The sequence below is a fragment of the Ureibacillus aquaedulcis genome (assembly GCF_030418165.1).
Taxonomy (GTDB): Bacteria; Bacillota; Bacilli; order Bacillales_A; family Planococcaceae; genus Ureibacillus; species Ureibacillus aquaedulcis.
In genome coordinates this window covers 403,701-445,823 of sequence record NZ_JAUHTQ010000002.1, presented here as the reverse complement: position 1 = coordinate 445,823, position 42,123 = coordinate 403,701, and the positions used below count along the sequence as shown (strand labels likewise).

Annotated in this window: 40 protein-coding genes, 1 other RNA gene and 3 pseudogenes (1 of these 44 cut by a window edge); 33 read left to right on the top strand and 11 right to left on the bottom strand. The window is 36.3% G+C overall.

All coding sequences use genetic code 11. From position 1 onward, the window contains the following. Window positions 1-38 precede the first annotated feature (38 nt). The 6 genes from ssrS to QYB95_RS04745 all read left to right on the top strand — a co-directional run bounded on the left by ssrS (window position 39) and on the right by QYB95_RS04745 (window position 3,711). Window positions 39-227: non-coding RNA, 6S RNA (gene ssrS, locus QYB95_RS04770), on the top strand. A 150-nt stretch (window positions 228-377) separates the two neighbouring features. Beyond that, on the top strand, window positions 378-1,211 hold the full coding sequence (locus QYB95_RS04765; protein WP_301137041.1) for an alpha/beta fold hydrolase: 834 nt from the start codon (window positions 378-380) through the stop codon (window positions 1,209-1,211). Between the two features lie 316 nt (window positions 1,212-1,527). Next, the gene (locus QYB95_RS04760) at window positions 1,528-1,950 is read left to right on the top strand and encodes a DMT family transporter (protein WP_301137039.1); all 423 of its coding nucleotides are present in this window, start codon (window positions 1,528-1,530) and stop codon (window positions 1,948-1,950) included. 13 nt (window positions 1,951-1,963) lie between these two features. Next, entirely contained in the window at window positions 1,964-2,629 is a 666-nt protein-coding gene (locus tag QYB95_RS04755) for a Crp/Fnr family transcriptional regulator (RefSeq protein WP_301137038.1), read from the top strand. Further along, window positions 2,626-3,084 carry a DMT family transporter gene (locus tag QYB95_RS04750; RefSeq protein WP_301137036.1) on the top strand — a complete coding sequence of 153 codons (459 nt, stop codon included), beginning with the start codon at window positions 2,626-2,628 and terminating at the stop codon, window positions 3,082-3,084. The genes QYB95_RS04755 and QYB95_RS04750 overlap by 4 nt, the downstream gene beginning before the upstream one ends. Window positions 3,085-3,141: 57 nt before the next feature. Beyond that, on the top strand, window positions 3,142-3,711 hold the full coding sequence (locus QYB95_RS04745; protein WP_301137035.1) for a tetratricopeptide repeat protein: 570 nt from the start codon (window positions 3,142-3,144) through the stop codon (window positions 3,709-3,711). A gap of 335 nt (window positions 3,712-4,046) precedes the next feature. Here the strand turns inward: QYB95_RS04745 and QYB95_RS04740 are convergent, their stop codons facing one another. Then, the gene (locus QYB95_RS04740; protein WP_301137034.1) at window positions 4,047-4,685 is read right to left on the bottom strand and encodes a hypothetical protein; all 639 of its coding nucleotides are present in this window, start codon (window positions 4,683-4,685) and stop codon (window positions 4,047-4,049) included. Window positions 4,686-4,899: 214 nt separating this feature from the next. Here QYB95_RS04740 and QYB95_RS04735 point away from each other — a divergent pair, with 214 nt between their 5' ends. The 3 genes from QYB95_RS04735 (at window position 4,900) to QYB95_RS04725 (ending at window position 8,105) form a co-directional block, all read left to right on the top strand. Next, window positions 4,900-5,334, top strand: coding sequence for a hypothetical protein (locus tag QYB95_RS04735; RefSeq protein WP_301137032.1), 435 nt, complete (start codon window positions 4,900-4,902; stop codon window positions 5,332-5,334). 54 nt (window positions 5,335-5,388) lie between these two features. Then, complete coding sequence (locus QYB95_RS04730) at window positions 5,389-7,185, top strand: M3 family oligoendopeptidase (RefSeq protein WP_301137030.1); 1,797 nt, start codon at window positions 5,389-5,391, stop codon at window positions 7,183-7,185. 125 nt (window positions 7,186-7,310) lie between these two features. Beyond that, window positions 7,311-8,105: a DUF2935 domain-containing protein gene (locus QYB95_RS04725; protein WP_301137028.1), complete on the top strand. Its 795-nt coding sequence runs from the start codon at window positions 7,311-7,313 to the stop codon at window positions 8,103-8,105. Between the two features lie 87 nt (window positions 8,106-8,192). Here QYB95_RS04725 and QYB95_RS04720 read toward each other — a convergent pair whose 3' ends face one another. Next, on the bottom strand, window positions 8,193-9,119 hold the full coding sequence (locus QYB95_RS04720) for a polysaccharide deacetylase family protein (protein ID WP_301137027.1): 927 nt from the start codon (window positions 9,117-9,119) through the stop codon (window positions 8,193-8,195). Between the two features lie 492 nt (window positions 9,120-9,611). On the opposite strand from QYB95_RS04720, the gene QYB95_RS04715 reads away from it, so the two are divergent. Next, window positions 9,612-10,253 carry a DUF3885 domain-containing protein gene (locus QYB95_RS04715; RefSeq protein ID WP_301137026.1) on the top strand — a complete coding sequence of 214 codons (642 nt, stop codon included), beginning with the start codon at window positions 9,612-9,614 and terminating at the stop codon, window positions 10,251-10,253. A gap of 80 nt (window positions 10,254-10,333) precedes the next feature. Further along, on the top strand, window positions 10,334-10,672 hold the full coding sequence (locus QYB95_RS04710; protein WP_301137025.1) for a hypothetical protein: 339 nt from the start codon (window positions 10,334-10,336) through the stop codon (window positions 10,670-10,672). A gap of 192 nt (window positions 10,673-10,864) precedes the next feature. On the opposite strand, the gene QYB95_RS04705 is transcribed toward QYB95_RS04710, so the two are convergent. Beyond that, window positions 10,865-11,083, bottom strand: a complete 219-nt coding sequence (locus tag QYB95_RS04705; RefSeq protein WP_301137023.1) for a hypothetical protein — start codon at window positions 11,081-11,083, stop codon at window positions 10,865-10,867. A gap of 147 nt (window positions 11,084-11,230) precedes the next feature. Here QYB95_RS04705 and QYB95_RS04700 point away from each other — a divergent pair, with 147 nt between their 5' ends. The 6 genes from QYB95_RS04700 to QYB95_RS04675 all read left to right on the top strand — a co-directional run bounded on the left by QYB95_RS04700 (window position 11,231) and on the right by QYB95_RS04675 (window position 16,142). Further along, window positions 11,231-11,626: a hypothetical protein gene (locus tag QYB95_RS04700; RefSeq protein ID WP_301137021.1), complete on the top strand. Its 396-nt coding sequence runs from the start codon at window positions 11,231-11,233 to the stop codon at window positions 11,624-11,626. A gap of 191 nt (window positions 11,627-11,817) precedes the next feature. Then, on the top strand, window positions 11,818-12,948 hold the full coding sequence (gene solA, locus QYB95_RS04695) for an N-methyl-L-tryptophan oxidase (RefSeq protein ID WP_301137020.1): 1,131 nt from the start codon (window positions 11,818-11,820) through the stop codon (window positions 12,946-12,948). 287 nt (window positions 12,949-13,235) lie between these two features. Next, window positions 13,236-13,760: a thioredoxin domain-containing protein gene (locus tag QYB95_RS04690; RefSeq protein WP_301137017.1), complete on the top strand. Its 525-nt coding sequence runs from the start codon at window positions 13,236-13,238 to the stop codon at window positions 13,758-13,760. After that, window positions 13,761-14,600: a transporter substrate-binding domain-containing protein gene (locus QYB95_RS04685; RefSeq protein WP_301137016.1), complete on the top strand. Its 840-nt coding sequence runs from the start codon at window positions 13,761-13,763 to the stop codon at window positions 14,598-14,600. A 100-nt stretch (window positions 14,601-14,700) separates the two neighbouring features. Next, on the top strand, window positions 14,701-15,384 hold the full coding sequence (locus tag QYB95_RS04680; RefSeq protein ID WP_301137015.1) for an amino acid ABC transporter permease: 684 nt from the start codon (window positions 14,701-14,703) through the stop codon (window positions 15,382-15,384). Next, window positions 15,381-16,142: an amino acid ABC transporter ATP-binding protein gene (locus QYB95_RS04675; protein WP_301137013.1), complete on the top strand. Its 762-nt coding sequence runs from the start codon at window positions 15,381-15,383 to the stop codon at window positions 16,140-16,142. The genes QYB95_RS04680 and QYB95_RS04675 overlap by 4 nt, the downstream gene beginning before the upstream one ends. Before the next feature lie 254 nt (window positions 16,143-16,396). On the opposite strand, the pseudogene QYB95_RS19300 reads toward QYB95_RS04675, so the two are convergent. Next, window positions 16,397-16,597 (bottom strand): annotated as a pseudogene (locus QYB95_RS19300) (FCD domain-containing protein); the annotation flags it as partial. A 218-nt stretch (window positions 16,598-16,815) separates the two neighbouring features. Here QYB95_RS19300 and QYB95_RS19295 point away from each other — a divergent pair. The 3 genes and pseudogenes from QYB95_RS19295 to QYB95_RS04665 all read left to right on the top strand — a co-directional run. Continuing rightward, window positions 16,816-17,133 carry an EamA family transporter gene (locus tag QYB95_RS19295; protein WP_425609176.1) on the top strand — a complete coding sequence of 106 codons (318 nt, stop codon included), beginning with the start codon at window positions 16,816-16,818 and terminating at the stop codon, window positions 17,131-17,133. A gap of 87 nt (window positions 17,134-17,220) precedes the next feature. Continuing rightward, complete coding sequence (locus QYB95_RS04670) at window positions 17,221-17,523, top strand: EamA family transporter (RefSeq protein WP_345783704.1); 303 nt, start codon at window positions 17,221-17,223, stop codon at window positions 17,521-17,523. A gap of 20 nt (window positions 17,524-17,543) precedes the next feature. Next, window positions 17,544-17,639: pseudogene (locus QYB95_RS04665) on the top strand (hypothetical protein); the annotation flags it as partial. Between the two features lie 187 nt (window positions 17,640-17,826). Here the strand turns inward: QYB95_RS04665 and pruA (QYB95_RS04660) are convergent. Further along, window positions 17,827-19,458, bottom strand: a complete 1,632-nt coding sequence (gene pruA / locus QYB95_RS04660) for an L-glutamate gamma-semialdehyde dehydrogenase (RefSeq protein ID WP_301137011.1) — start codon at window positions 19,456-19,458, stop codon at window positions 17,827-17,829. 286 nt (window positions 19,459-19,744) lie between these two features. Between pruA (QYB95_RS04660) and QYB95_RS04655 the strand changes: the two genes are divergently transcribed. After that, window positions 19,745-21,088 carry an AAA-type ATPase lid domain-containing protein gene (locus QYB95_RS04655; protein ID WP_301137010.1) on the top strand — a complete coding sequence of 448 codons (1,344 nt, stop codon included), beginning with the start codon at window positions 19,745-19,747 and terminating at the stop codon, window positions 21,086-21,088. A 122-nt stretch (window positions 21,089-21,210) separates the two neighbouring features. On the opposite strand, the gene QYB95_RS04650 is transcribed toward QYB95_RS04655, so the two are convergent. Beyond that, window positions 21,211-22,191 carry a proline dehydrogenase family protein gene (locus tag QYB95_RS04650; RefSeq protein WP_301137009.1) on the bottom strand — a complete coding sequence of 327 codons (981 nt, stop codon included), beginning with the start codon at window positions 22,189-22,191 and terminating at the stop codon, window positions 21,211-21,213. Window positions 22,192-22,487: 296 nt separating this feature from the next. On the opposite strand from QYB95_RS04650, the gene putP (QYB95_RS04645) reads away from it, so the two are divergent. Then, a complete protein-coding gene (gene putP / locus QYB95_RS04645; protein ID WP_301137008.1) occupies window positions 22,488-23,975 on the top strand; it encodes a sodium/proline symporter PutP in 1,488 nt (495 codons plus the stop codon). A 181-nt stretch (window positions 23,976-24,156) separates the two neighbouring features. Here putP (QYB95_RS04645) and QYB95_RS04640 read toward each other — a convergent pair whose 3' ends face one another. Beyond that, window positions 24,157-25,053, bottom strand: coding sequence for a LysR family transcriptional regulator (locus QYB95_RS04640; protein ID WP_301137007.1), 897 nt, complete (start codon window positions 25,051-25,053; stop codon window positions 24,157-24,159). A 137-nt stretch (window positions 25,054-25,190) separates the two neighbouring features. Between QYB95_RS04640 and QYB95_RS04635 the strand changes: the two genes are divergently transcribed. After that, the gene (locus tag QYB95_RS04635; protein ID WP_301137005.1) at window positions 25,191-26,663 is read left to right on the top strand and encodes a sodium:solute symporter family protein; all 1,473 of its coding nucleotides are present in this window, start codon (window positions 25,191-25,193) and stop codon (window positions 26,661-26,663) included. Next, window positions 26,614-27,741 carry a M24 family metallopeptidase gene (locus QYB95_RS04630; protein WP_301137004.1) on the top strand — a complete coding sequence of 376 codons (1,128 nt, stop codon included), beginning with the start codon at window positions 26,614-26,616 and terminating at the stop codon, window positions 27,739-27,741. The genes QYB95_RS04635 and QYB95_RS04630 overlap by 50 nt, the downstream gene beginning before the upstream one ends. 91 nt (window positions 27,742-27,832) lie before the next feature. On the opposite strand, the pseudogene QYB95_RS04625 reads toward QYB95_RS04630, so the two are convergent. After that, window positions 27,833-28,237 (bottom strand): annotated as a pseudogene (locus QYB95_RS04625) (MmyB family transcriptional regulator); the annotation flags it as partial. Window positions 28,238-28,392: 155 nt separating this feature from the next. On the opposite strand from QYB95_RS04625, the gene QYB95_RS04620 reads away from it, so the two are divergent. Further along, window positions 28,393-28,821 (top strand): GlcG/HbpS family heme-binding protein, encoded by a 429-nt coding sequence (locus QYB95_RS04620; protein ID WP_301137002.1) that lies wholly within the window; start codon window positions 28,393-28,395, stop codon window positions 28,819-28,821. A gap of 373 nt (window positions 28,822-29,194) precedes the next feature. Here QYB95_RS04620 and QYB95_RS19290 read toward each other — a convergent pair whose 3' ends face one another. Then, window positions 29,195-29,332 (bottom strand): DUF4822 domain-containing protein, encoded by a 138-nt coding sequence (locus tag QYB95_RS19290; protein WP_425609172.1) that lies wholly within the window; start codon window positions 29,330-29,332, stop codon window positions 29,195-29,197. 91 nt (window positions 29,333-29,423) lie between these two features. On the opposite strand from QYB95_RS19290, the gene nhaC reads away from it, so the two are divergent. From nhaC to QYB95_RS04605, 3 genes are all read left to right on the top strand, one after another. Next, window positions 29,424-30,800: a Na+/H+ antiporter NhaC gene (gene nhaC / locus QYB95_RS04615; protein WP_301137001.1), complete on the top strand. Its 1,377-nt coding sequence runs from the start codon at window positions 29,424-29,426 to the stop codon at window positions 30,798-30,800. Between the two features lie 200 nt (window positions 30,801-31,000). Beyond that, window positions 31,001-31,489 carry a YjdJ family protein gene (locus QYB95_RS04610; protein ID WP_301136999.1) on the top strand — a complete coding sequence of 163 codons (489 nt, stop codon included), beginning with the start codon at window positions 31,001-31,003 and terminating at the stop codon, window positions 31,487-31,489. Between the two features lie 233 nt (window positions 31,490-31,722). Next, window positions 31,723-32,973 carry a TolB family protein gene (locus tag QYB95_RS04605; protein WP_301136998.1) on the top strand — a complete coding sequence of 417 codons (1,251 nt, stop codon included), beginning with the start codon at window positions 31,723-31,725 and terminating at the stop codon, window positions 32,971-32,973. 116 nt (window positions 32,974-33,089) lie between these two features. On the opposite strand, the gene QYB95_RS04600 is transcribed toward QYB95_RS04605, so the two are convergent. Further along, window positions 33,090-34,730 (bottom strand): BCCT family transporter, encoded by a 1,641-nt coding sequence (locus tag QYB95_RS04600; RefSeq protein WP_301136997.1) that lies wholly within the window; start codon window positions 34,728-34,730, stop codon window positions 33,090-33,092. Window positions 34,731-34,764: 34 nt separating this feature from the next. Further along, window positions 34,765-35,724 (bottom strand): ornithine cyclodeaminase family protein, encoded by a 960-nt coding sequence (locus QYB95_RS04595; protein WP_301136995.1) that lies wholly within the window; start codon window positions 35,722-35,724, stop codon window positions 34,765-34,767. A gap of 552 nt (window positions 35,725-36,276) precedes the next feature. On the opposite strand from QYB95_RS04595, the gene QYB95_RS04590 reads away from it, so the two are divergent. The 5 genes from QYB95_RS04590 to putP (QYB95_RS04570) form a co-directional block, all read left to right on the top strand. Further along, on the top strand, window positions 36,277-37,134 hold the full coding sequence (locus tag QYB95_RS04590) for a MurR/RpiR family transcriptional regulator (RefSeq protein ID WP_301136994.1): 858 nt from the start codon (window positions 36,277-36,279) through the stop codon (window positions 37,132-37,134). A 263-nt stretch (window positions 37,135-37,397) separates the two neighbouring features. After that, entirely contained in the window at window positions 37,398-38,459 is a 1,062-nt protein-coding gene (locus QYB95_RS04585; RefSeq protein WP_301136993.1) for an ornithine cyclodeaminase family protein, read from the top strand. Window positions 38,460-38,472: 13 nt separating this feature from the next. Beyond that, the gene (locus tag QYB95_RS04580; RefSeq protein WP_301136991.1) at window positions 38,473-39,384 is read left to right on the top strand and encodes a proline dehydrogenase family protein; all 912 of its coding nucleotides are present in this window, start codon (window positions 38,473-38,475) and stop codon (window positions 39,382-39,384) included. Between the two features lie 13 nt (window positions 39,385-39,397). Next, entirely contained in the window at window positions 39,398-40,963 is a 1,566-nt protein-coding gene (gene pruA / locus QYB95_RS04575; protein WP_301136990.1) for an L-glutamate gamma-semialdehyde dehydrogenase, read from the top strand. Window positions 40,964-41,305: 342 nt separating this feature from the next. After that, window positions 41,306-42,123, top strand: the 5' portion of a protein-coding gene (putP, locus tag QYB95_RS04570; RefSeq protein ID WP_301136989.1) for a sodium/proline symporter PutP. It continues 652 nt past the right edge of the window; only the first 818 of its 1,470 coding nucleotides appear in the window; the start codon lies at window positions 41,306-41,308; its stop codon lies off the right edge, out of view.

Genomic DNA, 42,123 nt, shown 5'->3' with positions numbered 1-42,123 from the left:
GTTACTTGCAAAAGATAATATTTTGTATTAATATAATATCAAGGCTGCGTTGTACGTAGAATATTAAGTTTTAACCTTTAAGCTGTAATAGGGAGTTTTAGATCGAGGATGAAATGGCGAGCATCATACCAAGGTGAATGATGATACACAGGAAATCTTTTGCGAACACCCACTTTGAGGAGTGGTGGTTAAAAACTTTCTAATAATTACGGCAAGGCGGCTTCACTTACATAATTGAAAATATAGGGTGTAAACAAAGTCACTGTGATTTTGTCTACACTCTTTTTTTGTTTAACAATTTAAACAAGGTTTTTGGAAAAATTCGTAGAACTAAGCTATATAAAGTGAATTTTACTTACAAAGGGGAGATCAGCTTTATGTGGGAACAACACTTTATAGAAACGGATAGAGGAACTTTTGAAGTTTTTAAGAGTGGTAATGGTGAACCAATTTGTATTACACATTTATATAGTGAATATGATAGCAGAGGCAATTTGTTCGCAAATCCCTTCGCAGATCATTATACGGTTTATTTAGTAAATTTAAGAGGCTGTGGTAACTCAACAGATGATAACACAATTTATAATTACAGCTTGCAGGATAGTGTGGAAGATTTAGAAGCTATTCGTCGTTCACTTGGAATCGAAAAGTGGATATTTGCAGGTCATTCTACTGGTGGAATGTTAGCATTGAAATATGCAATCACGCATCCGAAATCCCTAGTCCACATTGTGGCTGGAGGTCTATGTGCATCCTATGAATATATGCATCATCCTGATAGTATTTACTGTCCAGAAAATCCTAACAACAAACGTATCAAGCAAATTTTTGCATTATTAAGAAATCCAGAATCTACTTTAGAAGAAAGACGAGCTGTCAGTAAAGAATGGATATTGATGTCTCTATGTAATGAGGAAAACTATGAAAAGATGATTAGTCGCCCGAACAGTGGAAAGACTGTTTCGAAGCGCTTGGATTATTTTTCCCATGAAGAGTTCCCAACTTATGATTTGCGCTCGCACCTACAACAAACACAGACAAAAGCCTTTTTCTATTGTGGTAGGCATGATGCTCAATGTCCGTATCCATACTCTGATGAAGCAGCAGCTCTTATGCCAAATGCGACGATGTGGACCTTTGAGGAAAGTAATCACTTTCCGTTTGTTGAAGAGGAGGAAAAATTTAAAGAGTTTATTCGTTCCACTTTATAATTAAAAGCTTTGGCGGCTTGCATGTTTGAAAGATGAGGATAAGGTTTTGCTGCTTGATCGGCAGCATGATGATTTTAAAGGTATCATTCCACCAGGTAGAGGTATTTGGAAGGCGAAGAAGTTTCCCGTTATTTTTAAAGAGGGAAATGGATACTGTTACTTTTAGAAATACATAATTATTACAACAAAGCTTATTCTAAATATTAATGGAATAAGCTTTTTTTGCTTTTACTGAAAATGGGACATATGTCCTTTTTTATTTGAACTCCAAATGGTGTAATAATAATAGTATATATACATCGAGAAGAGGATTTAAATGGGAATTATTTTAGCCATACTTTCAGGATTTTTTATTTCACTGCAAAATGTGACGAACGCAACAATTGGTTCAGAAGTCGGCACATGGACAACTGCAATGATTACACAGGCGGCCGGGGCAACAGGGGCATTTATCATTTATTTATTCTCAAAGAAAGAACATACACCGGGGCTTAAGAAAGTAAAACCATTGTACTTATTCGGGGGTTCATTTGGTGCCATTGTAGTTGCTTCCAGTGTTATTGCTGTATCATATGTGGGTGCTACCATCTCGAATTCGTTAATACTTTTGGCACAATTGGGGATGGTCATCGTGATTGAAGCGCTGGGTATATTCGATATTAATAAACAGCAGATTGCCGGTAAACAATGGGTCGGTCTTGCATTAATGATGCTTGGAGCTGTTTTTATCAGCTTATAGGGGTGTATTTGTTGTGAAAAACTATATAGAGGAATTTTCATTGGATTGCGTTTTAAATGAGGAATTAATACGGGGGCTTGCCATTAATCGCTATAGCAAAGGTGATTTTATCATTCAACAAGGTGAAACACCTCGATATTTATTCTTCTTGATTAGGGGGAAAATCAAGACCTATAAAACTTCGGATGATGGGAAAAGATTAATCCTGGCTTTTAAAGAAAAGTTCGATATTCTCGGCGACATTGAATTTGTTCAGCAAGCTCCATATATCAATACGGTAGAAGCAATAACGGATGTACAAATACTAACCATTCCAATTCATACTGCCCAAAATTATGGGATGAATCATTTACCATTTGTCCAATTTATTTTGCAAAGAATTACGGAAAAGCTTTATGTCAATTCCAATGCGTTAGCTTTTAATCTGATGTATCCAGTAGAAGTACGTTTGTGCAGCTATCTTTTATCGGTGTCGATAGATAATCGAACAGTTTCAAACCAGGACCTGAAAGACGCCGCAGACTTAATTGGGACGAGTAAACGCCATATGAATCGCGTAATTGTGGATTTGTGCAATCAAAAAATAATCGAGCGAAGAAAAGATTCCATTTTGATTGTTAATCATGACCGGTTGATTGAACTAGCGAAACATAACATATACGAGGAGGGAATACGTTGATTTTAGGCATATCTTTAGCAATAGTTGCCGGAGCATTTATTGGCTTGCAAAATATTTTTAATCGTCATTTGAATGAACAGGTGAGCTCATGGTTCGCAACTGCTTTTGTCCTGCTGACAGGAAGCATGGCTTCACTTCTTATCGGATTCCTGTTTCAGGGATCTGATATTTTTGATATAAGTGGAATGAAAAGAAGTTACTGGTTCTTTGGCTTAGTAGGAGTCGGCGTAATTTACTCAATGATTCAAGCGATGCATCGACTTGGTCCAACGAAAACAGTTTTAATCAGTATCATTGCACAATTAACCTTTTCATTAATTTTTGATGTAACAGGCTTTCTATCATTGCCAAAAGTAGAATTGAAATGGGAAGATATTGTAGGTGTCGTTTCAATTATTGTTGGAGTAATAATTTTTAATGCAAGAAAGAAAGGCCAAGTAGAGCAGGCGAAGTAAGTAAAGGAGTGTTTATCAACAGGGTAAATGCTTCTTTTTTGAATGGGGGTAGGAACTATGAATATTTCTATATTTAAGAACTCTCTCGAAGAGCTAAGTAAAATATTGTATTTTGATCAACAGGACTACTTGCGTGAAAAGACAACGAATCCATCTAAGCTTAAAGAGTATATTACAATCGCTGAAGATTTACTTAAGGCAACTAATTATGTTGACGAAGAATATTATCTTATGGGGACGTTAGGGAATTTATATAGAATCTATGGGGAACCTCAAAAAGCCATTAATCTTCTAAATCGTTGCAGGAGTATTGCAGTTGGTGATGAAAATGTTAATAGAGAAATATTATCCCTTATTCGGCTAGGAGAAGCGATTAAATATAACAATGACCCGGAAAAAGCATTAGTATTTTTTGAAGAAGCATTGGAGTTGTGTAGAGATGGCGATTCCTACTATTTGGATTTTGCATTACAGCACAAAGGAAAATGCTTATTGGAGCTGAGTAAGAATATTGAAGCCAAAGAATGTTTTAATGAAGCGTTAAAGTTAAGAGAGCTGAAAGGTGAGCGTGAACTCATTGACTCTACATTGCTGGCATTAGATTTTCTAGGGAAGATGTCCAACTAAATAGAAGTATAGTACTCCTTTATTTCATTTAGCGAAAGGGGAAGAATAGTGTTTAGTTTTCAACTCTCAATAACTATAAAGCCGTTTTTTATGCCTGATGAAATTGAAAATTGCAATAATGGATGTGATTATAAAACCGGTATGTGTTTTTCGGTATACAAAACAGACAAAAGGTAGCGTCGGACGGTTTGACCTGTACTATAAAGAATTTTGCTTTGAATTACCGGAAAACCTCCTCTTATTCTTGGAGGCAATCAGGAATTATTACAACTTATCTTCTTCCGGAGCAGGAAAGTCTTTCTAGGAAAATACGATTGTACATGAAGCGTACATTTTCAAATATCCCCATACACTTCATAAAATAACAATAGACCACTTGATAGCGATTTTCCTTTTCCTTCTCCTTGCACGTCAAGTTTTCTTTGTAAATTCATTGGTAGAATGCAAGTAGCTTTACCCAAATAGTCGATAGAAATAGAGTTCTGACTCGTATACCCCGAAACCTCTTCGCCTATCACGGCTAAGTCAAAGGGAGAATTTTTATAGATGATTTCCGCTAAGGTAATATACATCTTTTCCGCTTTTTCTAGCCAGGGATTCAGTTCTTTTGTCAGGGGATATGTATAGGCATATTTTGAATTAAAACTTGCTTGTGGAATCGATATATCCAACCAATCGGATTCTTCATTAATTCGTATAAGACTAACCAAGCAAGGTAAGGTATTTCCATCCCTAAGAGATAGTGTTCCGTATAATTGATTGATACTATCCGGTTCTATTTTTATTGGTAACGGGAGTTTGCTAGTTTGAAAATCTTCGCGCGTTTGCCATAATCCTTTAAAAAAATTACAATTCGTTAACGAAAGTAGGGCATCATTAAGTCTTTTATCATCCCCCAATGGTTGGAACTCCATTGATAGTTCATAGTAGCCACCCATCCAATTCTCAGGATTTATGAAATCAAAGTAATTCATTTTATTACCATCTCCCTTTGAATGTTAGCTTTAAAAAGGCCCAAAAGAATACATCAGATGTTTATTATACTTAACATATTATCAAATTTGGATAATGGTATTATATAATATATTTGTAAATATTAGGATTTTATTTTATTTATGAAAATAGAAGTTTTCGTGTAACTTAGATATAAATAATTCGTAGGCTTCTTTTCAAAGGAGAAGAATTCATATGAAAAAAATAATGATTTTAGTACTTTCAGTTTGCATTTCTGGTTGTAGTTCATTTACTCGAGCTCAAACATATGAACAGGCGAAGGGAAAAGTAACGATAGATGGGAAAGCGTATAGTATGATAATAGGAGAATTTGAGTGGGTAGACGAAAATTCTGAGGCAAGAAAATTGAACCCTATCAATATAAATGATTTAGCAGACCAGTTCAAAACCGTTGAAGTGGGAAAAGGCGATAAATTAACGATTGATATTGAACAAAATCCTTCTTCCGTGATTGTTGACCAATGGAATGAAGAAGGTGAATTGCAGGCTATTGAACTAAATGGTAATGAAATCCCTATTCCAATAAAATCAGGACTGTATATTTATGAAGTAACAGCTGGATGGAATGAAGGGAAAATTTCATATGTTTTTGACATTAGTATTCAATAAAAGTCATGCTAAAGAAGTTTTATATAAAAATTCGAGAGAAATCAGGGGGTAAGAATGAATAAAAATAGCTATTCAAAGGTATGGAACCTAGATAACTTGTTTGTAGGCGGGAGTAATTCAACCAAATTTCTTGATTTTATTAAACAACTTGAACTTAAGATGCTTGAATTAGAAGAGACATTAAAATCTCCTATTAATATATCACATATAGATGGATATCATAGAATAGCATATATACTAAAATACATAGCAGATATTCGTATGAACTTATCTCAGGCCAATTCATTTATAACCTGTCTTCTCGCAGAAAACACAAAAGATGAAGATGCCATAAATCTAAGAGGAGCTGCAACTACAGTAAATGCCCGCTATGAGTCAGTTTTAAAAAAATTTCAAACTACCATTTCTAATATAAATCACGATCAATGGGAAAAGATACTTGGAGCAAAGCCTTTAGAGAAAAATAAATTTATACTTAACGAATGGCGTAGAAAAGCTGAAATGTTACTTCCCGAGACTGAAGAAAGATTAATCTCGGATTTAATGGTCGATGGGCATCATTCTTGGGGGCAGTTTTATAATTCACTACTATCCAGCATCAAAGTTAAGATAGAAATCGAAGGAGAAATGAAAGAGTTATCTGTAGGTCAAACGATTAATTTACGTTCTCATCCAAACGAGGAAGTTCGAAAAAATGCCCATCATGCATTAGAAGGAATTTGGAAAGAAAAAGAAAATCTTTTTGCGCAAATTATTAATCATATTTCAGGTTTCCGACTGCAAGTATACAAAATTAGGGGATATGATAATGTCTTGGTAGAGCCTTTGATGGAAAATCGTTTGAAAGAGGAAACACTCGATGCCATGTGGGCAGCAGTCAATAAATTTAAAAAACCTTTTATTAACTATTTAAATGTAAAGGCTAAACTAAATGGTTACATTAAAATGCAGTCGTATAACTTTTGGGCACCTATCGGAAATATTAACCGACAGATAGCTTATGAAGATGCTGTAGATTTTATACTGGATCATTTCAGTCATTTTGGTAACAAGTTAGGCAATTTTGCTCGAAAAGCTTTTGAGAATAAATGGATAGAGGCTGAAAACCGACCAAATAAATCGGCGGTTGCATTTTGCGCCGGTTTTCCTCTTTCCAGGGAGTCAAGAGTTTTTATGACCTACGGAGAGCGGATTACAAATTTGTTAACTTTAGCGCATGAATTAGGGCACGCATTTCATAATGATGCGATGAAATCAGTTGACGAAATAAATAGGCTATATCCACTGAGCATGGCAGAAACCGCCTCAACATTTTCAGAACAAATCATTTTAGATGCTGCATTAGAACAAGCAGATACTATGGAAGAAAAACTGTTTTTACTGGATGAAAAATTGAAACGGAGCGCCATGAATTTCATGAATATTCATTCTAGATTTCTATTTGAAAAGAAATTTTATGATGAACGAAAGAATGGCATTGTTCCTCCGTCACGGCTAAACGAAATTATGCAGGAAGCCATAGATATAGCTTATGGTGGGTCATTTGATAGTCCTTCTGTACACTCATGGATTTGGACACCACATTTCTATATTACAAAATCGCCATTCTATAATTTTCCGTATACTTTTGGGTACTTATTTTCCCTAAGCCTATATGCTAAATCTAAAGAAAAAGGTAAGGCGTTCGAAATAGAATATATAGAATTGCTTCGTGATTCAGGCTGTATGTCTATTGAAGAATTAATCATGAAGCATTTAAAAGAGGATATTACTTCAGAAGCTTTTTGGGAAAAGGGTATGAAACTTTGTGTTAAAGATGCGGAAGAATTTATTAGTTTAATTGAGTCTTAAATGGAAGGTCCGTATTAAAAAAATCTCTTTATTAAATCCAGAAACTTTTTCATGTTTATGTTTGAAATATGGACAAAGGTTACTGACATATACATGTAAAAGTGAAGATTAAAGGAGGGGGCAAGATGGCTAATCCAATCGTGTCTCGATCATTATATGAAATAGAATTTTGGGCGAGAATAATGAAAGAGCATGCTTTCTTTTTAAGCTTAGGTTTCACCTATGATCAGAAACAATTGATTGAAGAAGCAAATCAATTTATTACGACTTTTGAAAGGATTGAGGAAAGATTAAGCCGTTTTACAATTAACTCCGAAATACGACTCATCCGTTCTTTTAATAATGAAGTTTACCAGGCTGCAGTTGCAATTTGGGCCTTTAAGCGAAAAGTGCTAGGTTTAACCTTACGCTGTGAAATCAGATCTAATAATTATCCGCTATTAATTGATCATATTAGCAGAGAAGCAGCCTATTTTGCCAATCGCTTACAGGAACTTAACCAAGGGATACTTACACCAAAAGCAGACGATATTATTAAAGAGAATGTTTTCTTTCTTAAAATTATGGCGGATCATGCAAAATTCATAGGACACCTTCTAGATCCATCTGAAAGAAAACTGGTAGAACAAGCAAGAGAGTTTAGCCATGATTTTGATCAGCTACTATTTCAGGCCATGGATCTGGAACATATGAGACCACACTCTGAAACGCCACCGATACTGACTCAATTCTTAGATCAAAATCGCGTATCGGTTACCTCTTTGAGAGACTTTAAGAAAACAGCACGTGAGTTGATCGAGGCTTGTAAAATTAAAAGTAACATTCATCCGCTCTTAGCTGACCATACATTTAGAGAAGCAGAGAGGTTTTTAGAAATTATTGATTTATATGAAGCAAGCTTGGAGAGTGTAAATTATTAAATATTGTAGCAACAAAGAAAACTCGCCAATATACTTCGGCGAGTTTTAATTGTTAAGAGTATAACGGTAATCCATTCTTTGGGCTCATTAATCAATTCGTTTTTCACTCATAAGCTCGCTAACAGTACCTAATTTGTACCCTTTTCCTTTAATTTCCTTAATCATGGTTTCCATCCCTTCAGCAACTGGCTGTGTAGGATGCATCAGGATCATTGCGCCATTTTCTACTTTTGACACAACGCGATTAACCATTTCAGAGGCCGGAGGTTTTTTCCAATCCACCGTATCAACTGTCCATAAAATCGTTTTCATCTCTAATTGCTCGGCAACTTGAACTGTTGTCTCATTAAAACTGCCACTTGGTGGGGCAAACCATTTTGGCTTTACATTAAGTGTGTCTTCAATTACCTGGTTTGTTTTAACTAATTCCACTTTTGTTTCTTCCAAAGAGCGTTGTTGGAGATCCGGGTGACTATAGGCATGATTTCCAATTTCATGACCAGCAGCTTGAATTTGCTTAGCTACATCAGGGTTCTTTTTCACCCAACTGCCATCAAAGAAAAATGTGGCTTTTGTTTCATGTTGTTCTAGCACTTCAAGAATTCCAGGGATATATTCATTTCCCCAGGCCACATTAATTAAGAAAGCAACTATCGGCTTTTCAGGGTTACCTCTATAAATGGGTTGGTTATCCAGATCCTCTAAATGGATTTTAGGAGAAATTTCCTTATAAACAATCTTCTTTTCATCAAACTTTCCCTTAGACTTCATTTTCTTATAACTGGCTTCAATATCTACTGTACGTCCATTATAGCCAGGTATCGCTTTCCAAACTGAATCAATTCTGGCATCAATCGGTTCCCGATTATTTTCTTCACTGTATCTTTCAATGGCTCTAAATAACTCATTCTTTGTCATTTTGGCCGAGCCTACCATTGGAGTTGCAGCAAATAAACCAAACGTCAACAAGATACTCGAAAAAAGTAATAGGTATTTAAAATAGCTTTTTTTCATTTTTTCTCCTTAGGAAATAACAATTAATTTGTATGTTAATTTTAAGTTTCCCCACTCATTAAAGAATTATGTTTTTGAAAAGAAAGTTTACTTTAGCAAAACAAAGAAAAAGAAACAATTTTATTCAATATATTTCGAACTAGCTTAAATTTGAATCGTCGCTTAAGAACCCCTTTGCAATCGTTCGAGTAAGTTTTCCATTTGCATGGTCGTTATAAGAATGGGTTGCTCCCGTTCATTGGTGGGTCTATTTAATCGTCGTATTTAAAAGTGATGTGATGCATTTTACTTGAAGAAGATTACTCTTGGTTTCAACCGTTAGTTTTGAAAAGTGGGGAATTGGCAATATAGCTCTAGAATTGATAAAGAAGCCGCGGAAACAGTAACTGAACTGTAAATATTTTTGCGTTAATCTAATGGGGAATTAACGCTTTTTTAATTTCCTCCCATTCCAGGTAGTGTTAAAATGAGTAGAAATAAAGGTGGTTAATTATGGATTTACATGATTTTATGATGAAAAACTACAATGGCTTATCTTTAACTCCTGATCTATACGATAAATGGGATAACGCGATACATATCGATTTAGGAAATGATATCTATCAATTTGATAATCATCAAAAGTTGAATATGGAGAGGTTTCATACAGTGTATCAACAAGTATCGGAAATTACTTCTTTCCTCTTCAAGACGACAGATGATGTTGTAGTGGTGGTTAATTCCTATCCATATTCAACAAAAAAGGGGGTCTATCCCAATTTTTTTAGACGTTTCTTTAAAAATCAACAATCCAAGTATTCACTGCGTTTACATGAATTTTACTGGAAGTTTGAAGGAGAGTTTCTTACTGTTCAACAAATGTCGCTTTTGTGTAAAGTTTCGGATCTAAGAGTGAAAAATCTTTATCAAGCATTAATCCATGAGGATTTCCATTCGTTAAAACCACGATTAAGAAGTAGGGATAGCCAATTTGCTCCAGATGTTTTTATTGTTAATTTAAACAATAAAAGTATTTTCCATCTATATGATGATAGAGGCTGCGAAATTTTAAATGCAGATATTAAAGTGCATAAGAAATTATTAGAGATTTTTAAGGGATTGGAAATACAAGCTAAACCTACCCCTAATTCTTAGTTAAAGCGAGTCTCAGTATGGCATTAAGGAAAAGAAATTTAGATAATGCATATCAAATCTATCAAATAAAGGATGATTTTTTGAAGTGGTTGAGATTTATAATAGCTTGTCTTAGTTTGTTGGTTATTTTAGTCGGGTGTCGAGAAAATGATGCAGAAAACGGTTACAAAACCAAGGAAAAAGCCATTCAGTATGGTCTTCTTCAAGAAGACGTTAATGAAACAGCAGTCCTTTCAATTGGAGAATATGAAGGGGAGACCTTTGTGTTTTTCGAGAAGGATGGAGCGCTAGGTGTTGCAAGCCTTACAAAAATTAGAAATGGATATAGCTGGTTTAGGAGGAGCCTTATATCAGCTTTGAGGCACGAGGCATTCCTTATACAACTGCAAGTTTTGACTATAAAACTAAGTCTGACATAGAAGTGTCAATCCTTGTAGGGAAGGTCTATGATAACTCGATCCATACAATGAAATTAGTGGGAGATGGAGCAAGGAGAGAATTAGAATTGCATGATGGTTCCAATCTTTTTTATGCAATACATAAAAGGCCTTACGCATCGATCGAGGTATTACCTATAGATTAAATAACCACTTCCACAATGAGAGGGAGGTTTAAGTCTTTGCTTTTTTTCTAGATAAAGGTAATAGTATGACTATAGCGATAAGACAAAGAGTGAAAATGAATGATAAGCTAACACTTAATGGATTATCAGGTTCCCCAAACAATTTGTAAAGCAAGTGATCAAAACGTAACCCCAACCAATTATCAATAATCGGAATGATGAAAAGTCCGGTTAATATTCCTAAAACTGCATGTTTAGCATTTTTCATTTAAGTCATCTCCGTTCTTTGAAATCGCTCTTACCTAATTTCTATTATGCATTATTTTGAATAGTAAGAAAATGACATCGTTATTAATAAATAAGAATAATTTATTGAAGTAATTTTTGACTCCAGAAAGCTAGAGGATGAGACAAATTGGTAAACACTACACCTAAATATGAATTTGAAATAATAGTACAAGAGGATCTAAACGCTGAATCACCTTACCGTGTATACGTTGAGTATTTTGGTGACTCAGATTTCTATGAAAAGCTGATTGAAATCGCACGTAGAGATCGTGTTTTATTTACTGGTCGCCCCGCTCCCATTACTATGAAGTGGTTGTTTAAAACAAATTATTTATACTACTTGGAGCAAAAAACAAATAAGAAAATAAATCCAAAATACCTTTCCTGGAATTTAGAAGACATCCTGAGAAAAAAAGATGATTTATTACTCTTTAAAGACAAGGCAGTGGTCATCGAGTTCCGAAAAGCGCTTTTCACATTCTTAAATGAATTCGCCCAACAAATCAAACAAGGGAAGCTCTAAGTCTATTATTTGATTTTTGGAGCTAGGTGGAACGCCGAATTTAAAGTATATTTGAAACAGTATCATTAAGGTTTATCTTTAAGACCTAGTTTCCATCAACTACGGGATAAGAGTTTGGCACATTTACTAAAGACCTTTTTAGATAGAAAAGTAAAAAACATATTAATAGGCTTATAGAGGGGGAGAAGCACATGGTAAATTATGATGTTATAGTAGTTGGTGCTGGTTCCATGGGAATGGCGGCAGGATACTATTTATCGTTAACAGGGAAAAAGGTACTACTATTAGATTCGCATAACCCTCCACATGATAAGGGAAGTCATCATGGGGAAACAAGAATCATCCGACATGCTTATGGGGAAGGGGAAGAGTATGTACCTTTAGCACTTAAGGCACAAGAGTTATGGCATGAGTTGGAGAAGGAAACAGGAAGTCGATTTTTTTTGAATACAGGGGTTTTAAATGTAGGAAAAGAAACCTCTAGTTCTATTAAAAATATAATTTCCAGCTCTAAGCGCTTTTCTATTCCAATAGAAATAATGAGTGCAGATGAAATTGAGGATCGTTGGCCAGGTATTACAGTGCCAAGTGACTTCATCGGTTGTTATGAACCAACATCCGGTGTACTTCGGTGCGAAGAGTGTATTGAAGCATATCGTGAATTAGCCAAATTAAACGGAGCCACTATATTGACAAACAGTAGAGTTACATCCATTACTGCTAAAGCGGGGAGTGTCGAGGTATCAACAGATTCTGATTCTTTTACTGCCCACTCTTTAATATTGACTGCTGGTGCATGGTCAAATCAATTGCTATCTATGCTTGACTTGGAGTTGCCTCTAAATCCGGTAAGAAAGACCTTTGCGTGGTTTGATGTGGATGAGGAGATTTATGGAGAGAATTTTTTCCCTGCTTTCGCGTTTGATACACCTAATGGCCTCTACTATGGATTTCCCAGCATTCAAAAGGCTGGCTTGAAAGTTGGTAGACACGATGGAGGAGCCACGATAAATCCCGATAAAGCTATGACAAGATTTGGTGAAGAACTAGGAGATCAGGAAGACTTGACACAGTTCTTAACAAGTTTTATGCCTACTACCGAGAATTTAATGTATGGAAAAACATGTACATACACACTAACGCCTGATGAGGATTTTATTGTAGATCTACATCCGAAATATCCAAACATAGCCATAGCTGCAGGATTTTCAGGACATGGTTTTAAATTTAGCAGTGTAATAGGAAAGATTTTAAGCGAGTTAATAATAAACAGACGTACAAATGAAAATATTGACCATTTTGCTATTGAGCGATTTAAATAGGCATGAAGAGAGACCTTCTATTTGAGGGTTTCTTTTTTTATATAAAAAGCAAATAGCCGTTTAAACATGGAGTTACACCTTGTTTGTTAACATTGACGATGGGCGCAAATCGTAAATCAGGGTCTGCATTTATTTTAGGCAAACTTTCAGTAATTTTTATGTTGTAAAAAATATCCTCCAATCCAACAATTAACTAATTTTAATAATTGTTTACAATTCCTATGAATCTAGTATAGAATGTATTTATTGAATTTTTAAAATTAAAAGAAAATAAGGGTGGTCTAAGTATGACGGAAATTAAAAATGATTATTTAGTAATTGGCGATTTGAATGCCCCAGTAAAAATTGAAGTGTTCTTGAATTATGCATGTCCATATTGTGCAACATTTTATGAATTAGTTGATAATACGCTTCCAAAGTATTTTGCGGAAAAGAAAGTAGCTTTAATCGTAAAGCATTACGATAAACCACGTGAAATGTTATTACCTGGAACATTAATCAATGCAAACTTAGATTACTCTAATCCTGAAAGAACATTGGAAATCATCAGCGAATTATTTAAAAATCAAGCAACGTGGGATAAATATTCGAGTTTTGAAATAAAGAAATACATTGAAGAGAAATATGACTTGAAAGAAGAATTTTCAAATATCGATCGCAGTTTACTGATTACAGCTGAGGCAATTGAGCGTAATGTAAAAATGGTGCCGACTGTATTTATCAATGAATTGGAATTCCAATATCCACGTGAGATTTTTGCGGACGAATTAGTTGAGGTTATAGAAAAAGAACTAGACAAGGTAGGAGTTTAAATGAAGAGTATAAAGAAATTATCATTTTTATTTTTTATAAGCACATTGATTTTATTGTTAGGTGCTTGTAGTGAAGAAGGTGAGGCTGTTTCAAAGTCAGAAGCAACTAATGCCGATGGTGCAAAAAAAGAAGTACTAGTTGTGGGTTCATCAGGGATATATCCTCCATTTATTTCCGTGGATGAAGACGGAAAAGCTCAAGGCTATGACGTAGATGTATTAGAAAAGGTTGGCGAAGCATTGGGTTATGAAATACAATGGGAGTTTGCCGAGTTTTCAGGAATCTTTGGGATGCTCGATGCAGGGAAAATTGATACTGTTTCCAATTTAATTGCGATGACAGAAGAACGCCGTGCGAAATATGATTTTTCAACTCCTTATGCTTATTCTGGTGCTACTCTAGTTGTACATGAAGATAATAATAGCATTAACAGCATTGAAGACTTAAAAGGGAAGAAAGTTGGTGTTTTATTAGGTAATAACTTGCATCAATTTTTGGAGAAATGGAATGAAGAAAATGGAAACGAAATAATCATCACTCCTTATCAAGATGTAAGTGGAACATATAATGAAGTAGCATCAGGTCGATTGGATGCTTTTATTGATGTAAAAATTACCGCTGCATCCCGTATTAGAGATGAAGGTCTACCATTAAAAATTTACGGTGAAGATTACTTAATCAATTTTGATTACGGCTTCCCATTTGTACGTTCTGAAGAAAATAAAGAGTTCTTAGAAGCGTTTAGTGCAGAAATTCAAAAGTTGCAGGACGATGGCACATTAAAAGAGCTTTCAGACAAATGGAGTGCAATTGACGTTACAATTCCACATAATCAATAATAAATGATAGGCTGTCCAGAGTATTCTCTGAACAGCCTTCTGATTTCTAAAAATTTTTAAACGATTGTTTTGGGTTAGTTCGAGAGAAAAGAGGGGTTTTGTGAATTTTGATCTTGGTTATATGATTGAGATTTTTCCTAGAATCATAGAGTATTTACCGATTGTTTTGTACATGGGTACACTTTCTTTTATATTGGCGGTCGTTATTGGTCTGGTCTTTGCAGTAATCATTAATTTTAAAGTTCCTGTTCTTTATCAAATTTTACTTATTATTATTTCTTATTTCCGTGGGGTTCCTACGTTAATTCAGATTTTTATTTTTTACTTTGGATTGCCGCAATTATTTCCAAGCCTTAGCTCTTTAGAAGCGATTACAGCGGTTATCTTTGCGCTAAGTGTAAAAAATGCAGCATATTTATCGGAAGTCTTTCGTTCAGCATTTTTGGCGGTGGATAAAGGACAATTTGAAGCATGTGATGCCGTGAACATGACAAAGTGGCAGGGGCTGCGCACGGTTATTTTACCACAGGTTTTACGTGTAGCGATTCCGTCATCCGGCAACTATTACATTATGATGATCAAAGAAACTTCATTAGCCTTTACGATTGGTGTTGTAGACATGCTTGCACGAGCAAAACTTGAATCGGCCGTTACTTATAAATTCCTGGAAGCATATTTAACAGTTGGATTAATCTATTGGGCAATAACGGTGATATTATCATTCTTGCAGTCAAAACTTGAAAATTATGTAGAGCGTCCATATCGAAAGGAGGCAACGAAATGATCAAAATTCAAAATCTGCATAAAAGCTACGGGAATACTGCTATCCTAAAAGGAATTGATGTAGAGATAAAAGAGGGAGAGGTACTGGCTATTATCGGTCCTTCCGGCTCAGGTAAATCGACTTTTTTACGCTGCTTGAATTTTTTGGAAAAGGCGGAAAAGGGCATTATTCAAATTGATGGTGAAGAAGTGAATTTAGAGAATTTTCATAAGTCGCAAGCAGTTAAATTGCGGGGAAAAACAGGGATGGTATTCCAGAACTACAATTTATTCAAAAATAAAACAGCCTTACATAATGTGTCCGAGCCATTGCGTTTAACTAAGAAAATTTCCAAGAAACAGGCTGAACTAATAGCGTCCGATATGCTTGCGGAAGTTGGATTGAAGGGAAAAGAATTTAATTATCCCGTTGCACTTTCGGGGGGCCAGCAGCAACGAGTTGGTATAGCGCGAGCACTTGCGCTAAATCCATATGTAATCTTGTTCGATGAGCCAACTTCTTCACTTGATCCGGAGCTTGTAGAGGAAGTATTAAATGTCATGAAGGCGGTTATTAAGCAGGGTCGTACCATGATTGTGGTGACGCATGAAATGGAATTTGCAAAAGATGTAGCAGACCGTGTGATTTTTATGGCAGATGGACACATTGTTGAAGAAGGAACGCCAAAAGAGCTATTTGAAAATCCACAAAATGAGCGAACAAAACGTTTTTTAAAAAATTATTTATCACTCCATAATTTCGGAGGAGTTGGGATTTAAATTATATAGGTAGGTTAGCATCCTCGAAATAAAGGCTATTGAAAAATCAATTTCAATAGCCTTTTTTATGTGTATGTCCTCTAAATAATTCAAATTAATAAAAAGCAGCAAACGCGCTGTTATTGTTCACTGCTTGGAAATTCGCTTTTCGATAAAATATAATTAAGGCTATTCATCCAGTTATTTTTGAGCATTTCAGCTGCCTCTGTTAATTTACCTTCCTTTATCCCTTCAATGATCATATTATGTTCATTTTAAGATTTTTGTTTTGGAATTAAATTGTGGAAATACAATGATTTAATTCTTAAAATCTTGTCCTTTAACTTTTCTAGAATTTTCTCTAGCTCCTTACTATTTGACATACGTACAATAAGTGAATGAAATTTTATATCATGTTCAAGACTTCTTTTTGAATCTCCTTCTTCAATGGACTTTTTATATTGATTATTAACTTCCTCGAGCTCTTTGTTTGATCTGGATTTATTAACGTTTCTTTAAGAGCAAGTGTCTCGAGTGCAATCACAATTTTATTTTTTTCTAAAGGGGATTAAAATGACATTAAACGGGAGCAAGATTAGCAGGGAATCCATGCGTAATAAAGCATATGGAATTATTAAAAATGCGATTATATCAGGTGAATTAGAACCAGAAATGAAGAAGAACACTTAAGAAAATAACAAGTAGGGAATGGAGTGCAATACTATTTGCAGGGGTATTTTTATCTGCTCATTTTGGGCTTTGGTTTGAATCATTAAATCATACTTCTGTTGCCAGCTCTACACTAATTCTGGCTTTGCAGCCTGCAATCGCATTAATTGGCGGCCTTATTTTCTTTAAAGAAAAAATACAACTGCGAACACTTCTCGCCTTAGGTATTGCCTTTATCGGAGTTGCAATAGTTGGAGGAGGTAACCTGGGTCTGGGAAGAGATGTTTTATATGTAATATCTTATCTTTACTATCCGTTTTTTCCGTTGTCTTTTATTTATTGATTGGGCAAAGAAACGTTAAGTCAATTAATCACTGGTTTTATAGTTTCTTAGTATTCTTTTTGGCAGGCACAACAATGATGATTTAATATTTTTAGCAGTATACCTCTTACAGGTTACTCCTCTCAAGATTGGATGGTTTTTGTATTACTCGCGATCTTCCCGACTGGCGCACACATTATATACAACATGTTGTTAAATTACGTTAATACCACTACTGTATCCATGTGTACATTAGGAGAGCCGGTTGGCGCTTCATTATTAGCAATTGTTCTAGGAGAAATGCTTACAACTATAGAGATTATTGGCGGCTCCTTAATTATTATAGGTATCTACCTCTTTTTGAGAATGCAAAGCGTATCTAATGAAGTACTCTCTAAGGAAGCTGGCTAAAAGGTCTGGAAGTAGTTATTGGGGGCTTTAATAGGTCAGGTGCTGATTCAAAAGCTGGAGGACCTGATTATTTAATATTGCACAAGCAGGCAAAATCAATTTCTGAAGTGTTTTAATTATCTACATATATAATAGAAGAAACTCATGTCATTAAAACGGTTTTTTTTTATTTCGATATATGTGAACGGTAGCAGGGGAGAACGTTAGAAGATTAAGAGTTTATTGGTAGTAAGCCAAATGGATTATGAAATCCCAAGGGAAAAAAGGTTGAAGTTTACACTTCAACCTTTTTTATCTTGATAATTATTCTTCATCCATGAATGGATAAGCAATATCGGTAGTTGGCGCAAAGTTTTCCTTGATGACACGTGGAGTTGTCCAACGAATCATATTAAATACAGAACCTGCTTTATCGTTTGTCCCAGAACCACGGGAACCACCAAATGGTTGTTGGTTAATCATGGCACCCGTTGGCTTGTCATTGATATAGAAGTTTCCAGCTGCACCAGATAAACGATTTTCCAAGTGAAGAATTGCTTGGCGATCCTGTGCAAAAATAGCACCTGTTAATGCGTACATAGACGCTGTATCAACTGCTTCCAATGTTTCTTCCAATTGATCGTTTTCATAAACATAGATTGTCAACACTGGCCCAAAGATTTCTTCCACCATCGTTTTGAAGTTTGGATTCGTTGTGACAATGATTGTTGGTTGAATGAAATATCCAACAGAATCATCATAAGTACCACCAGCAAGTATTTCTGCTTCTTCAGAAGCTGCCGCATAGTCGATATAGCTTGTAATTGAATCAAATGCAGGTTTATCGATTACTGCTCCCATGAAATTACGGAAGTCGCGTACATCCCCAACTTTAAGCTTGGCCGTTTCTTCAACTAAACCTTGCTTTACTTCTTCCCATAGACTAGCTGGGATGTAAGCACGTGAAGCTGCTGAACATTTTTGGCCTTGGTATTCAAATGCGCCACGAACAAGGTTGGCTACTACTTTGTCAACTTGTGCCGTTTCGTGGGCAAATACGAAGTCTTTCCCGCCTGTTTCCCCAACTAGACGAGGATATGATTTATAGTTTGCAATGTTCTCGCCTACTGTTTTCCAGATTGTCTGGAATGTTGCTGTAGAACCGGTGAAGTGGAATCCGGACATACGAGAATCTGTTAATACAACTTCAGATACTTGTGATCCACGGGAAGGGACGAAGTTGATGACACCTTTTGGCAACCCGGCTTCTTCCAAAATACGCATGAAGTAGTAGTTTGCAAGAAGAGAAGTTGTTGCAGGTTTCCAGACAACCACGTTGCCCATCATCGCTGGAGCTGATGGCAGGTTCCCGCCGATTGCAGTGAAGTTGAATGGAGAAATCGCTAATACAAAACCATCCAACGGACGATAATCCAGACGATTCCAAACATTCTTCATACTGTCGGGCTGAATTTGGTAGACCTGGTTTGCATAGTCTACACCAAAGCGCAAGAAATCTGCTAATTCCTGTGCAGCATCAATCTCAGTCTGGATCGCTGTTTTGGATTGTCCCAGCATCGTCGCAGCATTCATGACATCACGGTATGGACCAGAGATTAAATCAGCAGCTTTTAAGAAAATCGCAGCACGGTGTTCCCATGGCATATTTGCCCATGATTCTTTCGCAGCCATCGCCGCTTCGACAGCATCACGCAATTCTTTCTCGCCTGCTTCCGAGTAGTTTGCCAGAACGTGCTGGTGATCATGTGGCATAACTACTTGCTTGACTGTATCGGTTTTAATATTTTGACCGTTGATAATAACAGGGATATCGACTACGATTTCGGATTGGCGTTTTAACTCCGCTTTTAAAGTTTCTCTTTCCTTTGTACCCGGAGCATAAGTGTTGCCAGGCTCATTCGTAGGTGTTGGGATCTTGAAAATTCCGTTGCTCATACTTCAACTTTCCTTCCTATGGTAAAATGTCATTCTCTCATTAGTCTAAAAAATAATCTAACGTAATTAATAAAAATAGGTATCTTAAGAATTTTTTATAATCTTTTATTCTTAATCCTCCACTTAATAAGTGCCAAATTATTATGCACCATTAGTTTGTTGTATATTAAACATGATGCAATATATTTTGGCACTTTGCAATAGTAAAAATTAAATTTTTAAAATATTTCATCTAGCCGTGGTAATGGTAAACTTACTAATAAGAGATTGGTATAGGGGGAAGGGTATGCATAACGAGACTTTACTTGATATATATAGATTTATTGTTGAAAAAGGGGATAATGGAATCTGCGTTGTTGATAGTACAGGGAAACTCATCATTCAAAATAAAAAAATGCGTGAACTGCAAGGTATCAGTGACGAAGAATTTGAGAAGAGAAGAGCTCTTGAAATTGTTGGATTTAATATGGAGAAGGGCGGATTATTAAGAGTTCTGCAAGATCAGCAACCTATTTTGAATGTGAAAACGACTTTCTGGAATCAAAAAGGACAAGAAGTAACCTTAATCAGTAATATGTATCCGTTATATAGTCAAGATGAATTAGTGGGTGCAGTAGAGTTTGCTCGAGACATTACACAACAAGAGAATATGATGTATCAGCCACTTAGAAGATACAATGAACCTCTGACATTTGAAATTATCACTGCTGTATCAGCGGTCATGAAAAAAGTCATTGAAAAGGCAAAGATTGTTGCCTATAGCAGAATGCCTGTCGTCCTGGTTGGTGAATCCGGAACGGGGATCGATATGATTGCAGAAGGTATTCATCATGAACTGAGAGAGAAAAATGATATGTTTGTTACACTCATTTGTACACGCGACGAAAAATCTGTTCAAAGTCAGCTGGAAAAGTATATTGTCGAAAAACAAAAGGTAACTTTTTTTGCGGAACGAATTGAATATTTATCAATGGGGGTCCAAGAGAAGATTGTTGAATTATTGGAAAAACATACCGAACATAATCATGTATTAATAGCAAGTGTGGGTGAAGATCCTTTCGACCTAATACAAAAAGGACAACTATCAAAGGAACTTTATCGTCTCTTCTCGGATATCTCTATTTATGTTCCTGCACTACGTAATCGGAAAGAAGATATAATGCCATTTGTTGAAGATTATTTTAATCGCCATAGGGAAAGTTATGGATCAGTTATTAAAGGATTGACGGAAGATGTGAAAGAAATATTTTTAAATTACAATTGGCCAGGCAATTTAAAAGAGTTAGAAGTACTCTTGGACGATATTAGTTCGTTAATAACCAATGAAACATTGGTTGAAGTACATATGTTGCCGGCCCATTTCAAATGGAAAATACAAAATATTGAATCTCCAAAGAATCGAGACATTACAAAGAGTGATATATTTGTGGTCATGAATAAAAATGACTTAAGGCCATTGGATATTTATATGAATGAGGTTGAGGATTACTATATTTCTAGGGCATTGGATCTTTTTGATGGCAATGTATCCAAGACTGCGTCTGCACTCGGAATTCGTCGACAAAGTTTGCAATACAGAATTAAAAAATATACAGAATCAAAAACCTCTCCTGATGAACGATTGGAATAGAACTAAACTAACAATTCTAATTTTATTTCTCGTTCAATTCAAGAATTAAAAAGTCGATTTCTCGCACTGACTTTGTGAGGAATCGACTTTTTCATTGTCTTTATATGGGGCAATACTCTATATTATTTAACTTTATCTTTTTTAGATAGACGACCTAAGACAAAGCTTGCAGCTGCAAGTCCAATAACTGTATTTGTCTTTTTATTGAATACTTGTTTCGTTACAAGGGAAAGGTTTTGTGGACGTTCTGCAAGTCTTCTCATAAAATAGCCGTACCAGTCTTTGCCAAATGGTAAATATGTACAGAAATTATAGCCCTCTTTTGCTAAATCATATTGCATATCTTTGCGGAAACCATACAGCATTTGGAATTCAAATTTATCGTTCGGAATATTATTTCTCTTAACAAAGTCTTTCACATGGTTAATGACATTATGGTCATGGGTAGCGATTGAAGTGAATTTACCATTCAGTAGGTGGTATTCGATTAGTTTAATAAAGTTCTTATCGATATCCGACTTTGATTGGTAGGCTACATCTTCAGGTTCTTTATAAGCTCCTTTTACAATACGTAATCTAAAATCTTTGTATCTTTCAATATTTTCCTCCGATTCGAAGAAGTATGCTTGGATAACCGTCCCAATGTTATCGTATTCTTTATTCAGCTCGTTTAGTAACTCGAATGATTTATCCAAACGACCATAGTCTTCCATATCAAAATTCACAAAAATATTATATTGATTAGCAAGAGATACAATATCTCTTAAATTTTCTTTACAGAAATCGTAATCAATATCTAAGCCAAGTTGAGACGGTTTTAGTGAGATGTGTGCATCTAGCTTCTCATCATGGATAGCTTGAATTACCTCTAGAATTTTATTTTTTGCTTCAATAGCCTCGGATTTCTCATAAACAAATTCACCTAGATTATCGACTGTGCAGGAAATTTTATGTTTATTCAGTTCTTTAATGGATTCAACTGTTTCTGCAATGCTTACCCCGGCAACTACACTTTGTGCACCGAGTCTAAGGCCGTATTTTTGGGCTGCAGAATTTAAAAAGCGATTTTCAGAAAGATAAATAAAAAAGTCTTTTAATGTCATAGATGTATTCCTCCATTAGCTAGAAATTGTATACGACGGCGATTATATCACTTAACAAAATAATAAAACCACAATTTTTTTTGGATAAAAATTTTTCTAGAACAAAAAATACAGAAAACTGCTTGATATTTCTGAGTTTTTAGGGAATGAAAAAATTTTTTCTTTTGAGTATTCAGAAAAAAAGTCTTTTAAAATGTCGAAATTTATTTTATGTTGTATTTTATAGATTCCGAAATTCCTATATTTTATGATCAGGGGTTTAATGTCGGTTGAATTTACAACAAGGAGTGAGAGATATGACAGATTATTCGTATCAGCTTTTGGCCATAGTCATTTATATGCTTGCCATGATCCTAATTGGTTGGTTTGCTTATAAAAGAACGACAAACTTGAATGACTACATGTTAGGTGGTCGTGATTTAGGACCAGCAGTCACAGCTTTAAGTGCTGGAGCGGCGGATATGTCCGGCTGGCTACTAATGGGATTACCGGGCGCAATTTACGCAGCAGGTATGGTAGAAGCCTGGATTGCGATTGGTTTAACAGTGGGTGCTTGGTTGAACTGGCTATTAGTCGCGCCACGATTGCGTGTATACACTCAAGTTTCAAAGAACTCCATTACCATTCCCAGTTTCCTGGATAACCGTCTTCGCGACAATACGAAATTAATTCGCATTGTATCCGGGATTGTAATTTTAGTATTCTTTACATTCTATGTATCTTCAGGGATGGTTTCAGGGGGGAAATTCTTTGAAAGTTCATTCGGGTTTGATTATCATACAGGGTTATTAGTTGTATCAATTGTTACTGTTGGCTATACACTATTTGGTGGATTCCTGGCAGTTAGTTATACAGATACTTTGCAAGGTTTAATTATGTTCTTGGCCCTGGTGTTAGTACCGGTAATTGGTATATTCTTCACAGGTGGTCTTGGAGAAACAATTGATTCCATCCAAGCGGTGAATCCCGAACAGTTTAGTTTATTTGCTTCTACTGCAACGGCAGCTGGAGTCATTTCGTCTATCGCATGGGGGCTTGGCTACTTCGGTCAACCACATATTATTGTTCGTTTTATGGCCATTAAATCAGTGCAGGAAACAAAACAAGCTCGTCGTATCGGTATTGGCTGGATGATCTTAAGTTTAGCCGGTGCAATCGGTACATCATTAGTTGGATTGGCTTACTTCCAACAAAATGGCCAAGTACTAGAAGATCCGGAGACAGTATTTATTGTAATGGGACAAATTCTATTCCATCCTTTTATTGCCGGGATTATGTTAGCGGCGATTTTAGCAGCAGTAATGAGTACTATTTCTTCTCAATTAATCGTTACATCGTCTGCCTTAATTGAAGATATGTATAAAGCGCTATTTAAGAAAGATGCTTCTGACAAACATTACGTAATGGCAGGCCGTGCCGCTGTTCTAGTTGTAGCTGTAGTAGCTGCTTTTCTAGGGTGGAATCCGAATAGTTCCATCTTGGACTTGGTAGGTTTTGCATGGGCTGGATTTGGTGCGGCATTTGGACCAACGATTTTACTTACATTGTACTGGAGGAAGTTAACTAATGTTGGTGCTTTAGCCGGGATGATTGTTGGTGCAGTTGTTGCTTTCATTTGGGGACAAAGTGAAGCGTTATCTGGCATGATATATGAAATCGTTCCAGGATTCTTGATTAACTTAATTCTTGCAGTGGTTGTAAGTTTCCTTACATATAAATCAAATGCAGAAATTGATAAAGAGTTTGATGAAACATTGGAACTTTTAAAGTCAGACAAAGAATGAGATATTAATAAATCATTCAAAAATAAAATTAGGAATTAAAGAGTAAATAGTAGAAAGCGTGTTTTGAAAAAGTTGATCAAAACACGCTTTTATAGATTTAAATTACTATTTATAAAAAACGGATATGTGTATTTGAAAAGTATCCGTTATTGATATAGATTTCTCTTCTAATTATAGTAAATTAACTTAAACAAAGATCCTGCAGACCAACATGTTCAATAAATGATTTTAAAATTGCAGAGTCGTTGTCTTTTCTCCAGACTATTGAAGAAGTACAGGAAGTGTTGTTTTCATTTAGTGTTAGATAAGTCACTTTTTTATTAATATAATTCTTTATGGATGCTGGCAAGACTGCATTTCCTACTCCAGATGCGACTAACGATACAATGGTTTGGAGTTCATTCGCTTGTTGAGATTTAATGGGGCTAAATCCAACTTCATAAAATAGACTGATGATTGCGTCGTAATAACCGTGACCTACATCACGGTCAGTAAAGATAAATGGCTCATTTTTAAAATTAAGTAAACTTACAGGCTCCTTTAAGTTAGCCAATGGATGGTTACTGGGAATCGCTATAATAAATGGTTCGCACCGTAAAGTCTTTATCTTCAATGAATTCGATTCAATAGGAGGCACTAACATTCCAATATCGATTTCCTTGTTTTCCAGGGCTTCCACCTGTCTTGCAGAAGACATCTGCGTTAAAATGATATTGATTTTCGGGTTTGCTTGTTGGTAGGTTTGAATCAGTTTTGGTAATAAATCATATGTAACAGAGCCTGTAAAACCAATGGATAGTTTCCCGAATTTTCCTCTATCAATTTGTCTCGTCTCTTCATAAATTAGTTCCAGCTTTTGGACAATATCCTTTGCCTTCTCTAAGAAGTATTTTCCTGCTTCAGTTAATTCTACAACTCGTTTATTTCGATTGAATAAAGTTACATTCAATTCTTTTTCCAATATTTTAATCTGCTGGCTTAAAGGAGGTTGAGAAATTTTCAGTCGGTCTGCAGCTTTTGTAAAATTCAATTCTTCTGCAACCGCTATAAAATATAGCATTCTACGAAATTCTATCATGGGGATTCTCCTCACTTATATGTAAAACGTCTTAATACTATTCAATATATATATTATACATAGAGTGAAAATTGCTGTAAATTTAATTTACGGATTATTTTAAATAATCACTAAATTAAAATTAGAGGGGGTTTAACATGAACACGATATTGTTGATTACAATTATTGGCTACATATTATTAATGATTGTAGCTGGAACAATGATAGGGAAAAATAAAATAAATAATACGGAAGACTATATGTTAGCTGGTCGTTCATTACCGAATATAGTACTAGTGGGTACTTTATTGGCGACTTTTGTCGGTTCGGGAACGGTAATTGGCGGTGCTAGCTTCATTTATCAACAAGGGCCATTAGCTGGTATCATCTACTTTGCCGGTGTGCCAATAGGAATTGTTATTTTATATTTTATTGCAGGAAAAACTTGGTTGATTTCCAAATATACAATTCCGCAAATTTTAGAAATAAAATACGGAAAACTGACAAGAACAATTTCCTCCATATTTATTATTCTTGCTTATATTGGGATTGCATCTTACCAATTCACTGGTGGGGGATACATATTAAATTTAACAACAGGTATCTCTGTTCAAGCTGGAACGATAATAACAGCTTTTATTGTAATATTTCTTGCAACAATTGGCGGTATGTTCTCGGTTGCCTATACAGACTTTATCAGTTCCTTACTTATTCTGGCAGGGTTTCTTCTAGGATTCTTCTATTTAGTTACGAACGTTGTAAGTTTTGACACAATTATTGCCTCTTTACCGGAATCACATTTTACTTGGACTGGGAATTTAACGGTTCCTCAAATAATCGGATACTTTCTACCACTATTCCTATTAGTTTTGGCCGATCAAAACATGTATCAACGATTAGCGTCAGCTAAAGATGCAAACACTGCAAGACGCTCAACAATAGGATTCTTCTTTTCATCTATTGCTGTATTTGGCCTCGTAATTTTATTAACAATCGGTTCTTTTGCACTATTTAGTGACATCAAACCGGATACAGCGATTTTACAACTTGCTTATAATGGTGGTTTACCGGTTATTGTCGGTGCGCTAATTTTAACAGCGTCGGTTTCATTTCTCATTACAACAGGTAATTCTTTCTTATTATCAGCGGCTGGAAACATTACGTATGATATTGTGCAGAGAGTGAAGCCAGATATTTCAGATAAGAGTTTACTAAAAATCAATCGCTATTCTGTATTCGCTCTAGGTGGAATCGCTTATATACTTGGAGCGTTCTTCCCAGATGTGCTATCAATCCAAATGTATTCTTACACAATGTATGGTGCAGCATTGACTCCTGCAATATTAGCTAGTTTCCTTTGGAAGCGGGCAAATGGACCTGGTGCTTTAGCTTCGATTGTGATTGGCGGTCTAGCAACGCTGGTTTGGGAATTAGTTTTACAAAAACCATATGGATGGAATAGTGTTCTAATTGCATTACCATTATCCATTATTGCACTGATTGTAGTAAGCTTGCTAACTCCAAAATACACAGCCCAAATTGAAGAGGACCAATACGGTAAGGATAAGGAGGAGAAAGAAAATGTCGAATTTAAGAGTGAATATGCTTCGGGAGTTTATGAAGGAAAATAATCTTCAAGCAGCGGTGGTGATGAGCCCTGACTATCAATTTTATTTAACTGGTTTTCGTGCATTGATCTATTCAAGACCCATTATTCTCTTTATAACATTTGAACAATGTAGCCTAATTGTACCGGGCCTTGAAGAGGTTCATGCTAGAGAACATGCTGTAGTGGATCGAATTCTTCCATATTACGAGCATCCCGAGAAAGCAAACATCGCGAAAACATATTTAGAAGTTTTGGAAAACGAGTTAAAAGTACAAGAGGGTAGTGCTGTTGGAGTTGATATGAATTATACTCCTGGGAAAATAATCAATGAAATTCAAAGTGTTAAGACAACGGTCATCGATTTAAGTGTACAAATTGAAAAAATGAGATCAATCAAAGATGAAAAAGAAATTACTGCAATGATCGAGGCTGGAAAACTAGTAAATTTAGGTGTAAGTGAAACACTTAAACATTGCAAGGTTGGTGCAACTGAATTAGAAATAGATGCCATTGGAAATCAAATTATTTATCAAACAGCATCCGAGAATTACCCAAATGCAACGTTAGATTTACTCGTCATGACACCATCAGGGCCTGAACGAAGTATTTTGCCGCATGTATACTCCAATACACGAAAGATACAACATGGAGATGTAATCATTCATACAAGGCAAGTTTCATTAAATGGATATCGTGCCGAATTAGAACGCACAGTCATTATCGGGAAGTCTACTAAACAGCAAGAACATGCATTTTTAGCGATGCAGAAAGCCCAACAAGCTGCATTGGATTTTATTAGACCTGGTGTGAAAGCATCAGAAGTTGATGCAGTGGCTAGAGGAATTCTAAGAGAGGAAGGCTATGCAGAATTTGCCATACATCGGACAGGCCATGCCATTGGCGTTTCGCTTCATGAACCGCCATATCTTTCTTACGATAATGACCTTGTTTTGGAAGAGGGGATGGCGTACACCATTGAACCAGGGATTTATATTCCAGGATTGGGCGGATTTAGACACTCTGACACAGTTATCCTAAAAGAAGGTGGAAATCTACTAATTACTGATTATCCTAGAGACTTAAAGGATTTAATTTTTTAATGAAAATTAACCCCAATCCAATGTAGACAGAGCATTTTGCCTTTGTCTACACTCTTTTTTTAGTAAAGGATTCCTTTATAGAGTAAATGCATTAGTCTTTTTCATTAGAAACCCTCTTCATTAATCGCTTTAATTTCTTTTCTGTGCCCGTTTCCTCAACAGGTGTATAAATACTGCACCGTAAATCCAGATCACCTTGAACTTGAAGAGAAGTTAAATTAAACAGCATTTTTCCTGCTTTGGCATGTCGGAACTCAATAACCATTTCTGGCGCCTTACTCACCTGACTTTCTTGCCATAAATCCTCAAATTCTGAATGTGAATGACTAAGCTCTTCGATAAATTGGCTGTACCATTCATCTCCTAAATAGTGTCCATAATACGTACGGAAGATAGCAAGAAATCCTTTAGCAAAATGTTCCCAATTAACGGCCAAAGCTTTGAATTCTTTTCTGGTAAATACTAAACGAATCAGATTTCTTTCATCATTCGGAATGTTCCATATCACCATTTTTTTCAGTCTACTCTTTTACTTTTTTAGAAATCCCACCTACTTAATAGCCTTGGTAGAAACGGTAGTTGTTTAAGATGTAACAATAATTACTTCAACCTCATTTAATACATTATTATTACTTAAAAGGGGAGAGAGTATTGATTATTTCTTTAGCGCTAGCTAAAGCGTTATTAAATGAAGCGGAAAAACAAGCAATGTCCATGGGAATAAAAGAAGATATTGCATTAGTTGATGAGGGAGGAAATCTAATCGCATTTCACCGTATGGATAATGCGAAAATTGCAGGGATCGATATAGCTATCAATAAGGCTTGGACTAGTGTTGCTTTACAAATACCTACAGAAAATCTAGTTAAGGCAGCTCAACCTGGTAGTCCGTCATTTGGGATCAATACTACGAATCAAGGTAGAATAGTTATTCTAGGAGGCGGCATACCACTTATTTACCAGAATAAAGTCATCGGAGGCATTGGTGTCAGCGGAGCAACAAGTGCACAAGACATCGAAGTAGCAAACGCAGCGGTTCAAGCATTTCAAAACATGACATATACCTGGAATAATAAATAATTGAAAAAGAAATTATTTGAGGAACTTGCAAAGCTAAGTTAAGATGCAAAAAAACGCTATACGAGCGGGGAATTAATAAACCTAAAAGGATACTAATCGTTTTCACTAATATAAGCTACAGCTTCAAATTAGGAAATTTGTTGTTTTGTTATTTGATATATATCATTTGAGTGAAATAGCTGGGTAAATATAAGGCACATTTAGTTTCCTTAAGATAATTTAAAAGCCAGGGAACAACATACTAAAACAAAGAAAGCTGCTTACAAGGTAAGCAGCTTTCTAATTTTTCTGCCACATTTAAAAGTATAGAAAAGATTTACGCAAACCAGGAGATGTTAGTTGTAGAAAACACAGTAGTACTGAGTAAACTCTTCTATTCTCTTGGATAAGGAATATGTTCTACTGTAATTGAGAAAGCTTTTCCTATTCGTTTATAAGTAAATTTATTATCATTTAATACAGTAGCTTCTAGAATAGTTCCATATTTTTTCTCCGCTAAGGATATTGACATTTAGCAAATATGTGCTAGAATGATAATCTACTTCATTGCGTTGAAGCGTTGAAGTTTAAAGCGTGAAATTATATCATCTAGGAGTAAGCAAATGTTTTCTATTGAAGCAAAAACAAAACCGTCAGTATTCGAAGCACTACTCATTGTAATAATAGTTATTTCAATCATTTCAATTGCGATAGGCAAGCTTGGTGCTGCACCACATATCCCTATTCTTTTATCTATGATTCTTCTCATTTTTTACGGTTTGCTAAAACGTGTGCCATTTAAAGTGTTGGAAGAAAGTATGAGATCTGGAGTCTTTTCAGGAATAGGAGCTATTTATATCTTCTTTTTAATAGGTATCCTGATTAGTAGCTGGATTGTAAGCGGTACAATACCAACGCTTTTATATATTGGTTTTTCTCTCGTATCGGCTAGTTTCTTTTATGCGATTGTATTTATCATTACAGCAATTATCGGTACAGCAATTGGTAGTTCATTGACGACTGTAGCCACGATTGGGGTTGCTTTTGTAAGTATTGCAGGAGCCATTGATGCATCGCTTGTCTTGACGGCTGGCGCTATTGTATCCGGAGCATTTTTTGGCGATAAAATGTCTCCATTGTCAGATACGACAAATCTAGCAGCGAGCATCGTCAATATTGATTTATTTGACCATATTAAAAATATGTGTTGGACAACGATTCCTGCGTTTTTAATTAGCGGTGTACTATATGCTGCTTTATCACCTTCAGTTGCAGAAGTAAATAACACGACCGTTGCGTTCTATCAGGATAGTTTACAAGCTGCAAATTTTGTGCATTGGTATGCAATTGTGCCACTGCTAGTGTTGATTGTTTGCACATTCAAAAAAATGCCGGCATTTTTAACACTTATAGTTAGTTCCCTAGCAGCACTTTTCTTATCTATTTTTCATACGTCTTTATCAGTTAGTGATTACAGTGCAATTTTATATAGTGGATATGTTTCTGAAACAGGGGTTGAAGTAATTGATTCACTCTTAACTCGTGGTGGTATCAGTAGCATGTTCTTTACAATTATGCTTGTGGTGCTTAGCCTGAGCATGGGTGGGTTATTATTTGCTTTAGGTATTATTCAAACATTGCTTAGCAAAATTGAAGGTTTATTAAAATCAGTTGGTGCATTGATTACTGGGACGGCTTTTACTGCAATTGGTATTAATATAGTAGTGGGAGAACAGTATTTATCGATTTTATTAACTGGGGAAGCCTTTAAGCAACAATATAGAGAACTAGGCTTACATCCGAAAAATTTAAGCCGGGTAATGGAAGATGCGGGGACAGTCGTTAATCCGCTTGTTCCTTGGAGTGTTTGTGGTTTATTTATTGCCTCGATGCTTGACGTTTCCGTAATCGACTATCTGCCTTTTGCGTTCTTTTGCTTGCTGAGTCCCGTCCTTACAATAATATTTGGATGGTTGAATCTGACAATCACAAGAAATTAAACATACTAACAGTAGTAGTACAAACCAAGGCCATGGTTTGTACTACTTTTTTTTTAGTGGAAGTGAAGAAAGGTCGACCAGCTAATGGGATCAATTAAAATACGTAGAGTATATTTGGCTGGAAACCTTGTAATAATTAGTGAAACAAAAAAATTAGAAGTTCGTCTTGGTAATAAATAGCATATATGGGGTGAGGGAAATTGTTTAAATATGTATTGCAGCTCTTAATTGGAATCTTTATTTTTGTGGTGACATCCTTTATAGCTTGGTATGAAGGAAGTGCCATTACTGAAAATACTCTTGAGTGGAGGTATTCTACACCGTTTACAAAGTTGTTTAACATAGAAATTTCGAATGGTGCAGATATTAGTCAACTCGATTTTTTTGTTTATGCAGTTAAATTTCAACCGCTATTTCCGACTATAATGATTATTAGTTTACTATATATACTGAGCGTAACTGGTTTTTATTTGATAAAAAGCAACTCGAAATGGGCAATAGGATTTTTAGGAACAATAAGTTTTATAATGCTATCCATTAGCGGTCTAACATTTAATTCTACTACTAGTGGAGGGGATATTTATTTCTGGATTACTTCACTAGGGGGACTTTTATTTATGGAAGTTGCAGCTCTGGTATGGTCAAAATTTCGAAAGCATAAGTTGGCTGGTAATACATTTGAAATGTAGAATTATAAGCACATTAAGGATAATAATTTGATAACGCATTAATTATCCGTGAATTTTTATTTATATAGGTACAATATTGGTTTATCTGGGGAGGAGCTTTACATGTTACTAAAAGAACGGGTAGATGAACGGATAGAATCGGGTGATCAAGAAAGTGATTGGATGCGTAGGATAGTTGTTATTTATTTGAGCAAAATATGATTTGTTAAATCATTTTTGTAGGAGAGATTGAAGTGAAAATTCGGATTTTATTACTGCTCACTCTGATCTGGTTTCATTTTTCGCCAATAGCAAGTGCAGAAGCCCGACTAACAGCTGTATTTATTCGTGATCATCAGTTATGGCTCAAAAAGGGTGGTCAAGAAATTCAACTTACGAAGGACCGATATGTGTATTCTCCGAAATGGTCTTATGACGGCCGTTTCATTGGATTTATTGATGGTGATGAAAAGGGCGGAAAATCGGATTTATTCATTTATGATACAAAGGAGAAAGAAAGCTACCAACCTTATATAAGGGTCGTAACATCCGACTTTAAATGGTCCCCCAACAAGAATCAAATGGCCTACACAGACCAAGGTATTTTAAATGTGACAAAAATAAAAAATGGCCGGCCGCAAGGTTTTGAAAATGTCTCATTAGGTGTTAGTGGCTTTGAATGGTTTCCGAACGGGAAAGAGTTTATTGTTTCATCGCAATCTAACCTGCTTCCTACAGGATGGAGTCCAATCCAGCTTTATAGAATTCCGGTAGATGCAAATCTTGCTATAGATAAGATAGAGCCTTTTTATACGATTCAAACTAATGAACCTGGCTTGTTTGGGATTGATGCTCATTATTTCAAGTGGAGTTCTGATGGGAAGTGGGTTAGCTTTTTAGTTGTTCCTACGGCTTCTTGGTCCATGGACAGTAATACATTAAGTGTTTTATCTTCACAAGGAAAACAATTTCAAACAGTGGGAAAAATGCTGGGGTATAAAGAATGGTTTAAGTGGGCTCCTTCGGCCAACCAATTGGCTTATATATCGGGAGAAGGAAGATTTTTTGTTGAAAACAAGCAAATGACGATTGCCGAAATTCCAATATTTAAACAACAAAAAGAATACACACCTAAAGGATTTGTAGACCTTGATCTGGAATGGTACTCAAAAGATTTGGTAATTGTGGCCCGTGCGAAAGAGAACAAGGAGTGGAAGGAAGGACCTGTACCAACTATGTTCACTTCACTTTACGCTATAAATATAAGATCAGGAGAGCAGAAGCAAACCTCATTTCCAAGGGAAAATGAATTTGACGAAGATCCTCAAGTTGTTGGACCTTATCTTACTTGGTTTCGAAAAAGTGCAGGGGAAACTAAAGGTGATGTATGGGTAAAAAATGCTTTAAATGGTCAAGAGCATATCTGGCTTAGAGATGTAGATAACGCACCAACGTTTTTTACATCGGTAAAAAGCCCCCAAGAAACAAGTGTATATGGATATTAAACAAGGCAATCCTATACGTTGAATGTATCGGACTGCCTCAATTATCAATAGTGTTCGTTTAGTTAATTGACCATTCAGCCTGACTGTTAAAAATAGTTTATATTAAAAATTACCTTTTATGTCGTTCTTACGGGATCTTTATCTCCTGTAGGATTTACCTCAAGTGGTAAGGGATTCTTATTATCCACATGTTCTTCCTTAATGAAGCTGTCCTCATTGTCTATCCTATGTTTCTCGCTCCTATATAGTCCCTTTGCAGCCCTGATCATACCAGGTATTAATAAAATGTAGAATAGGAGAAGAGGAACTCCCGCTATTACCATGAAACTTTGCAGAGTGTTCATGGCGCTGTCTCCGCCTATCCAAACCAGTAACATCGCAACGACTCCAATTAGTACGCTGTACAGGATGCGCACCCAGATATGTGGAACCTCCTTGCCGGTAGCTTGTACGGCCATACTGTAGGCAACACCAGCACCGGTAGTAACCAGATACAGAACCACAAGAATTAGGACAAGTGGTATCCAGATAATGGACAGAGGAAACTGGTTTATCACCGTAATCAGTACCGAAGGCATTCCGAATTGACTGAAAACGTTGGAGATGCTTCCCGGTGTCTGTAATTCAAGCGCAATAGTAGTGCTTCCAAAAATGGAGAACCAGAAGTTGGTAATAATCGGACTAATGAGAGCAATGCCAATAAGCACTTCCCTTAATGTGCGTCCCTTGGAGAGAGTTATGGTTAGCACGGCCATGGAAGGACCGAAGCTAAGGAACCATGCCTCGTAAAAAACAGTCCAGCCACTCAACCATGTAACATCAGAGCGTGATAAAGCCATATGGAGGAATTCCTTTAAATACACACCATAACTTTCTACAAAAGTATCTGCTACGAACACTACATTTCCAAACAACAGCATAACAACTACCATGATCCCACTGAGATAAATCGTCAATCGGGCTAGGAAGTCCATTCCTTTCATTAGTCCGGTGGAAACAGCTACGATGAACATTACAGTAGACCCGATGATAATGATCATCTGTATGGGGACGGTATTAGGTATGCCCCAAAGATCCTGGAGTGCAAAAGATAATTGCAGTCCCAGAAATCCCACTGGTCCTATGGTACCTGCCGCAACACCGATAAGGGCCAGACCGTCCAGCAGCTTGCCAGACCAGCCATGGACACTATTTTTGCCCAAAGCTAGATATAGCATGGAGCTTGGACGCATGGGCAGATTTTTAATCTCCTTGACATAAACCAGCAAAGGGATGCAGAATGCAGTCGCACCCCACACCAGAAAACCCCAATGCAGGTAGCTTTGAGCCGTTGCATAAACCGCAGCTTCCTTGGTACCGGACTGAATGCTAGAGAAATGCTGAGGAAGTGATAAAAAATGTGCAAGCGGTTCCGCTGCTGCAAAGAATACCCCCCCAGCTGCTAGCATCGTCGTGATAATGATTGCATACCAGCTGATGTTCTTCACTTCTCGCTTGGCATTTTTGCCTCCGATTCGTATATTTCCCCACTTGGAAAAAGCAATAACGACGGCAATGATCCAAAACACGACCATTAACAGCTGAAGCACTCCGCCAAAATAGACGCCCACGAAGTTGTAAGCTGCTCCTACAGCACTATAGGTTACATCCTTGTTTATCAAGCAGGCGATGATGAATGCAAACAGAAATCCGCTGGAAATCCAGAAAACAGGCCAGTTCATCCGTATTTTCCATGAGTCTTTTTTATGAACTTCCAATTAATCCACTCCTCGTCTAATAGATTAGTAGTTTCTATTTCCTGAATTTCTCGTAGATTGCGATCGAAAGAGCAATATCCAAAACGCCTGAACCTACACTTTCATAAAGAGTGATTTCTTGATCATTTTCGCGTCCTAAAATCGTGCCTGTTAAGATATCTCCGACTGTTCCATTAACTTTGTCTTTTGAAATTAATCCTTTCTCTAAAGGAATAATGATATCACCTGCTGCATCCCATAAACCTTCCATGTGTTCTGTAGTTACCTTATCAGATCTAAGTACGGTTTCTTCATCAATTTCTTGCATAAAAGAAGTAAATGATCCAATTGCATTGATATGGGTGCCGGGTTTAACGTAACTACCCTCGAATACAGGAGTAAGTGAAGTAGTACAGGTGCAAATAATGTCACTTTGAGCAACACATTCATTTGCAGTGCCAGCCGCAATAATTTTATAAGGACTATTCTTAACCGTCTCAATTTGCTCAATAAATCGATCTACTCTTTCAGGCATTACATCATAAACATATAATTCTGTAATCTTTCTCACTTCTTGAATAGCGAGAACCTGTGAAAACGCTTGAAGTCCAGTACCAATAATCCCCAGTTTACCTGCATCTTTTTTTGACATTAAATCCGTAGCAATTGCCGCACTGCCTCCAGTTTTAATGGCAGTTAAATAATTTGCATCGATTAAAGCATGAAGTTCACCTGTTAGTGCAGAGTACAAACTAACTTTAGAAATAACACTCGGCAAGCCTTTTTTTACATTTTGGGGAAAAACAGATGAAAATTTAGAACCAAAATAGGGTTGATTTGTACAATTTGCAACTAACCATTGTCCAACATTTTCTTGTCCACGTACAGGCGTAAAAATTCTGCCCCCAGCGTAAATTTCACCTTCCATACAATCTTCATAAGCCTTTCTAAGTACAGGCAACGCCATCTCCATAGTAATTGAATCTTGAACTTGCTTCTCTGTAATCTGCAACATACCATTTCCTCCTTAACATTCTGAATTAATTATTCATATTTCGTATGATTATTGTGGAAATGAATTTAAAGGGGTAAGTTCGTTTTCTGAGTTTTCTGAACCTTTAAATAAAATATAATGGCGCAAAAGGAATTTGTAAACCTTTTTTTAAGTAAATAGAATAAATATTCTAAATAATGAACTGAATATCTACTTTGAGACACAAAGTTGTTTTTATAAAAAATGAACTTTTCACGAGCTTATAGAAACTTTTGGGTTCAATCAATACACTTCCAAAAGTTAAACGAAAGGATAAAACGAATTTATTTAGAAACAGGTTATTTGCTCATTTGTATAAATTTGTCTTATTTACAAAAAGGTTATGATACAATCTCTTATAGAAAGTGAATAGAAAGAAACAAATCCCCTATGAAAGGTATGAATCCATAGTTTTAATAGAGGGGAACAGCACTTTTTTTCAGAAGTTGATGGAAATAGAAAAAGTGAATATGCTGCAAAATCTAAGAGAATATGAGCTTTTTGTTGAAGATTGAACTCGAGGAGGGTAATTGAATGAAAAACCATAACATCGTTGACGAGTTATTAAAAATAAAAGCTGAACTGCCAAAAAAACAAAAGATTTTATGTGATTATTTACTAGCAAACCGCCAGGATATTGGAATTTTAACTGTAAAAGAGTTGGCCTTAAAAGCAAATGTAGGTACGACTACTGTCATGAGGTTAACGAAAGATTTAGGATACCAAAATTTCTCGGATTTTAGAAAAGAGTTTTATAACCTACAAGTAGACACGATCAATAAATGGGATGATGTCCAAAAATCTTTCAGTGATTCTTCAAATGAAGATAACCAATTTCAATCGATTCATCAAGTTTGGGAAGAGGGGATAAATAATCTGGCCCACTCATTAAATGCAAATTTGATTGAAAACTTCACTAAGGCCATTCAATTATTGAATTCCGTTAGAAAAATCAATATTTATGGGGCCAGACCATATAAAGCAACTGCACAATATCTGGAGCTATTGCTGGGGGAATATATGCCCAATGTCTATCAGCTGAGCAACGACAGTGAATCGGTATTTGACAAAGTGCTGCAATTTGATAAAGATGAGGTATTGGTTCTATTTAGTTTCGAGCCATATATAAAGAAAACACTGGAAATGGCCAAGATACTTAAAGAAAAAGAGGTTCCCATAATCTTATTTACCGATCAGTTATCCTGTCCGCTTGTTCCATTTGCGGAATGTATCTTGCAAGTTGAAGTTTCTCGGAAATATTATTCTATTTTACCGGTGTTTGCACTCATAGAAGCTATTGTTCTGGAATTAGGAAAAAAGAATTCCGAAGTCTCGTTAAAAAAGATTAAAGAACTTGTCAAAACATTAAAAGAATCAGAGACAATCATCTAGAAGCATTAATGAATGCTTCTAATTTTCTATGGATGTAAATGTTATGTTCTTGTTCTTTGCAAATTACTTTCCAAAATGTTTTATGTTAGGGATATTTTTAGTGCAGCATCCCATCAATCATATAGAAGCATCATAGAATGCTTTTTTTATTAAATTAAAAAGGAATTTTTAATCTTTTTTAAAATAAAAAGGTTTACAAATTCCTTAACGAATGTTAAATTATTTTTATAGTTTTCAGAAAATACAGAAAGGTGTTGGATATATTGATTAAAACAGAAGAAATTGTGTCTATTGACAAAAAAGTAGATTTTATCTATTTGTCGCAAGAAGACTGTATCGCTGCTGGAGGGTTGGATATGAATGGGACTCTTGAGGCTATTCAAAAATCATTTGAGCTTCATGGTAAAAATGAGGTGATTCAACCTGCCAAACCTGTCATTCGCTGGGGTGGTCCAGAAACAGAAGAAACACGTGGACGTATTATGACGATGCCTTCCTATATCGGTGGCGAGTTAAACGTTGCTGGATTGAAATGGATTCCGAGTATGCCGGAAAATCCAAAAAAACTAGGTCAACCTCGTGCCTCTGCAATTATTGTACTGACAGATCCCGAAAATGGATTCCCGTTAGCCATCATGGACGGAACATTAGTCAGTGCAATGCGAACAGGTGCAGCAACCGGCATTGCGGCTAAATATCTTGCAAACCCTGATTCGGAAACAGTGGGAATCATTGGCGCAGGTGTTCAAAGTCGTACACAGCTTATGGCGATTACGTGTGCAATGAAAAATATTAAACTAATTAAAGTATTCGATTTGAATATGGAAAAGACTCAGCAGTTCGCAGAGGAAATGGAAAAGGAATTAAACGTCTCAGTAATAGCAGCAGATAGCGCTGAAGCAGCCATTCGCGAATCGGACATTGTTATAACAGCAACCATGTCAACATTCCCTTATGTGAAATATGAGTGGTTAAAAGAAGGGGCTTTCCACTCAGAAATTTCGTTCTGGGACACAGCACCTGAAGAAGTACAGCATTACGACAAAATTGTCGTTGATGATTACAGTCATGTAGAACATCACGGTGTGGATGTAAGTTATCGTGCAGTAGCTGCGGGCTTGGTTGAACGCGAACGTGTCAAAAATTTAAGTGACATTATGTTAGGCAATGTGGAAGGACGTACAAACCCACAGGAAAACATTATTTTTAACCCGATCGGTATGTCGATACATGATGTTTCAGAAGCTTACCGAGTTTATCAAAATGCTAAAAAAATGGGAATTGGCAACACATTGCCGTTATGGCAGAAACCTCATTGGTCATAAGGAGGCAATTCGTATGAGTGTAATGAGCAGTACTTTCCAAGGTTTGGCGAAAAATAAAATGGCGAACAAAATGGCATTAAGATACGGCCTTAAATTTGGGGCGGACCGGTTTGTGGCCGGTGATAAAGAAGAAGAAGCAGTTAGATGTGTAAAAGAACTTAACAATCAAGGGCTGCTTACAATGCTGAATTATCTGGGTGAATATGTATTCACCAAAGAAGCGGCAGATAGCGCAACAGGACATTGTATACGCACGATTGATTTAATTACTGAAAATAATTTGCAAAGCAATTTATCGGTAAAAATTACTTCATTGGGCTTGGATATTAGCAGGGAACTATGTATGGAGAATTTACGGAAGATTCTTAACAGAGCTAGAAGAGATAATGTATTTGTCAGAATTGAAATGGAAGATTCTTCGCATTGCCAACTTACTTTAGATATCTACAAAGAATTGCGTGCCGAGTATGACAATATCGGGACAGTTCTTCAAGCATACCTGCATCGTACATTAGGTGATATTGAGGATCTAAATCGATATAAAGCAAATCTGCGTTTAGTAAAGGGAGCTTATAAAGAACCTGCTTCCATCGCTTATCAAGATAAAGCAAAAGTCGATCAAAACTATATGGAAATGATTAAACAGCATCTTATGAATGGGAATTATGCAGGGATTGCAACCCATGACGACCGGGTAGTGGAACAAGTAAAAAAATTTGTTGCAAAAAACAATATCGATAAAGATAACTTTGAATTTCAAATGCTGCACGGTATTAGAGGAGACTTGCAAAAATTGCTGGCTTCACAAGGTTATAGAGTCAGAGTTTATGTACCATATGGGGTTGATTGGTTCGGATATTTTATGAGACGGTTAGCAGAACGTCCTGAGAATGTAACCTTTGTATTAAAAAATCTATTTAAATAGTGGGGGCGACAAAATGACAACAACTGAAACATTGAGCTTTAAAAATGCAATCGATACAGATTTTTCGAATCAGGAGAATGTTACTGCGATAGAAGCTGCTATTAAAGCAGTGAGCGATCTAAATGGCACAAAGTATCCTTACATTATTAATGGTGAAAAGATCTATACTGATAATCAAATTGTTTCCATTAATCCAGCCAACCCTTCTGAAATCATTGGTTCGGTTAGCAAGGTATCTCAACATGAAGCCGAAAGAGCTATCCAAAGTGCATTGAGTGCTTTTGACACTTGGTCCAGAACTAGCGTATCAGAACGTGCTGAATATCTATTAAAAGCGGCAAGAGTTTTAGAGGAAAAACGTCTGGAACTGGCAAGCGTCATGATTTTGGAAGCAGGAAAAAATTATGCAGAGGCGGATGCAGAAGTATCGGAAGCTATTGATTTCTTGAACTTTTACGCTTTGAATGCTATTAAACTATCTAAAGATGATCATAAGCTTATCCGCATTCCATCTGAAGATAACAATTTGGAGTATATTCCTTTAGGAGTTGGTTTCATTGTTCCTCCATGGAATTTCCCATTTGCGATCACAATTGGTTTGACTGTATCAGCACTTGTAACAGGAAATACGGTTTTATTAAAGCCGGCATCTGTAACACCGATTATAGCATATAAGTTTGTGGAGATTATGGAAGAAGTAGGGCTCCCAAAAGGCGTACTAAACTTTATTCCAGGTGATTCTTCCGAAATTGGTGATTACATTACCGGACACCCGCAAATCAGATTCATCAGCTTTACTGGTTCCAAAGAAGTCGGGTTGCACATCAACGCGTTAGCGGCTCAAACAGCAAAAGGGCAGAAATGGATTAAGCGTGTAAATGCTGAAATGGGTGGGAAAGACGGAATTGTTGTTGATGAAACGGCGGATTTAGACTATGTAGCTGAGGAAGTCGTGCAAGCAGCCTTTAGTTTCCAAGGACAAAAATGTTCAGCAGGTTCTCGCCTCATTGTTGTAGAAGATGTATATGAGCAACAGCTAGAAAAAGTTGTTGAGCGTACAAAAGAATTAACAATCGGACTAGGCTCGGATAATTGCGATGTTGGGCCGGTCATTGATGAAAAGGCTTACAAGTCGATATTAAACTATATTGAGATTGGCAGAAACGAAGGAACACTCGTGCTTGGTGGAAATCCCGTTGATTGCGAAGGCTACTTTATTGAACCAACGATCATCAAAGATGTTACAAAGGAGAGCCGCATTATGAAAGAAGAAATCTTTGGTCCAGTACTTGCTGTTGCAAAAGCCAAGGATTGGAAAGAAGCAATTGAAATTTATAATGCAACCGAATATGGCTTGACGGGATCCTTCTTCTCATCAGTTGAAGAACGTGTTGATGTTGCTGCTGAAGAAATGCACTGTGGAAATCTCTATATTAATAGACGTTGTACAGGTGCTTTAGTCGGCGTACATCCCTTCGGTGGATTCAACATGTCTGGAACGGACTCAAAATCAGGAAGCTATGACTATTTGAAGTTATTTAGTCAACCTAAGCTAGTTACAAAAAAGATTCAATTCTAAAATTGAACTCTTTAAAAATATAAGCTTGGATACACTTTGTTATAGAAAAAACAAACTTATAGGCACATCTTGAATCAAGCTATTTGGTTCAAGATGTTATTCATCTAGGTATTAGTAAGGAATCCCAGTCGCAAGGTCTTTGGAAAGTACAATCAGAGAGGCGGAATTTGATATGGAATATTCTTTAACTCTAGCAAGTGTCCTCACTTTATTGGTACCAATGCCGTTACTTGTTGTGTTTTCAATTATATCTTTACTTAGACAGGTTATGAATGATCGAAAACAAAACGTACAATCAGAGTCACTTAATATTAATCCTCTGCTGGAAAAGAGGGATGCTTCATGAGTTCGATTACGATAACAGTGTTTATTTTATATTTTGCGATTCTATTCGTCATTGGCTATCTGGCATATAGACGTACTTCCAATGTAGAAGATTATATTCTTGGTGGTAGACAACTAGGACCGTTTATCGGTGGAATTAGTACCGGTGCATCCGATATGAGTGGTTGGCTTTTGTTAGGTCTACCGGGCGCAGTTTATTTAAGTGGCCTTTCCGAGATATGGATTGGAGTCGGCTTGGCAATTGGGGCATATATCAATTGGCAATATGTCGGAAAAAGGATCAGGGTTTACACACAAGTCGCGAATAATTCCTTGACTCTGCCTGATTTTCTGGAAAATCGTTTTAGGGACCATTCAAAATCTTTGAGAATAGTAGCTTCGGTTTTTATCCTAATATTCTTCGCTTTTTACATCTCTTCCGGGTTAGTGGGAGGGGCAGTATTATTTGAAACAACTTTTGGCATTTCATATAAGACAGCTCTAATCGTCGGTTCGGCTGTGATCATCGGCTATACAATGATCGGTGGTTTTTTCGCTGTAGCATGGACGGATTTCTTCCAAGGTCTATTAATGTTCCTTGCACTAATAACGATTCCTATAGTAGCTTTATTTAATTTAGGGAACTGGAAGGATGCAATCAATACAATTGGCAGTATTTCCGTGGAACATTTAGATGTTTTTGCAGGAACAACAGCTTTGGGTATTATTTCTTTATTGGCTTGGGGTCTTGGCTATTTCGGTCAACCACATGTGATTGTTCGCTTTATGGCCATGACGACCTCGAAAGATATAACAATTGGTCGATCGGTCTATAC

What these genes read in the sequence shown, in the direction of transcription:
- QYB95_RS04765 (WP_301137041.1), top strand. Translation starts at nt 378, where the DNA reads ATGTGGGAACAACACTTTATAGAAACGGATAGAGGAACTTTTGAAGTT.
- QYB95_RS04760 (WP_301137039.1), top strand. Translation starts at nt 1,528, where the DNA reads ATGGGAATTATTTTAGCCATACTTTCAGGATTTTTTATTTCACTGCAA.
- QYB95_RS04745 (WP_301137035.1), top strand. Translation starts at nt 3,142, where the DNA reads ATGAATATTTCTATATTTAAGAACTCTCTCGAAGAGCTAAGTAAAATA.
- QYB95_RS04740 (WP_301137034.1), bottom strand. Translation starts at nt 4,685, where the DNA reads ATGAATTACTTTGATTTCATAAATCCTGAGAATTGGATGGGTGGCTAC.
- QYB95_RS04735 (WP_301137032.1), top strand. Translation starts at nt 4,900, where the DNA reads ATGAAAAAAATAATGATTTTAGTACTTTCAGTTTGCATTTCTGGTTGT.
- QYB95_RS04730 (WP_301137030.1), top strand. Translation starts at nt 5,389, where the DNA reads ATGAATAAAAATAGCTATTCAAAGGTATGGAACCTAGATAACTTGTTT.
- QYB95_RS04725 (WP_301137028.1), top strand. Translation starts at nt 7,311, where the DNA reads ATGGCTAATCCAATCGTGTCTCGATCATTATATGAAATAGAATTTTGG.
- QYB95_RS04720 (WP_301137027.1), bottom strand. Translation starts at nt 9,119, where the DNA reads ATGAAAAAAAGCTATTTTAAATACCTATTACTTTTTTCGAGTATCTTG.
- QYB95_RS04715 (WP_301137026.1), top strand. Translation starts at nt 9,612, where the DNA reads ATGGATTTACATGATTTTATGATGAAAAACTACAATGGCTTATCTTTA.
- QYB95_RS04705 (WP_301137023.1), bottom strand. Translation starts at nt 11,083, where the DNA reads ATGAAAAATGCTAAACATGCAGTTTTAGGAATATTAACCGGACTTTTC.
- solA (WP_301137020.1), top strand. Translation starts at nt 11,818, where the DNA reads ATGGTAAATTATGATGTTATAGTAGTTGGTGCTGGTTCCATGGGAATG.
- QYB95_RS04690 (WP_301137017.1), top strand. Translation starts at nt 13,236, where the DNA reads ATGACGGAAATTAAAAATGATTATTTAGTAATTGGCGATTTGAATGCC.
- QYB95_RS04685 (WP_301137016.1), top strand. Translation starts at nt 13,761, where the DNA reads ATGAAGAGTATAAAGAAATTATCATTTTTATTTTTTATAAGCACATTG.
- QYB95_RS04675 (WP_301137013.1), top strand. Translation starts at nt 15,381, where the DNA reads ATGATCAAAATTCAAAATCTGCATAAAAGCTACGGGAATACTGCTATC.
- pruA (WP_301137011.1), bottom strand. Translation starts at nt 19,458, where the DNA reads ATGAGCAACGGAATTTTCAAGATCCCAACACCTACGAATGAGCCTGGC.
- QYB95_RS04655 (WP_301137010.1), top strand. Translation starts at nt 19,745, where the DNA reads ATGCATAACGAGACTTTACTTGATATATATAGATTTATTGTTGAAAAA.
- QYB95_RS04650 (WP_301137009.1), bottom strand. Translation starts at nt 22,191, where the DNA reads ATGACATTAAAAGACTTTTTTATTTATCTTTCTGAAAATCGCTTTTTA.
- putP (WP_301137008.1), top strand. Translation starts at nt 22,488, where the DNA reads ATGACAGATTATTCGTATCAGCTTTTGGCCATAGTCATTTATATGCTT.
- QYB95_RS04640 (WP_301137007.1), bottom strand. Translation starts at nt 25,053, where the DNA reads ATGATAGAATTTCGTAGAATGCTATATTTTATAGCGGTTGCAGAAGAA.
- QYB95_RS04635 (WP_301137005.1), top strand. Translation starts at nt 25,191, where the DNA reads ATGAACACGATATTGTTGATTACAATTATTGGCTACATATTATTAATG.
- QYB95_RS04630 (WP_301137004.1), top strand. Translation starts at nt 26,614, where the DNA reads ATGTCGAATTTAAGAGTGAATATGCTTCGGGAGTTTATGAAGGAAAAT.
- QYB95_RS19290 (WP_425609172.1), bottom strand. Translation starts at nt 29,332, where the DNA reads ATGTCAATATCCTTAGCGGAGAAAAAATATGGAACTATTCTAGAAGCT.
- nhaC (WP_301137001.1), top strand. Translation starts at nt 29,424, where the DNA reads ATGTTTTCTATTGAAGCAAAAACAAAACCGTCAGTATTCGAAGCACTA.
- QYB95_RS04595 (WP_301136995.1), bottom strand. Translation starts at nt 35,724, where the DNA reads ATGTTGCAGATTACAGAGAAGCAAGTTCAAGATTCAATTACTATGGAG.
- QYB95_RS04590 (WP_301136994.1), top strand. Translation starts at nt 36,277, where the DNA reads ATGAAAAACCATAACATCGTTGACGAGTTATTAAAAATAAAAGCTGAA.
- QYB95_RS04580 (WP_301136991.1), top strand. Translation starts at nt 38,473, where the DNA reads ATGAGTGTAATGAGCAGTACTTTCCAAGGTTTGGCGAAAAATAAAATG.
- pruA (WP_301136990.1), top strand. Translation starts at nt 39,398, where the DNA reads ATGACAACAACTGAAACATTGAGCTTTAAAAATGCAATCGATACAGAT.